The sequence below is a fragment of the Burkholderia sp. JPY481 genome (assembly GCF_038900515.1).
Classification (GTDB): domain Bacteria; phylum Pseudomonadota; class Gammaproteobacteria; order Burkholderiales; family Burkholderiaceae; genus Paraburkholderia; species Paraburkholderia youngii.
Map to the genome: position 1 here is coordinate 56980 of NZ_JAYMRT010000008.1, position 55881 is coordinate 112860.

Below are 55881 nucleotides of genomic sequence, written 5' to 3' on the forward strand. Positions count from 1 at the left end.
TTGAGACGTCGGAAGAACAAAACCTAACTGCTCGGCGAGTGCCGGCAGATACAGGTCAAACGCCGATTTGACAACGTCGCCCCAGTTTCTTGCCGCAAGAATCGCCAGCCGATATGCGATTACCGCAATAGCGGCCGCAATCGCGGCATTCTGCAAAAGATCGGCTAACACGCAATTGCCGGCCAGCCCGTCCGCAAGCCAGATGTCGAGCGCCCGCACGAACGTAAAGATGGACGTAAATGAACCCAAAACGACGAGTCCGACCAGAAAGTCAACCGGAGCTCTCGCGTCCGCAATGATTGCTTGATAGTCCTTTGGGATGACGGCAAGAAGACGTGGCCATACGAATATGCTGTCGACCTTATAGACTTCGCTCGAGTACCCCTCGAATGCACGCAACGTGTTCCCAAAGGCCGTGGAAAGAACGAGGTTTTCATAGCGAGGGAAATCACGCGCGTTGCGCTCCTGAGTGCGATACAGCCTCGCCCTTACGGTGGCTCTGTTCACCTCGGCTTTTCTGTATTCCGACGATTCTATCGACGCTTTGAGTCGCTCGATCGTACTGTTCTCTGTCTCGAGTTCCGTACGGAGGCGTTCTATAAGGCGCAGCTGACGATTACGGCGGTCGCGCTCATCGCGCTTCCAGGCCTCACGATTGAATGGCCATTTGTATCCTTCGAGGACCTGATAAAACCAGTTGCTCAGTACCATCAAGATCAGCGATAGAACCCATATGATTATGAGGAAAGTAAACAAGCCGCCAACCTTTTCGCTGTCCGAGGTCGCTTTGTTCAGCAAATCGCCAAACACCGGGATATCCGCATTAGCTGCGAGAAAGCCTGTAAAGCCAAGCAGGGCTGGCAAAAAGAAGCCGAGGATAAATGCTTTGTCCAGCAGTTTCGATAGGCCCGAGAGCATCGGCGGTTATCCTTGGCAAGTTCAGCGACGCACTGGCGGCGGGTTGTCGTCATCGGGGTCTTGCTGCGACTGTCCCGGAAGACCTCCGAACTGAAGAGCCCGGTGAACGGCATTCAAATCAATGCTTGCCAGCTTGCTCGGCGGCGTTGCTGAGCCGGAGGTGTCTACCAGATGTTGATAAAGAAAATCGACAACCGCTCTGAGGGCATTGACGGCGCTCGCGTAATCATGTGCAGTCGCCAGGTCATGGACTTCTACGGCCCGCCTCATCACCAGTTCGCGTAGCGGCTCCGGTGCTGATTCATATTGGCGAGCAAACGCGGCGTTGCGCTTGATCTCTTCGAGCTGGTCGATCGCTCTCGACGCACTCCGGCGGGTCTGCCCCCTGGGCACATGCATGGCGGCCAGCCCGACTACTTTGGTCAGCAGTTCGACGATTTCCCGAGACGAGTTTTCTTTCATCTTGGTCCTCCAGGAAGGAGGCACCTTTGCCTCCCGGCCCCGCCCGGTCGTCAGCGTTCGAACCGTTACTCGATGTTAGTACAGCTGTTCGGTAGGAGGAAACAGTAAATCGTGTGCGCTTGCCGCACAGGCGTCGCGGCGGACTTCGCAATAAGTGAATTATCGCCAGGCTTGCTCGCCGCCGTCCCTCCCTGTCACAGGGTATTGCATGCATCGCCGCCAAGGTTGAAGCGCCCGATTCTCCGCAGGGACCTGTTGGTTCCGGACCGTCTCGGCCCCCTCAAAGTGTCTGGTGCGGCCCACCATCGAATCCGCGTTGCCGCTGTCGTGCGAGCAGCCGACGCGTATGCAGCCGGCCGGCCGCACGCTTGCCCGACAGACCGCTGCGTCGGCACAGCCTTTGCATGCAGAAGCTGCGTCAACCGGAGATAGCCATCATGCGATGTTTTGTGGACTTCGTTCCCAGGCAAGCGGTGCGCGGCAGCGTAGCCGCACTCGCTGCCGCCCTACTCATAACGGCATGCGGAACGGGCATTGCGGCATTCGCTGGACTGCTTCCGAAATCCGACGGGGTAGCGACTGCAGTGACTGCTACGCCGCTGGTCGAACTGCAGACCACGATGATGAATCTCATCGAATCCGGTTTCGAGGACCCTTCCGCCGCTTCTGATTGATGTTGGGCACGGTTCGGCCCCAACTCTGCTGCCATTGGTTATGCTTCTGTCTGTGTCTTGCGCCTACCGCGTACTGCACGAACATAGGAGCGAAACGTGGCAAGTATCGACTTCGAAAACCTCCGGCAGTTGTTTCCCGTCACCGACGATATTCCAGAGACCGCCCGCCTTGCGGAGCCGATTCATCAGCGGGTCTCGCTCGTCGATGGAGAACTGAAGGCATGGGATGGAAACTGCAAGACCGTGCTATCTCCGGTCTGCGTGCGACAAGCCTCGGGCGACGCTGAACAGCTCGTAATCGGCAGTTATCCGGTCATGGGTGAAGTCGAGAGCGACGCCGCGCTCGACGCGGCCGTGCGAGCCTACGACCACGGCCGCGGTGAGTGGCCAACGATGACTGTCGCGCAGCGCATCGGCTGCATGCAGGACTTCATTCGTCTGATGGCGGCCAGGCGCGATGAGATTGTGAATCTGATCATGTGGGAAATCGGCAAGAGCCTTGCCGATTCGCAAAAGGAGTTCGACCGCACCATCAGCTATATGCAAGACACGATCTCGGCGCTAAAGGAGCTGGACAATAGCAACTCGCGCTTTGTCATCGCCGAGGGCACCATCGGCCAGATTCGCCGCACACCGCTTGGCGTCGTACTGTGCATGGGGCCTTACAACTATCCGCTGAACGAGACGTTCGCGACGCTCATTCCCGCATTGCTGATGGGCAACACCGTCGTATTCAAGCCGCCCCAATACGGCACGCTGCTGTTCTTCCCGCTGCTCGAGGCATTCCGCTCCGCTTTTCCGAAAGGCGTCATCAACACGATTTATGCGCCGGGCGCGGTGGTCGTGCCACACATGCTCGCCTCGGGAAAGATCGACGTGCTTGCCCTGATCGGCTCGAGCAAGGTTGCAGACCATCTGAAGAAGCAGCACCCGAAGTCGCATCGGCTGCGCGCCGTTCTCGGCCTGGACGCCAAAAACGCCGCGATCGTGCTGGCTGACGCCGACATAGACCTCGCCGTGAAGGAGTGTCTGCTCGGTACGTTGTCGTTCAATGGTCAACGGTGCACGGCGCTCAAGATCTTGATGGTGCACCGCTCGATCGTCGATACGTTTCTTGAGCGTTTCAACGCAGCGCTCAAGAATCTGAAGGTCGGTATGCCGTGGGAAAAGGGTGTGTCCATTACACCGCTGCCCGGCATGCATCGCACAGCCTATATGACTCAGGCGATTGACGATGCGAAGGCGAAAGGTGCGGCGGTGGTGAATGAAGGTGGTGGCGTGTTCTGCAAAACGCTTTTCTATCCGGCCGTGGTGTACCCCGTCAAGGAAGGGATGATGCTCTATCGTGAAGAGCAGTTCGGACCGATCATCCCAGTCGTGCCGTTCGATGACATCGATACACCGCTCGAATATGTCATCACGTCGGACCACGGTCAGCAGGTCAGCATTTTCGGCACCGACGCCGCCCAGATCGGCTCGCTGGTCGACCCGCTCGTCAACCAGGTATGCCGTGTCAATCTCAACAGCCAGTGCCAGCGAGGTCCAGACGTCTTTCCGTTTGCGGGCCGCAAGGATTCGGCGGAAGGCACGCTATCGGTCACCGATGCGTTGCGCGCGTTCTCGATCCGGTCCATGGTCGCAGCCAAGGAGACCGACTCGAACAAGACGCTGCTCGACACGATGGTCACGAACCATACCTCGAAGTTCGTGAACACCGGTTTTATCTTTTAGCGCGCGAAGCGGGTCACTGCGCGTCCGGATGAGCCAGGCCCGCTTCCTCGATAACCTGCTCGTATTGTTCCACGCCGACTACGGCTCGGTACTCCTGCATCAGCCGGATGAGCGCCTGCGACGTCTTCGAGATCACGCCGTAGACTTCCAGTTGCTCAGCGTGCACCAGCGCCTGCCCCAAAGTTATGGCCACGTCAGTCTCCTTATTGCAGTTGAACAGCGAGCAAGTCGTTGGCGAACGCGGGCCGGGCGGAGGCGAACTCCATCAGGTCGACGAAGCCCTTGCTGACCGCAAACTCATGCAGCGCATCATTGCCGCTGTCAGCCTTGATGCGACCGTAGCTTTCGACCATTTTCAGGTCCGTAATCAAGTACATCATCTCAACCTCTTTCTGCCGGGAATGCCCCGAGTTGTTACGTGCGTAGTACGTGCGTAGCGCGGCGAAAAGGTGCACTCCGCCGCGCCGTTTTCCTGTCCTGCTATGGTTGGAAGCGTAGGTCGCGTCGCTTAATTCAAGCTTAAACAATGCCAGGTAGAACGCTACCTCGCGATGAAGCGAGACCAGGACAACTACATGCAGAAGCCGTCGCGACGTCCCATTGACGCGCCAATCAAAAAAAATGCCATCCAGTCGCTCAACTGAACGGCATTACCGCTTCGGCGGCGTTTTCTTTTCCCAGTCACGGGATCACTAATCCCAGCCGAAAATGGCGAGGGTGGATTCCCCTTCCCGGATGCGACGCATCTGATCTGCTTCCCTGGCCTCACGAGCTTGCGCAGCGGCAATCACTTCAGCAACACGGGCTACCGGAATCGCGACCACACCGTTTTCATCAGCGACGATAAGTTCACCGGCTTCAGCCGTCACTCGCCGCCGCGACGCAACGACCGGATTGCATCGTCGGGCTTCACCTCTTCAATCCCGCCAACGTGATGCGGCTCACCGAGGTGCCCCGCACATCGTCGACATTGATTGGAGACACAGAACGCCGCGCGCAGCCTCGCCTCATTGATCGGCAAGGTTGCGATCGTCGTTGTCGCGTCCGAGGCGGCGGCGGATCCACGCCGCACATTGCCGATGCTCCCCGCGGTGCATAGGCGAATGAGCGAAACGGTCGCGGCGGGCGTCCGCCACTTCCGCGAATTCGACGGCGCGCTCGTAGCGACGGCGGTTTATACCTGGTCACGGCGACTCTTCGACCGCGTAACGCGACCTGGCCGGCTTGGCAACAATGCCGATGGTTGGCCGTTGGAGGACATAAGGTAACAGCGACTGCTCGACCATTGGATGACGGCAGGTTCGCGTTTCCGTGGACCTCTCGACGCACAGTTTATTAATAATCAAACATTGAACGCGACCTAATGTTTGATTTTTTCGTCGAACACCACCGTGACGATCGACGACAATCCTTACGAGCGCGCTCTTGAGCTTGCCGACCCTGTCATGGACAAAGCAGACCTGTTTGGGGTGGCAATTCAGACGTTTGTTCGCGTTCAGGCTGGTAAGCGCCTGGCGGTCCCAGGTAGTGCGGCTCCTGATAGACCCGACATCCCGCGGCGCAGAGCGGAGCCAGCGGCCAATGAGCGTCCTCATTGATACGTCTGTATGGGTCGATCATTTCCGTCTCAGCAATCCGAGACTTGTTCAACTGATAGTCACGATGTCAACGACAAGCCAGTGCACGAATATGCGGCAACGAATGAACCGCTCACGCGCTTTCCGCTGCTGCGAAGCGTATCGGTGAACATGACGTCGATGGAGTAATCCAACCTGACCATCGGCGTGTCCCGATCCGGAACTGTCTTTTGTTCGCGCCCATCGACACCTCCCGAACCAGTTCGGTCGATACAAGCCGGAGTGGAAGTTCCTCGTCAAGGCGAGAGTAGTCCAGGAGATGCGATCGCGTATCGCGCGTTCCTGCGCCACCCGTCGCCGCGCCGATCCCCGTATGGGATATGCAAACCCATGCGTGAACGATGTCAGCAACCGGGGTCGAGGAAAATCGATCAGTCTGCGAAGAACTCGAGCACCATACGGTTGAACTTCTCCGCATGCTCCCACTGGGCCCAGTGGCCACAGCGGTTGAATACGTGCAGTTCGGCGTTGGGCATACCCCACAACAGGCGCAGGCCAATATCGTACGGCACGAAGCGGTCGTCGCGGCCCCAGATGATCATCGCGAGCGCCTTGATTTCACCGAGGCGCGGACCGTAGTCGCTGAACTGCTTCGGATTCGCAGCCAGACTCTTGACCCAGTTCTCGAGGTGATCGCGGCGCGACAGCATGTTGTCCACGCGCAGCTGCAGCAGTTCGTCGGTCAGCGAGCTCGGATCAAACACGAAGATGTTCATCATGCGCTTGACGTTCTCGAGCGTCGGCTCGCGGTAGACATGATTCAGCAGCTTGATGCCTTCGGTCGGCATCGGCACGAACTGGCTCGGGCCGCCGGTGCCTCCGCCCATCAGCACGAGCTTGCCGACGCGTGACGCATTCTCCAGCGCAAACGCCGTGGCGCTGTGGCCTCCCATCGAGTTGCCGATCAGATGCGCGCGCTCGACGCCCAGGTGGTCGAGCAGGCCCTTGACGATGCGGCCGTTGAAGTCCGAGCGCGAACCCTTGGTGTTCACGAACCCATCGCTCCTGCCCCAGCCCGGGAAGTCGAGCAGGATCACGCGATAGCCGGCCGCCGCGAGCGGCTCGATGTTGCGGTGGAAGTTGGCCCAGCCGGTCGCGCCCGGGCCCGAGCCATGCAGCATCATCACGACTTGGCCCTCGGCCGGGCCCGCGTCGTTGTAATGCACCTTGTAATCGGTCTCGCCGTCGCGAATCGTCGCAAAGCGGCTGGTATTGGCTTCAGTGTAAGTAGCACTCATGTGCGAATTCCTTGCGTGATTGTTCGATCGGAATATGGGGCAGACGAGCGCATGCAGCGCCGGCCTGCCCCTTGTCTCACTGCCGCTTGAGCAGATCGAGCGCGACGTCGACGATCATGTCTTCCTGACCGCCGACCATGCGGCGCTTGCCCAGTTCGACCAGAATGTCGACGGTCTTCAGGCCGTACTTCTTCGCGGCCACTTCCGAATGACGCAGGAAGCTCGAATACACGCCCGCATAACCGAGCGCGAGCGTTTCGCGATCGACGCGCACCGGGCGGTCCTGCAGCGGACGCACGATGTCGTCGGCGGCGTCCATCAACGTGTAGAGATCGGTGCCGTGATTCCAGCCCATGCGCTCCGCTGCCACGATGAACACTTCGAGCGGCGCGTTGCCCGCGCCCGCGCCCATTCCCGCAAGTGAGGCATCGATCCGGTCGCAACCTTCTTCCACTGCGACGATCGAGTTCGCCACGCCCAGCGACAGGTTGTGGTGCGCGTGCATGCCGGTCTGCGTTTCGGGTTTCAGCACGGCCTTCACCGCGCGGAAGCGATCGCGCACGTCATTCATCGTCAGTGCGCCACCCGAATCGACCACGTAGATCGTGGTCGCGCCGTAGCTTTCCATCTTCTTCGCTTCGACTGCCAGGTTCTCTGGCGTGGTCATGTGGCTCATCATCAGGAAGCCGACGGTGTCCATGCCGAGTTCGCGTGCGTATTCGATGTGCTGCTTCGAGATGTCGGCTTCCGTGCAGTGCGTCGCCACGCGCACCACGCGCGCGCCCGCGTTGTACGCGGCCTTCAGGTCGTGAATCGTGCCGATCCCGGGCAGCAGCAGCGTCGCGATCTTCGCGTGCGAGATCACGTCGGCCACCGCCTCGATCCATTCGAGGTCGCTATGCGCGCCGAAGCCATAGTTGAAGCTCGAACCCTGCAGGCCGTCGCCGTGCGCGACTTCGATCGAATCGACCTTGGCCTTGTCGAGCGCCCGTGCGATGTCCTGCACGTTCTGGATCGAGTACTGGTGACGGATCGCGTGGCTGCCATCGCGCAGCGTCACGTCGGAGATATAGAGTTTCTTGCTCATGTGCGTTGTCCTTTATGCGGCGACGACCGAACTTGCGATGCGCTCCGCGGTGGCGAGCGCCGCCGAGGTCATGATGTCGAGGTTGCCCGCGTAGGCCGGCAGATAGTGCGCAGCGCCTTCCACCTCGAGGAAGACCGAGGTCTTCACGCCACTGAACCTGCCGAGGCCCGGGATGTTGAACGGCGCGCTCTCCGGAATCACGTCGAACTGCACCTTCTGCTTCAGGCGATAGCCCGGTACATATGCGTTGACGGCCTTGGCCATTTCCTCGACTGAGGCTTCGATCTTCGCCTGATCGGCGGCTTCCGAGAGCACGTACACGGTGTCGCGCATCATGACCGGCGGTTCGGCCGGGTTCAGCACGATGATCGCCTTGCCCTTAGCGGCACCGCCGACGGCTTCAATCGCCTTCGAGGTCGTTTCCGTGAATTCGTCGATGTTCGCGCGGGTGCCCGGGCCCGCCGACTTGCTGCTAATCGACGCGACGATTTCCGCGTAGTGGACCTTCGCGACGCGCGAGACGGCCGCCACCATCGGGATCGTGGCCTGGCCGCCGCAGGTGACCATGTTCACGTTCAGCGCGGCGAGCTGCGCGTCCAGGTTCACGACCGGCACGCAGTACGGGCCGATCGCGGCGGGCGTGAGGTCGATCACGCGGATGCCGGGCTTGTGCTGGCGCAGGAACGCGTCGTTCCTGATGTGTGCGCCGGCCGATGTCGCGTCGAACACGACGTCGATCTCCTTGAACACGGGCAGGTTCACGAGCCCCTGCACGCCTTCGTGCGTGGTTGCCACGCCGAGGCGCGCGGCCCGCGCGAGACCATCCGAGTTCGGGTCGATGCCGACCATTGCACCCATTTCCAGATGCTTGCCATGCCGCATGATCTTGATCATGAGGTCGGTGCCGATGTTGCCCGAGCCGATGATCGCCGCCTTGAGTTTTGCCGAAGCCATGTCGATTTCCTGATGAATTGAGTGCTCAGTGTGCTAAACGAACGTCGCGCGTACGCTGCCGAGTCCTTCGATATTCGCCGTATAGATGCCCGGCTGCGTCACGGCGACCATCGGACCAAGCGCACCCGTGAGCACCACGTCACCAGCGCGCAAGGGAGTGCCGAGCTGCGCCATGCGATCTGCGAGCCAGATAGCTGCGTTCAACGGATTGCCAAGGCACGCTGCACCACCGCCGCGCGACAGGACTTCGCCGTCGCGTTCGAGCGTCATCGCGGCATTGAACAGGTCGACATCAGCGAGCGGAACAGGGCGACTGCTTAGCACGAACAGCGCGCTCGATGCGTTGTCGGCGACCGTATCGACAAAGCGGATGTCCCAGCCGCGAATGCGGCTGTCCACCACCTCGATCGCGGCCAGCGCATAGTCGGTCGCGTTGATCAGGTCCACATACGTGTGCTTCTCTCGTACGAGGTCGTGCTTCAGCACCAGGGCGATCTCGGCTTCGACCTTCGGCTGGATCAGGCTCGCGAGCGGCATCGGCTGGTTGTCGCCGTAGGCCATGTTCGCGAACAGCGCGCCGAAATCCGGCTGATCGACACCGAGCTGCTTTTGCACGGCGAGCGAAGTCAGGCCGATCTTGCGGCCAACGATGCGCTCGCCGGCGGCGATGCGCGCATCGATGTTGGCCTGTTGCACCGCGTAGGCTGTCGACATGTCGTCGAGCGGAATACCGCCCAGTGCGATCTCGCCGCGCACCGGCTCGATTACCTCACGCGTGCGCTCCGCTTCGCGCAGGCGTGCCGCGATGGCTTGAATGTTCTGCTGGGTCATCCCCTGTTCTCCTTTGATTCAGGCTGACGGCTTCGCGTGCATCGCAGCGAAGCCTGCGATCCACTCGGGAATCGCGCGGTAGAAGTCCTGGTGCGCCTCGTATGCGCCGAACGCCGAAAGCGCACCAAACGCAGCAACCCAGGTGCGGATCTCGTGGGCAGACCTGCCACCGTCGCGCGTGATGGCGCTGTTGCTCAGACCGTCGACCGCGAGCAGGTCATGCTGCAGCATCGACAGGAACGCCTGGTCCCATGCCGGGTTCAGCGCGCGCATGTTCGGCGCGTCGCCGGCCGTGAACGCTTTAGCTGCGGCCACGGTACGTTCCTGACGCAGCTGGCGCGCCTCGGGCGTCGGATTGCGGCCTGCGATCAGACGTTCGGCTACGTCGCTCGCCGCGCCGTTGAGCTCAGGCACCGGCGGTTCGTGCGAGATGCCACCCGAGCCGATCACCAGCACGCGTTGGTCGAGCGTTTGCAAGAAGCGGCCGATCGCCTGACCGAGCAGGCGCGAGCGGCGCAGCGTCGCCAAAGGCGGCGCCACCGAATTGATGAAGACCGGCACAACAGGGTAGCGATCGAGCCCGCCCGTCAGTTCCTCGAGCGCCTGGGCGCAGCCATGGTCCACCTGCATGCGATACGACACGGCGGTGTCGATGTCGGCCGCGAGTACGGCGGCGGTCATGTCCTTTGCCAGTTCAGTCGGCACGTTCAGCGGGCCCGCGAGGCTCTTGTAGTCGCCAATCGCAGTGGCGGCCGCGCCAATGCAGAACGGCGGCATCAGGTCATAGAAAAATCCGTTGTAGTGATCCGGCGCAAACACGACCACCAGTTCCGGATGGTAGGCGCGCACGCGCTCGCGCGCGGCCGCCGTCACCCGTTCGACCTCGGCCACAACCTCGGGCGCAGGATCGAAGTAGCCGTGCAGCGGCGTATGGGACAGACACTCGAGATGAATCGACATTACAGGGCTCCGGCCGTCTTGGCGACGGCAACGTGTTTCAGATGATGGCGGTGCACCGACCGAACGGACCGGCCGTCATGAGTCCGCTCCGCGCGGTCGCGCTCTCGGTGGAATAGGCTCCTCGTCGGCCAGACGGCCGCACCGGCATTCACAGACGGCGCGTCACGCCGGGCTCGGAAGCTGTGACGTATGCCAAGGTCGACCACCGTCGTGGTCCCCGCAGGCAATAGCGTGCTGGTCTCACCCGCCCCTGATGCGCGTAGCCATGGTTGTCGACGACGGTCACCTGCGTGTAGAGCACGGTGCGCCTCGACAGGAAGTATTGCCCCCCAGCACGCCAAACAGCGCATGGCTCGACCGACGCGAAAAAGACGTGGATCCTGTCCGCCATCACGCCGATGCGATGGGCAAGCTGCCGAGCGTAGAATGCCGCTGCAACCTATGCTGCTACCTTGGCAAGATTGCGCAGGCTCTGCGCCGAATCGGCCAGCACCTCGCGCGCGAGTACCACATGTCTTGCGACGAGTTCACGCAGGCTGCGCATGTCCCGCCCCTGGTTCACGGTGATCGCACCGGTCAATGCGCCCCCGGCGTCAAGGCCGAACAGCACGGCGGGCGGCGCATCGAGCGCGCCGCGTACGACCCAATCGGACGCCGCCATCTCGCCGACCAGCTGGATGTTGAGACCGCACTGGTCGGTCCAGAACCACGGCGCGCCCGGCGCCTCTACGGTGAGACCGAGCATCGCACGCGCGGCGGCGACACCCTGGTTCTGGGCATTTTCCCAAGTCTCGAGGCGCACCACGCGCCCCGTCACCGGATCCTGGCGGCCGGCCACATCGCCAGCGGCAAACACGTCGGGATGCGAAGTACGATACTGCGCGTCCACGGCAATGCCGTTCGCGATGGCCAGCCCGGCTGCTTCAGCCAGCGCCGTGTCCGGAATCGCACCAACGCCGTACAGCACTGTGTCGCCCGTTACGGTCGTGCCGTCCCCAAGCGTCAGGACGATCTCGCCGCCAACGCGCGCCGCAGATTCGATTTGCGCGCCGAAGATCAACTCCACGCCCCGACCGCGATGCACGTCGCAGAGCCAGTCAGCCAACATCGACGGCGCATTGCGACCCATCGCGCGCGGCCCTGCTTCGAGCACCGTGACGCGCGCGCCGAGGTCGACGGCGCTCGACGCAATCTCCAAACCGATCACGCCCGCCCCCACCACGATTACGTGGCGACCCGGCCGCAGGTCGTCGCGCAAACGTCTGGCGTCGTCGAGCGTGCGCAGCGTGTGCACGCCCTCACCCAGCGCGTCGAGCAGCGGCAGGCGGCGCGCACGCGCCCCGGTCGCAATCAACAGTTTGTCGAACGCGACCGATTCGCCCGTCGAGAGAGCCAGCACGTGGCTCGACAAGTCGAGCCCGACAACGGTCACGCCGAGGCGGAGTTCGATCCGCTTCTGTTGGTAGAAGTCGTCGGCGTACATGGCACAGCGCGTCTCTTCCGGACGCAGCAGCACATCCTTGGAGAGCGGCGGCCGCTCGTAGGGCGCATGCGCTTCATCGCCCACCAGTACGATGCGACCATCGAAGCCCTGGTGGCGCAGTTCAGCCGCTGCATTGGCGCCGGCCTGGCCCGCGCCGACGATCACGAAAGTGGATGAGGTCATGACAAGTCTCGATGTAAGGAGCCACGTTCGAGTGGCCCTCGCATTGCGCCATCGCGATCAGAGATTCAGGCCGCCCGCCGTATGGCGGATGCCACGGATGGCGAGGCCCGCGTCGGCATTGAGCAGCACGCCGCTCAGCGTGCGGTTGTTCGCTCGCGAGGCCAGCAACACGAACGGGCCAGTGAAATCCGCTGCTTGCGGAAAGAACTGCAACGGCAGAATGCTCGCAATCGCTTCGGGCGAGCGCGAGTCCATGATCCGCATGTTTTCCTGGCCGAGCGAAGCGGGGCCGCGCAAGTCGCTCGCCATGCCGCACGGACCGACACCGTTGACGCGCACCTTGGGCGCGAGTTCGTAGGCGAGTTCACGAATCAGGCCCACGGCGGCATGCTTGCTCGCGGTATAGAGCGGGCCGCCGCCGCCCGGATAGAACGCCGAGTTCGACAGCGTGAAGATCATGCTGCCCTCGGACTTGATCAGCTCAGGCGCGGCCGCCTTCGCACCGAGCAGATAGCCCTTCACGTTGACAGGGAACAACTCGTCAAAACCGTTGGCCAACTGCTCGGGCGTGAGACTCATCAGGCTCGCCCCGTGATCCCAGATCGCCGCGTTGCCAATAAAGGTGTCGAGCTTGCCGAAGCGGTTCACCGTCTCGGCCACCGCGCGCGAATTGTCCTCGTAGCTGCGCACGTCACCCTGCGTCGCGACCACATCGTCCCCGAAGCGAGCGCGCAGCGCGTCGACCTTTTCGTGCGAGCGCTCGAGCACGCCGACCTTCGCACCCTCCAGCAGGAAGCGCTCGACCAGCGCAAGCCCGAGACCGGAACCGCCGCCCGTGATCAGCGCGACGTCGCCCTGCAGCCAGCCGGCCGGCGCCGGCGTCTGGTTCGCATCCATCACGCCTCCGGCACGTCGACGTAGACCTTGCCGTCCACGAGGCTGACCGGAAAGGTCTTGAGTGCCACGGTGGCGGGCTGACACAGCGCGTCGCCCGTCTTCAGACAGAAGCGCGCAGCGTGCAGCGGACACTCAACCGTGCCGTCGTCCTCGACATAACCTTCGGACATCGAGGCATTACCGTGGCTGCAACGGTCAGCGAGCGCGAACAATTCACCATTGACCTTGAACACCGCGATCGCTTCGACAGACGCATCCACTTTGATCGCTTCGCCATCGGCCAGCGCATCACCACTGCAAACAAATACTTGGGCCATGGTTTTCAGAAAAGAACACTTAGATTGTGGGAATTCAGCGTCGCCTGATCGAGCACGATCTCGCGGCGACACAGCTGCCAGCCTGCCGCGCTGTCGGCGCGGCGCACGCGGTCAAACCGCGTACCGACGTATAACGTCTCGTCGCGCTCCTTCTGCGAGCGGTACAGCACATAATTCAGGCGCACGTCGAACTCGCCCGGCACCTCCCCCTCTGCGATTCGCACATTGCTGATCACGTGGCGCGTGCGCGAGGGCGGTTCCTCGGCCCAGGCCATGCCGGTCTCGAGGCGCGCAATCCGGCGCTCGAGCTGATGCCAGCTGTCGTCAAATACCCAGGTCGTCGGCGGCTGCACGCTGCGGCGACGGTCGCGCGTCTGCGCGTTGACGGTCGTGCGCATCGTATAGGCGATGTCCTTGCTGACGAGATCGAGCCAATCGCGGAATTGCCAGTCGTCGAGCAGTTCAGCCTCGTAACAGAGGAACTGTTCGATCTCGTGATGCAGCTCGAGCGGAACGGCCCTCAGAAGTTTGGTCGTATCAGTCACGCTTCAGTACCTCCTGCTCGTAACGCTGGGTGCGCTCATGGACTTCATCCCAGGTCTCGCTCGCCAGCAGATCAGCCCAGCGGCGGTACATAGCGCGTGCCGCGGTTTCGGAAAAGATGTAGTTCGTAATGCCGGGGATACCGTCCTCGCGCACCTTTTCGTTGCCCAGACCCATTTCGACGATCAGCTTCGTCTGCCGCGCGCGCTTGCCGCGCAGCACCTTCTGGATTTCGACCCAGTTCTCGGAATCATCCTGCTCAAGAAAGCCCGCCGGACCGAACGCGCGCGTCGCGCTGCGCTCGAACGCAGCCTTCACCTCTGGCGACGCATCCTTGTCGGCGATGCAGAATGCCCAGACTTCAACCTGGTTCGGGCCGCGCGGATGCCACACGCGCAGCGTGGCCGTGCCATTGAGCCAGGACAGGGTCGGGAACATCGTGTTGTGGCCCGCGAGACGCAGTGCACGAACCTGGCCGAGGCGCTGCTCGGCCTCGGCATAGCTGTCGCGGAAGTACTGCGAGACTTCGCCGTCCACCCAGACGTTGGCATCCGGCTGCTCCGTGAAGAAAAAGCCACTGCCGTGACCTGCCTGGCCATACTGCAGCGCGTCCTTCGCCGTTTCCCAGACGGGGCGCGCAGTCTGGCCCGCGCCGAGTTGCTTTGCCTCACCGTCGGGCTTGGCGCCCAGTACCTGCACCGCCGACGCATGCGAGAACAGCGCGTGGTACTGATCGCTCGCGAACTGCTCCGCCGGGAACTTCCAGTTGCAGTCGATCACCCATTTCTGCACGCCGCCGATGATCTCCGTGCCGCCCTCGCGGCGATCGAGCACGCCGTCGAGATACCAGGCAATGTCGCCCATGTAGTCACGCAGATCCGGCGCCGTGGCGTCCCAGTTGCCGAAAATGAGGCCCTTGTACTCAGCCACGCGCGTGACTTCCTGAAGGCCAAGCTTCTCCTTGCACAGGCCGTGAGGATAGGCACGTTCTTCGAGCGGCACGTCGACGAGCGCGCCATCAGTGCCATACGACCAGCCGTGGTACGGACACGTGAACGCACGGGTATTGCCCGAATCGGCATACGACACGCGCATCGAGCGATGACGGCACTGGTTCAGGAAGGCCTTGACGGAGCCGTCTTTCTGGCGGACGACGACGATCGGGTCCTCGCCCATGTAGGTGTTGAAGAAATCGCCGGCCTTCGGGATCTGGCTCACATGGGCCAGAAACAGCCAGGTGCGGCCAAAGATGCGCTCAAGCTCGAGTTCGTAGAGTTCGGGATCGGTATAGATCGACGATGCGACGCGGCCAGTACGCGCATCGACAAGCGCATCAAAGTCAATGCTCTTAGACATGATTTGTCTCCTCCGGACAAGCGTCCGGTTCGAATTTGGAACCGAAGTGCGCAGATTTTGCGACGGCCGCCATAAAAACTGAAATACTTTGTTTGTTGCAATTGATAGGTTTTAACGATAAAAAGGCGGAATGGAACTTCGACATCTCCGCTATTTCATCGCCGTGGCCGATGAGCTGAGCTTCACGCGTGCGGCCGAGCGTCTTGGCACCGCCCAGCCTTCACTGAGCCAGCAAATCCGCGATCTCGAGGAGGAAATCGGCACGCCGCTGTTCACGCGCACGCGCCGCAAGGTAGAACTGACCGAGGCCGGACGCGCTTTCCGCAGCGACGCGCAGCTCGTGATCGAACAGGCCGCTCGCGCCGTCGCTCATGCGCGCCGCATCGGCGAGCGAAGTCGCACGACGATTACCATCGGTTTCGTGCCGGCGGCCGAGGTACAGATTTTCCCGGCCATCCTGCCGCGCCTGCGCATGGAGTATCCGGAAATCAACGTCGAGTTACGTAGCCTGCTCACCTACGAGCAGGAGAGCCTGCTGACGGTGGGCGGGATAGATGTGGCCTTCATGCGCGGGCCGATCGACGCGGCGGTGTTCGAAAGCGAGGTCGTGCTGGAGGAACCGATGATGGTGATCCTTCCCGCGAGCCATCGGCTTGCGCAATGCGAGGAAATCGCCCCCGAGCAGCTGGACGGGGAGACCTTCGTTGCTACGGATCCGCTCGCCGCGGGGCAGGTGCACAAGGTGGTAGAGGCGTATTTCGAGGCTTACGGCATCCGCCCGCGCACGGCGCAGATCGCGAACAACATTCTGCTCAATCTCAATCTCATCAGCATGGGGCTCGGCCTCGGCCTACTGCCCGCCTACACCGCCTCGCTGATCAATCGTTCATCGTGCGCGCGACCGCTCGCGGGCGAGGCGCCCGTGATCCCGCTCTACATGGTCTGGCGGCGCGGCGAGCACACTCCCGAACTCGAAGCATTGCTCACGATCGCGCGCGAGCAGTTACTAACTCGTGCACAAATGGGCGAACGCAAATCGGCACGATAACCTGAGCTCAAAAGTGACAAGCGCCAATGAAGGTCGGCGAGCGCTTCGGTGGCTGTTGTGGGCCTCGCGCATTCGCCCGCCGCTAGATCGATTCCTGCAGCACGACCCTTCCTGAGGATATGTTCCGTGCGCACTTGCGTCGCAAAGACTGACCGCACGGGTGTACAACCTGGTTGCGCATCTTTGAAGGGCAATTGCGGCAAGGACGCGACAACTGCTGACCTGCAGGATCTGTTGGTGCATGCCGTCAAGGGCATCGCGCAGTACAACAGGCTTGCGCGCCTCACGGGGCACGCGGATCGCGAGTCAGACCGGTTCATTCTCTACGCCATGTTCACGACGCTGACCAACGTGAACTCCAACGCCAGTCGCTTCGTCGTACTGCTGCGCGAGGCGGGCTTGACGCGATTGCCTCGGCGCGAGAGCAGATAAAAGTCCACGTGCACAACCGGATTTGCTCGGCGCCCTTCCCGCGCTAATTGCGGCCTGCACGTCGATGGTTATCCATGTGCGGAGTAGGGATGGCCTAGCAGATCGACATCCAAACCCCGCCAGGCCATCATTAGGGGACAAAACTTTGGAGCCACAGAATGGGGGCATCGAATAGCGGCATCCACCCAAATACGCGGGCCGTAAGCGGAAGTCTCGCCCACAGGCTATTGGACAGCGGCATTCAATTGATTCTTTAAGCTGGCGCTGACTTTATTGGCTTTGTTAGATACATGTCATTGACGTAATGTATGACAGGCAATTAACCATAAATCCATCCGCGCTGACATGCCGACCGCTTTCGCACAGACCGTCGAGGCCCACTTTGCCGAACTCACTCGAACGCCCCAGCGCATTGCCAGTTACATGCTGGCTCATCTCGAGCGACTAGGCCTGGAGCCGGCTGATCAGATCGCGCAGCAAACGGCCACCAGCGGAATCTCCGTGGGGCGTTTCCTGCGCAGCGTCGGCTATCGCAACCTCGACGACCTCAAGCGCGAACTGCGTGGCGCGCAGGGGCGCGCGTGGATGATTACCGACCGGCTCGACGAATACCTGCGCGTGTTCGGGCAGTTCGCCAACACTCCGCACCATGGCGAAAACGTCCAAACCGGCGCCATGACCCGCTCGCTGCAACTCGAAATCGACGCGATCCAGCATGTGTACCAGTTGGCGCAATCGCCCATGTTCGCCCGCATCGCGGAGCGCATCTCCCAAGTGGACGCCGTATATATCGTCGGCATCCAGTCCACCCGCGGCACCAGCAACGCGTTCTACGGCTACCTCGAATACATCCGTCCGCGCGTCTTGTACTCCGACGGCCTGTCCGTCTCATACGTCGATTCGCTGAACTCGGAATTCGCCGCACCGATCCTCGTCATTACCGACACGCGCGCCTACCCGGTGATCGCGCGCCGCTACTGTGAAGCCGCAGCGCATCGTGGCGGGCAGTTTCACTGGTCACCGACATCTATTGCCCGTGGGCTCGTGAATTCGATTGCGACCTGTTGCAGATCAAAACCGATGTCGGCCAGTTCTGGGACTCGCTGGCGCCGCTCAGCTGTCTGTTCAACCTGCTGATGATTACCGCGATCGTTGCTCAACTGGGGGCCGCGATCGACGAACGCGTCGCAGCTAGCTGCAAGGCGGATTCAATCAGTTCGATCTCTAAACCTCTCACATCCGGAATCTGAACGCGCCCGCCATGACACAACCGCGACTCATCGAAATCACCGCCGCCACGCATGGCGTGGACATCGACCTCGTCTATGCCACCGAGCGCAACTTGACAGGCAAGCCCATCTACAAGGAAGCTCACTGCCTGCTGCTCGAACCCGCGGAAGCCGCTTTGCGCGAGGCAGTAGAGATTGCCCGCAACGCCGGCTTGACCGTGCGGATTTTCGATGCGTACCGTCCGCCCCAGGCGCAACAGGTGCTGTGGGATTTTCTGCCCGATCCGACCTACATCGCTGAGCTTGGCCGTGGTTCGAACCATAGCCGCGGCACGGCGATCGATCTGACGCTGCTCGACGCTGACGGCAACGAACTCGACATGGGCACAGGCTTCGACGCGATGACGATCGAGTCCGAACACTTCCATACTGGCCTGCCAGCGCATGTGCAGCGCAACCGCGTGTTACTGCTCGGCATCATGCACGCAGCCGGCTTCATCCACATCAAGAGCGAATGGTGGCATTACGAGTTGCCTGGCTCCCGCGCGCTGCCGTTGATAGACAACAGCGAAAGCGGTCCGTTGCGTCTCATGTAGTGGCGTTCGATTTCTCCATCCGTTGTTCCCTGACAGGCTCTACCCATTCCTTATGGAGCGGCAATGAAACTGGTATTGCGCAATGCACTGACGGCGGCGGTGATCTCCTCCGCCTTGACCTTGTCGTTCACAGCCGCCGTCCCCGCTGCGGCGGCGACGCCGAAAGACATGTTCGTTATGGCCACGCTCCTCGACGAATTCACCACTCTCGATCCGGGCGAAATCTACGAACTGGTGCCGGAAGAATATGTGGCGAATACGTATGACCGGCTAGTGCGCGTCGATCTGAAAGACCCGTCGAAATTCAACGGCGATGTCGCACAATCATGGACCGTGAGCCCCGACGGCCTGACCTTCACGTTCAAGATCCGTCCAGGTCTCAGGTTCCACTCGGGCAACGCGTTGAGCGCCGACGACGTCGCGTGGTCGATCCAGCGCACCGTCCTCCTCGATAAAGGCGCGGCGGCCGTGCTGCAAGGCATCGGTTTGACCAAAGACAACGTGCTGGCCAACGTGAAGAAGGTCGACGACACAACCGTCAGTGTGACGACCGACCAGAAATACGCGCCGACGTTTGTGCTGAACGTACTCGGTTCGTGGCCTGCGTCGGTGGTGGACAGGCAGTTGCTGCTCACGCACCAGAAAGGCACTGACTTCGGCAACGAATGGCTGCGCACGAACGAGGCCGGCTCTGGCGCCTACAAGCTCGTCAAATGGACTGCCAACGACAGCATCGTCCTGCAGCGCTTCGACGGTTATCGCGTACCGCTCGCGATGAAGCGGATCGTGTTGCGTCACGTGCCGGAAGCGTCGAGCCAGCGCCTGCTGCTCGAGAACGGTGACGTCGATGTGGCGCGCAACCTCAGTCCTGATGATCTCGTCGCGCTGACGAAGTCCGGCAAGGCGCATGTGAGCGCGGTGCCGCAAGCGACGCTTCTATACCTCGGCCTGAACGTCAAGAATCCGAATCTGGTCAAACCGGAAGTCCAGCAAGCGATGAAGTGGCTGATCGACTACAACGGGATTCAGAGCAACGTCGCCAAAACCACCTACAAGGTGCACGAAACCTTCCTCCCCGAAGGTTTCCTCGGCGCGCTGAATACCGACCCCTACCAGCAGAACGTCGCCAAGGCCAAGGAACTGCTGGCAAAGGCCGGGCTTCCGAACGGCTTTTCCGTGACGATGGACGTGCGTAACGGCTACCCGTACGGCGAAATCGCCGAGGCAGTGCAGGCGAACCTTGCCCAAGGCGGCATCAAGGTACAGATCATCCCCGGCGACAACAAGCAGACGCTAGCCAAATACCGCTCGCGCTCGCATGACATTTATATCGGCGAATGGTCGGCCGATTACATCGACCCGCACAGCAATGCCCAGGGATTCACCTGGAATCCCGACAATTCCGAGAAGTCGGCCTATAAGATGCTCGCGTGGCGCAACTCATGGGACATCCCTGGCCTGACGAAGGAAACCAACGCGGCGCTCGCCGAATCGTCGACGGCGAAGCGCGCCGAGCTGTACCAGACCATGCAGAAGCAGGTGCTCGCGAGCTCCCCCTTCGTGATCATGTTCCAGCAGGTCTCGCAGGTGGCCGCACGACCGGGCGTAACGGGTCTCGAGGTGGGTCCGATCAACGACCTCGTGTCGTATCGTGATCTGAAGAAGCAGTAACGTTTGCGGTGGAGGCGAGACTGTCCGGGCTTCGCCTTCGACCGAGGAACTTACCATGTCCACTCGCCTCACGACTTTCGAGCGCATGCGCGCGCTTTCGGTTGAAAGCGCCAGCGTGCGCTGGACCTTGCGCCTCGTGCGCTGGATCGTCACTCTCGTCATCACCTTCGCCGGGTTGCTGGCGGTCACGTTCGTGATCGGCCGCAAAATACCGATCGATCCGGTGCTGGCGATTCTCGGCGATCGCGCGTCAGCCGCAGCCTACGCGGCGGCGCGTCTTCAACTCGGGCTCGACGCGCCGCTCGCAGTGCAGTTCCTGATCTACGTGCGCGATGTGCTGCATGGCAATTTCGGTATGTCGCTGCTGACCGCGCATCCTGTGATCGAAGACATCCGGCGGGTGTTTCCTGCAACGCTCGAACTCGCGACCCTGTCGACCATCATCGGCGTGCTGATCGGCGTGCCGCTGGGCGTGATCGCCGCCGTGCGCCATAACCGTTGGATCGATCACGTCGCGCGCTTCGTCGGCCTCGTCGGCAGTTCCGTGCCGGTGTTCTGGCTCGGGTTGATGGGCCTGCTGCTGTTCTACGCGAAGCTGCATTGGGTGGCGGGGCCGGGACGCGTCGATCCGGTATTCGACGGCATGGTCGATACGCGCACAGGCAGTCTGCTGATCGACTCGCTCATCGCCGGCGAATGGGATGTGTTCTTCAATGCGTTCTCGCATATCGCGCTGCCCGCGGCCATTCTCGGCTACTACTCGGTCGCCTATCTGAGCCGCATGACGCGTTCGTTCATGCTCGATCAACTCAGCCAGGAGTACATCACCACGGCGCGCGCGAAAGGCCTGCCCGAGCGCCGGGTGGTCTGGCGCCACGCGTTCGGTAATATCGCCGTGCCGCTTCTGACCGTGATCGCGCTCACGTACAGCTATCTGCTCGAAGGCTCGGTGCTGACCGAAATCGTCTTCGCCTGGCCCGGTATCGGTTCGTACCTGACGGGCGCCCTCCTGAACGCCGATATGAACGCCGTGCTCGGCAGCACGCTCGTGATCGGCGTCACGTTTATCGCGCTCAACCTGTTGACCGACGCGCTCTATCGCGTGTTCGATCCACGCGCCCGCTGACATTGCGGAGGTCTCTTTCGTGCGTCCCCCTACCGATGAATCGATGCAAACGCAGGACTGGCCGATGAATGCCGCGCCCCGACGATGGAAAGACTGGCTGCTGAGCGACACGCCCGCGTCACGCAAGCAGGCCGCGCTTGGCCTCGCTTACCGGCGCTGGCGACGCTTCTCGGGTAATCCGCTGTCGGTCTTCGGCCTCGTGATTCTGACCTTGCTGATCATCATTGCAGCAATCGGGCCGCTAATGTCACCGCACGATCCGCTGCAGCAAGTCCTCTCCGACCGCCTGCTGCCGCCGGGTTCGCCATCGCACTGGTTCGGCACCGACCAGCTTGGCCGGGACATCCTCTCGCGTCTGATCTACGGCTCACGCCTCACGCTCTCGATCGCGATTCTCGTCGTGGTGATCGTGGTTCCGGTGGGGCTTTTGATCGGCACCACTGCCGGCTTCTTCGGCGGCTGGGCGGACCACGCGCTGATGCGGATCACCGACGTAGCACTCGCCTTTCCGAAGATCGTACTCGCGCTGGCTTTCGCGGCCGCCTTGGGGCCCGGTGTGATCAACGCGGTGATCGCCATTTCGATTACCGCGTGGCCGGCCTATGCCCGCCTCGCGCGGGCGGAAACGCTTCGGCTCGTGCAGGCCGATTTCATTCACGTCGCGCGCTTGCAGGGCGCCTCGCGCAAGCGCATTCTCCTGCTCTACATCATGCCGCTGTGCTCGTCGTCGGTGATCGTGCGCGCGACCCTCGATATGGCCGGCATCATTCTCACTGTCGCGGGCCTCGGGTTCCTCGGCCTCGGCGCACAACCGCCCAGCCCCGAGTGGGGTTTCATGGTCGCGTCGGGCCGCAACGTGCTGCTCGATTCGTGGTGGGTGGCCACTATTCCCGGCTTCGCCATTCTGCTGGTGAGTCTTGCCTTCAACCTGCTCGGCGACGGTCTGCGAGACGTCTTCGATCCGCGCCATGGAGGCTGACATGCCAATCGATATGGCCCAGCCTTTGTGTGAAATCGACGACCTGCGAATCGGCTTTCGCGGTCATGGCGGCGAATTGAGCGAAGCGGTGCGCGGCCTTTCGCTGACGCTGCGGCGCGGCGAGCGGCTTGGCATCGTCGGCGAATCCGGTTCCGGCAAGTCGCTGACCGGGCGCGCGCTGCTCGGCCTGCTTCCGCCTGAGGCGCAATGTCATGCGAAGGCGATGAAGTTCGACGGTCAGGATCTGCTTGCCATGCCGGCGCGCAAGCGCCGGCAACTGTGCGGCCAGCAGATGGGCATGATCCTGCAAGATCCGAAATACTCACTGAACCCGGTGATGACCGTCGCGCAGCAAATGCGCGAAGCGTTCGAACTGCACGGGTCGAAGTTCGGCCGCCGCGAGATACGCGAGAAAATCATCGAGGCACTGGCAGCGGTGCATATCCGCGATCCGGAGCGTGTCGCCGACTCCTACCCGCACGAGTTGTCGGGTGGCATGGGGCAGCGCGTGATGATCGCCATGATGGTGTCGTCCGGGCCGCGTCTGCTGATCGCCGATGAACCCACCAGCGCGCTCGACGTGCTCGTCTCGATGCAGGTCCTCGGGATTCTCGACGAGATGATCGCAAAGCATGACACTGGCCTCATTTTTATCAGCCACGACCTGCCCCTCGTCATGTCATTCTGCGACCGCGTCGTCGTGATGTTCGCGGGACGCGTCGTGGAAACCTGCGCGGCGCGCGATCTCGTCCACGCGCAGCATCCCTACACGCGTGCCCTGCTCGCGGCGAATCCTCCGCTTGTCGATCCACCCGAGCAACTGCCCGTGCTGAAGCGGGACGCGGCATGGCTCACGCAACCGGCAGGAGAATCAGCATGATCGATGTCGACGCTTTGACGGTGCGCTTCAAAACCAGGACCGGCCGCTTCGACGCGGTGCGCGCGGCGAGCTTTCATGTCGGAGAAGGTGAGGTGTTCGGACTGGTCGGCGAATCGGGTTCCGGCAAGTCGACGATCCTGCGCGCATTGACCGGTCTCGCGCCCGTCGCCGGGGGTCATATGAAAATCGGCTCGCACGTGCTCGGAGAAAAACTCGACCGCTCCTTCCGACGCGACGTGCAGATGGTGTTTCAGGACCCGTACGGCTCGCTGCATCCGCGCTTCACAATCGATCAGAGCTTGCGCGAGCCGCTGACCATCAACGGCATCGGCGGGCAGGAAGAACGCATTGTCGATGCGCTGCGCGAAGTCGGCTTGGGTCCGTCTTATCGTTTCCGCTATCCGCATCAGCTGTCCGGAGGGCAGCGGCAGCGCGTCGCAATTGCTCGGGCGCTGATCGTCGAACCGCGCGTGCTGCTGCTGGATGAGCCGACGTCCGCGCTCGATGTGTCCGTGCAAGCCGAAATCCTCAACCTGCTGAGACGGCTTCATCGCGAACGCAATTTGACGATGATGCTGGTGAGCCACAATCTGGCGGTGGTGGGCTTTCTCTGCTCGCGCGTCGCGGTCATGCGCCATGGTGAGATTGTCGAGCAACGCGATATCGCATCCATTCGCGCGCAGCAGATCGAGCACGAATACACGCGCAGCCTGCTGCTCGCGACCACGGGCTACCGGCGCAAGTCGGTCGCGGTAGACGGAGCGGACGCGCTGTCCGTTCAGTGCGCGCAGCCGCTGGTCGAGATCACGCATGAACGAGATGCCACACCGTGCCGCTCCAAGCTGATACGGTAGCGACGGCGGTCGGCGTGCACCGACAATGTTTAGCTCCACACCAGCGGCGCGGCGTGGCACGGCACGGCAAGCCGTATCGGCAGAGACTGGCCCGACTCAAATGCCGGCAGCCGGTCCCCGCCCTCGCGCCCCAGCAGAAACGAGCGGATATGAACGGTCTCCTGCTCAATGGCTCCACGCAAGCGAATCCACGTCTCGGATTCAGGAACCAGTTCGCGTGCAAATTGCGCCGACGTCCGGCGAAACGGCAGGCCCCCCTCACTGCCCCGCAGCTCGCCAACATGAAAGGGGCCGTCCCAGACGACCTCCGCCTCGGCGGCGACGTAGAGCAGGTCGCCGTGCTAGAAGTCTGCGAATACCAGGCCCGCGCGCGGGTCGACCAGCAGATTGCCAATCGTGCTGAGAAGCTTGTTGCCCGCGACAGTCGCGCGTGGTCAGCGTGACATCGTCGTCGACGCGCAGGAATCCGGGAAGGCCACCTCGGTGCCAGACGCCCACGCCGCGCGCGACGTCCGCGTCATCCGAGACATTAGCCGGGGCGATGAAGAACGTATCGGTGCGCCCGAAGAGCGCACGGCCTTCATCGGATAGTCGCGTGGCACGCCCTGGCACGACATGCACTGTTCGTTGCCAGAGCCCGATCGTGACAAACACGGCAACGGCCTGCCGCGCCGCAACACTCGCGGGCGGAGGCATTGGGGTGCTACCGGATTTCTCGACGTCGAACGATATCGCGGCGGGGACGCTGGTCCGTCTCCTGCCCTCGTGGTAACGCCAGATGCAGGTATCAGAGGTGTCTTCCCGCCCACCAGCCGTGTGCCAGCGAAGCCGTTAGCGCTGGTCGATGCACTGCGGCAGCGTGCGTAGCGTGGCAACGGCAGCCGCACGGCCGGCTTGCCTGCCCTCGCGCGCGATGGTCGGGACGCCGATCACGGATATGTGACTCTGGTCAGGCGCTGCCGAAAGGTGATGGTCGTGTGCTTCCCCTTGCCCTACCAGACGGGAAACACGACGTCCGGCTGCGGCGTAAATTGAATGCCCGAGTCAGGGCAGCTTACGCGTCCCTTGACTGCAACCCGCTGGTTCAGGTACGGCAGCAGCAGTGAGGGCGCTGCCTCGCCTCCGTCGGCAAGAGGGATGTCCGAGAGCACCTTGTCGTTGCAGGGGGAAGTGGAAGGTCGATCCAGCACTATCGTCGGATAGTCACCCAGCGCGTACTTCCCGCCCCCACGCTCCACTGTCCCGGTGATCCAGATGTCATGCTGCAGGGGCAACGTCGGCAGGGGGCTGGCCGACATGACGTTCTCTGACCATAACCCAGCGATCATGGCTGCTGGGACAAGGACACACAATCGTCTTTTCATGGCGCAAACCTCTTGACGTCCGAGTAACGCTCGCCTGCACGTCACTGCTTTCCTTCCACTTCCCTGATGCGGCTATTGAAACGATGCGAACGCAAATGAAGTTCCATCACGATCTCTTTGAAACTGCCTCCCTCTGCTCAGGTTTTACGCCGCCATCAGGCGGCCTGCGGGAAATCCGGCGGCGGTCGGTCGAATGGGCGCCGCTCGACCAGGTGAACTGCGTAGTCCTTCGCCTGCGCTTCGGCATCCTCACGCGCGGCCCAGCGTCTTAGACGCTGCGGCATGTGCCAGTCCACGCAGACCTCGCCGTCACGCGCGATCTGCACGAACGCAGCATAGCCGCCCGCCGAAGTTGCGTCCGCCTCTGGCCTGCCGTTGCCGTCATGCAAGGACCGTTCTGATACCAATCTCGTATCCGTTGCACTGCTCGATTTTTATCGTCTTCATCGGATCACCATGTCATCGCCTGGCTAAACGTCGCGCACGCCAGTGGCGCCAACGGCTAAGCGAGCGTGGCGCCCCTGTCCAATTCGCCGCTGTGGTGAAAGGCATCGGCGCCGCATGCTTTGTCAATCACTTTGCGCTAGCGCCTGCGTATGTGCGAGATCCACCGTCGGATCGTGGTTCGCATCGCGGTGACCTGTGCATCGAGCAAGCGACCAGCGCGTTCCCGAAGCGATCGTAGAACGTCGAGAACGGAGGCAGTCGTGCGGTTCAGATGCTCGAACAGATTGGAGTACGGGCGAGGGTGAAGGTCGCTCATTGTCTTCTCCTTATAGGCAGCAAGGAAGAGAACGGGCTTGCGCGCTCCAGTTCGCCTGCCATGCTGCGGGGCAAACAAATCGAAACACGCAGTGTGCAATTAGTGGATGATTCAGCACACTGCCTGAGCTGGATATAAACTAGTTTAACTAACTAAAAAATTCAAGTTCTTCAATGCTGCCGAGGCCTTGGTACTGCCGAGCTAAGGCGTCAGCCGCACAGCCTCGCAAAGATAGGTCGCAACGCGCGCCACACGGGAAATCGTCAGACTTTTGAGCATCTGAATCCGCGTGACCAGACACTGGCACACCCCGTAGTTAGGGGTTCCGCTTGCGAGCGTGCCGTGTCACTGGATTGGCGGCGCCGTACCGAGCTTTTCGGCGAGCATCCTCTCATACACGCCAAAGTGCAAATCCACTTCGGACTGTTCCACCGTCGTGACGATCAGGTTGATGTGGTCCGATGGGAGGCCAAGCACGCCAGCGATAAACGTCTCGAGTTGTGGCGCACATGCCTTGTCCTTCGCCACTGTTGTGCCAATCGTGACTTCGTAAATCTTCTCCTGGCGGCAGACGACTTCTACGAGGCGCGCGCGGGCGCTCATGTTGCTGTCGACCGCAATGCGTACGACCTCCACTGCCTTGCGCATGGCTTCCGTCGGGAAGCCCTTCGTCGAGCGCAGCCGCACGCGGTGCGGGCCCAGCGTCAACCAGTCTGTATCGAATTCCATGACCTCCTCCTGTGGTCAAACGGCCTCGTCCGCGATAATAGGACCGGCCTCAAAAAATTCAAGCGTGCCCCTGCACTCTTCCCTTGAAAAATCTGCCGCAGAGCCTATCTTAGGTTTCGCTCAGGCAGACGTGCGGTGCTCACGGGATCGTACGCTGCGTGTTTCGATTTATTTGCCAGACGCTGGCAGGCGAACCGGAGCGCGTAGGCTGGTTCACCTCGATGCGTCACCTGAGGAGAACTACATCATGAGCGATCTTTACTCTGGCACTGACCTCTTCAGCGAGTTCGACCGGCTGCAGCGGCAGATGGCAAACTTCTTCGGTACTTTCCCCTCCAGTCTTCGGGCAAGCCGCCTCGGCTCGCTCCCGCCCGTCAACATTGGCGCCACCGACGACTCGATTCACATCGTCGCGTTTGCACCCGGCGTCAATGCGGCCGAACTCGACATATCGATCGATAAAGGGCTGCTGACCATCAGCGGTGAGCGCAAGCCAGCGCGACCGGATACCGGCGAGGATGCCCGGGTCTATGCGCAGGAGCGCTTCACTGGCGCGTTCCGGCGGGTCATCGAGCTGCCGGAGAACGCAGATCCCGACAAGGTTGAGGCGCGCTACGAGAATGGCTGCCTGTCGATCGCTATCGGCAAGCGCGAATCGTCGAAGCCTCGCGCGATCACCGTCCAGTAATTCCAGGAGGCGAAAATGAGCGATACCACTGAACTGAGCAAGCGCGAACCGTCCGCGGTGACGCGCAGCGAAAGCGGGTCGTCCGCGCGGCGGATGACGATCACTCCCGCTGTCGATATCTACGAGGACGCCCAGGGCGTCACGTTGTGGGCGGACCTGCCGGGAGTCACCAAAGAGAAGCTCGATGTGCGGGTTCATGACGGCAATCTCACCATCGAGGCCGAGGCGGTCGTGCCGACACCGGCAAATCTGCGGCTGCAGCATGCCGAGATCCGTGAGCCACGCTTTGCGCGAACCTTCACGCTCTCCCCGGACTTCGATACGTCCAAGATCGAGGCAAGCCTGAAGGACGGCGTACTGAAGCTCACGATCCCGCGCCGCGACGAAGCGCGTCCGCGGCGGATCGAAGTGCGTACGGGCTGAAGTCGGCGCGTCGGCGGCAACGCCAGGAAGCACCCGAGGTGGCGGCGGCCTGGCTGCCACCCTCCGACAGCGCAGGCCCGGGTGCTGATCGCGCCGTGACGCAAGAACGCAATCCTGTTCGCTCTGACAGATCACAGAGGAGGAAACGATGAACAGCGATCCGAAGAAGTGGAACCCCTTCAAGTTCCTTCGCGGGACTGTGCGAAAGACCGATGCGGACAACCCGGAGAGCACGCCCGCCGGCGAACCGTGGCGTAGCGCATGGCCCGACATTCCGCGACTGTTCTCCCGCGAGCCGTGGCGCGCAGTGGAAGAGTTCTTTCACGACCCGTTTGCTGGCCGCGGCGCGCTGGAACGATGGTTCGGCGACTTCAGTTCATCGCGCTTCCAGCCGCGCATCGACGTTGTCGACGAGGGACCGGTGCTGCGCGTCACCGCAGAACTGCCCGGGATGGAGCGCGAAGACGTGAGGGCAAGCGTCGAGGACGGCGCGATCGTGCTGCGCGGTGAGAAAAAGCAGGACGTGCACAGTGAGGAAAACGGCTGCTATCGGCTGGAGCGTGCTCATGGACGCTTCGTACGCACGATCCCGATGCCGGAATACGCCGATCCCGGTCGCGCGCTTGCGAAATTCGACAATGGCGTGCTCACGTTGACCGTGCCGAAAACGGAGCCGGCCCCGTCCACGAGTCGCACGATCGATATCGGTTAGGGCGAGCGTCCGAAGCGCTATAACGGCGAAAAAGAGAGGATTGGGTCGTTAGCTCAGCTGGTAGAGCAGCGGACTTTTAATCCGTTGGTCACTGGTTCGAATCCAGTACGACCCACATTGCCATGAAGAAAATGCACCGGTCAGCCTCGCTGACCGGTGCGGAGCGGAACCGAAGCGGTTAATACTCCAGTTCCGGCGCGCTCGCCTGCGCCGGCTTTTCGTCCTTCGGCGCTTCAGCCACTGTTGCATCCGTCGTCAGGATCAGTCCGGCAATCGACGCGGCGTTCTGCAGCGCCGTGCGCGCAACCTTCGTGGGGTCGACCACTCCCGCCTCGACGAGATCGCCGAACTCGCCAGTGGCCGCGTTGTAGCCGAAGTTGCCCTTGCCTTCCAGCACCTTGGCGATGACCACGGAAGGCTCATCGCCAGCGTTCGAGGCGATGACGCGCATTGGCGCTTCGAGTGCGCGCAGCACGATTTGAATGCCCGCGTCCTGATCACTGTTGAGGCCTTTGAGGCTCGTCACGGCCGAACGCGCGCGCAAAAGCGCCACGCCACCTCCCGGCACGATGCCTTCTTCCACTGCCGCGCGGGTCGCGTGCAGCGCGTCGTCGACGCGGTCTTTCTTTTCCTTCATCTCAACCTCGGTCGCCGCCCCGACCTTGATCACGGCCACGCCGCCTGCGAGCTTTGCCACGCGCTCCTGCAGTTTCTCCCGATCGTAGTCACTAGTCGCTTCCTCGATCTGCGCACGGATCGACTTCACGCGTGCCTCGATGCGCTTTTCGTCGCCTGCGCCGTCGATGATGATCGTGTCGCCCTTGCGAACTTCCACGCGCTTGGCGCGCCCCAGGTCCTCGAGTGTTGCGTTCTGAAGTTGCTTGCCCGTCTCTTCGGAGATTACGGTCGCGCCGGTGAGCACGGCGATGTCCTCGAGCATGGCCTTGCGGCGATCGCCGAAGCCGGGGGCCTTGACGGCCGCAACTTTCAGGATGCCGCGCATTGCGTTGACCACCAGCGTGGCCAGTGCTTCACCGTCGATATCTTCCGCGACAATCAGCAGCGGTTTGCCGGCCTTCGAAGTCGCTTCGAGAGCCGGCAGCAGGTCCCGGATACTCGAGATCTTCTTGTCGTGCAGCAGGATCAATGCGTCGTCGAGATACGCGGCCTGTTTTTCCGGATCGTTGATGAAGTAGGGGCTCACGTAGCCGCGGTCGAACTGCATGCCTTCGACCACATCCAGTTCATTGTCGAGCGACTTGCCGTCTTCGACGGTGATCACGCCTTCCTTGCCGACTTTTTCCATCGCGTCCGCGATGATCTTGCCGATCGCCTCGTCGGAATTCGCCGAGATCGAACCTACCTGCGCGATCTCCCTGTTGGTGGAAATCGGCTTCGACAGATTGCGCAGTTCGTCGAGCACTGCGGCCACAGCCTTGTCGATGCCGCGCTTGAGATCCATCGGGTTCATGCCAGCGGCAACGTGCTTCATGCCTTCCTGCACGATGGCCTGCGCCAGCACCGTGGCGGTGGTAGTGCCGTCGCCAGCCACGTCAGCGGTCTTCGAGGCGACCTGTTTGACCACCTGCGCTCCCATGTTCTCGAAGCGGTCCTTCAGTTCAATTTCCTTTGCGACCGACACACCGTCTTTCGTGATGGTCGGCGCGCCGAAGCTGCGCTCGATCAGCACGTTGCGTCCTTTGGGTCCGAGCGTGACCTTGACGGCATCGGCGAGGACATTCACGCCCTTGACGATACGGGCACGAGCGCTGTCGTGAAATTTGACGTCTTTTGCACTCATGTTCTTGCTCCTAGTAAAGTCGTTGACTAAACGCGTCGCGAACAGCCGGTCGGGTGTCCGCGACCGGAACGCGGTTTCAGGCGGCCTTTCGGGCGGCGCCCGCGTCGGCCTCGAGGACTCCCATGACGTCTTCCTCGCGCATCACGAGCAACTCCTCGCCGTCGACCTTGACGGTCTGGCCTGCGTATTTGCCGAACAGCACGTGATCACCGACTTTCAGCTGGAGCGCGCGCAGCGTTCCATCCTGCAGCAGCCGGCCGCTGCCGACTGCGACCACTTCGCCTTGTTCTGGTTTTTCTGCCGCTGAATCGGGAATCACGATGCCCGAAGCCGTCGTCCGCTGCGTTTCGATTCGCTTGACGATAACCCGGTCGTAGAGGGGACGAATCTGCATTTCCATCTCCTGAGCGATTAAAGGATCACCAATAAGGGAATCCGGCTGCGGGGATCCGGGCGCGTAGTTCGCCGCGGTGCAGCCGAGCCAATGTCTGGCGGAAAGCGAAATAGAGGCGCCAATGCCGCGCTTCAAGGGGCGTGAAAATGTCTATTTGTAACAGAATATTTCAACGCGGCAGCAGCAGGCGCTGCACCTTGCCGAGGCGATAAACCGTGCGGCCGCGCCGATCCCGGCGGGGGGGTTCAGGCAGCACCGGACAGGGCGGCTGGCGTCCACCATCCGCATCGAGGGTGTCGTCGGGTTCGTTGAGCGTGCCCCATAGGCCGCCCTTGACCGGGCGGAAGAGCCAGCGCAGGTAGCCGCTGTGCGCGGCAAGACGCATCAGCGCGTCGCGGTCTGTATCGTCGCTGACAAGCTGCGGGTCGCGGGCCCCGTGCTCGGGATAGTTTCCGAACGCCTGACGGCAAGCGAGCGCCTCGGCCTCGCTGGCACCGATCACGTTGCAGCCTCGTCGCTCGACGCGCTCGACTTCCCACGCGCCGGATTGCCAGGCGGCATCCAGCAGCATGGCGTCCACGGTCTCAAAGCTGTGCCACGGTGCGTCGAAGCGAAAGGCCGACCCCGGAACCGGTCGTCGCGGGATCTCGATGCCGGGCAGGACAAGCGGCGTCGCTCGCCGGAATCCGTGCCAGTGGAGTATCGCAAAAAGCGGGGTATTCACCTGAGCCACCGCCGTGACGGTGACGGCAAAGAGCGGCAGACGCACGGTGTCGATCTGCTCCTGAAGCCTGTCGAAAAGTTCCATGAAGCCTCCCGGATGACATGTTGCAGGGCCTCTTGAAATTTGCGTTCCTTGCGCTATTTTATCCATCGCTCAGGCAGTCGCGACCAAGCGTTGCGTGTTTCGATCTGTTTGTCGGTGGGGCATCCCACGGGCAGGCGAACTGGAGCGCGTGGTCAGGTTCGCGCTTCGTGAGATGCTGCATATCCCGAATCATCTGTGTCGCCTGAGGTACAACACTCTGCCGGAGGTGTGATATGCAAGCGGAGAACATGATGGAGTATCACGGCTGTGAGATCAGGCCGGTGGTTACGGCCACCGAGAAGGGTCGCTACGCAGCGACGGCCGTCATCACCGATCGGGCAGGCGAGATACGCACGCTCGGCGTTGATGGAGACTTCTCCAACGTGGAGGAGGCGCGCGATGAAGCGCTGGAGCTTGCGGTCGCCTGGATCCATGGACGCTCGGTCGTTTCGGAACGGTATGTCCGACGGACCTAAAGAGCACCGACCCGATGCCAGCCGCCGAGAAGCGAAGCGGGTACCGTGCGGCACGCCCGCACCGCCCGCCTCGCCTCTTGCAGTTTCGCCCTGGTCCGGTTGGGCCAACGTCGCCGCCCAAGGAAAAAGAACGATGGAGACTACAGTCATCGATCCAGCCGAAGACGCGTTCTACGACCACATACGGCTGCTGCTTTTCAGTGCCGACCTACCGGTTCATAGGCTGGAGGCCGACATAGAAGATATCGGACGCTTCACCGCGCCGGATGTGCGCTCGCCGCATCTGCGGCTGGTACAGGCCTTGCCGCCGCTTACACCTGCTGCTGAAGCAATCGTGCGCGCGATGATCCGCACATACGGCATGGAGTTGTTCGGGCGCGGCAGCGCGAATTCGGCTCTGCGCGCCGTAATCAAGGCTGGACCAGTCAAGTTCGGACGAACCGCCTTGATGCTGGGACCAGACGCTCCCGTGCCGAAACGTGCCCGTCTGCTTGCCGAAGAATTTAACCGGATATTCGAGCGCTATCCCGAGAGCGGTTTCAGCGAGGCCCGATCCCTTCTCTCGGCGATCGGGCTGCCAGTCGGCCGCGATGTGAATTCGCTGGTGCCTCGCTCGCTCCAGCGCAACTAGCACAGGTGTCGTAGGGTCGAATTCCCCTCGTTGGGAACCTTCATCGCGTCCTCCCAAAACTCTCGGCCATCCCGAACTGTATGCGCATCACGCGATAAAGACGCTTGGCATTAATGGAGTGGCGCACTGGCTCGCCCGCTCGCTGCAGGGTCGAGCAAGTGTTACCGCCACATTGAACGCGCCACACCGAGAACGTCGCAAACCTGCTTCACTGGTATTGAACCGGTCGTCGCACGCGGACTCGTCAAGCTTCCCCCCCGGGGCAATCGAGCGCTTCGTCGCGTCGCCTCAACATGTTAGTCATCGTTCGTCAGGAGAGCCGCGAAACGACGTGTCGATTCGAACGCCGAAAGCGCGATGACCAGGCCGACAGTGATCGGCACTGCGAGGAAGGCCCCCCCGATGCCCCAGATCGACGACCAAACTGCCAGACTGATCAGGATTATCGCGGGGCTCAGGTTCAGTGAGCCGCCCATCAGCCATGGATCGAGAAGATGGCCGACTATGAAGTTCGCGAGCGTGAGCGAGATGAACAGCACGATTGCCGCGTTCCACTGGCCGAACTGCAGCGCCGCGAGCAGCGTCGGCACCGCGACCGAAATCCATGAGCCCGCATACGGGATGAAGTTCAGCAGGCCAATCAGCACCGCCCAAAGCTCTGCGAATTCGAGTCCGACGAGCCACATGCAGATCCAACTCGCGATGCCAAGGATTGCGCCGAGCAGGGTCTTCATGGCGAGATAGATGCCGATTTTTGAGTTGATCTCGTCGATTACCGACACGATGCGCGCCGAGCCGCCCGCGAAGTTCACCAGCTTGCGGCGATATTTCGCGTGCTCGATGAGGAAGAACGTAGCATAAAGCAGCACGACGATGATCGCCGCGAAGAGCGACGACACCGACGACAGAGTAGCGGTCATGATCGCCTGCACGTTGACGCTCGCTAACAGATCGCGACGTATCGCAGCCCAGTTCGCCTCCGTTTCGATGTGCAGAAGCGCAGCGAATTTGGTAAGCAGTATGAGCAACGTCGCCTCGTACTTCGGCGCGACGGCCATCAGCCGGTCCCTGTCGGACAGCAGTAGGCTGACCGACAGGTAGACCGTGAAGAGCATCAGCGTCGCAGCGATTGCGTGGCGCGGGCCTTCCCGCAGGCGTGCACCGACGTAGGGAAAGCTGCGCAGCAGATTGGCGAGGCCGAAGACCACGTAAGTCGCGATGATGCCGAACGCAATTGGCACCAGCACGGGGCGCCCGACATACAGTCCCCACCCGAACAGTGTGGCGAGTATGGCCGCGCACGTGCATTTCAGCAGACCCTGATTCATGCGTTTCCTCGCGAGCAGCGCTGCTTGCTGGGTTGTGGGTGGGCGCCTCAGTCGCAGCGGGATCTTTCGTCGGGTAGCATCGAATCGCCGATACGGCGCTTGTGCCGTCCTCGCCACAACAGGCTAACGACGAGCGCGACGCCCCCCACGCCGATCACGATCGCCATCGCAGCCGGCAGATGCGAGCGCACCCATGGCACGTTGCCGAAAAAATAACCGGGCCCCGCGAGTGAGCATATCCAGATCACAGCGCCACCGGTCGCGAATCGCACGAAGCGGCGAAACGGCATCTTCAACGCGCCGGCGAGCGCGGGCGCGACCGCGCGGACGATTGCGATGAACGGAGAGTACAGCAGCAGCGCGGCGCCGTGACGTGCATAGAGCGCGCGAGTTCGCGCACTTACCTTGTCGATCCAGCCACTGCGCTTCGGTTTCCATACCGAGGCGACGGCACGTGCCAGCGCATAGTTGAACACTGTTCCTCCAATCGCGGCGGCGACCAGCAACGGCGCGAGCCACAGAGGCTGCAGCACACCGACGGCAGCGAGTGCCCCGGACATGAACAGCAGCATGTCCGCGGGCAGAATGACGAGCGGCAGTACGCCGACACTGCCGAAGACGATCGCCCCGATGATTGCGTAGGCCAACGGTCCATGCTGGACCAGCAGCGTTTCGAGGTCCTGTTCCAGTTGCAAGAGGAATTGGATGAACATCGCCATACGGGCCGGCCACGTGAGCGCTCGTCGAGAGGAAAGTATAGCGACAAGCGCGCGGCAGTCCCGCTCAATGAGCTAGTCGGGCGCAATCGCGTTGGGCATCATGACGTCGCGAGCAGCCGGATCGCGCCGTTTCGCGTACCGAGTGCGGGGACTGGGGGCGCCTGGGTGCCCCACCGCCTGCGGCAAGGCTCTGCTAGCGTGCACACGGCTGGCTTCTCGCGCTGGACATGCCTGCTCGATCTCGTTGAGTTAGAGATTGAATGCTCTGGCTCGCCTTCAGACGCGCTTGACGTGCACGGAAGCCGATTAGCCTGACGCCAGTCGGCGTGCGGCATGGGCCATGACCGTGAACGGGCGGCGGACGCATGTCGTGTTGTTTGAGACCGTGCACCCAACAGTCTTTCGCGCTCACAGAAGGGCTCAAGACGCTCGACGCCATGCCCGGACGCTCGATCTTCAACACTCCCGACCGCTTCGGCAACGATTCGCCGTCGGACCTCAAACGGCGGCAGCAATTGTCGCCTGAACCACGGAGGCGACCGTGGAGCAAGCAACGCCCTTTGGGTCATTGCCAAGGTGAGAATGCGGAGCGATCCGGGGACCTGCGCGCGTACGTCGAGCGGCGCAACCAGGGAAGGAATGTCAAACAAGGAGATTTGCTGTTGCCTGAAGCGCTATCTCGGCTTGGAGCTGTCTCCGCTCATTCTGGCCGACTTCGCCGATTCGGCCCACAATGGCTGCGAAACCTGATCGCGAAAGACGAACCGATGCAGTAGCGCCCCTGTAACATGCAAGCAAATCAGGGCGAACAGTACCCACGCAACGACACCATGAACATCACCCATTTCGTGATCGAAGGAGGAGCCGGTCGACGACAATGCGGGCAGTGGGATAGCGGCCGAGAGCAATGTGACGTTCCAGCCACGCGAAGAGGCATTAATCCAACCAAGCAGGGGCACTACGATCAGCAGTGTGTATAGCGCAAACTGCGTTACCGCGGAGATGATGCGCAATGGCCGTGCGATCTTGATGTCCGGCGGTCGATGCGAAATACGCCAGAGAACGCGGCACATCATGGCCGCCAGCAGCACAGTGCCTACCAACAGGTGCCCGGCGATTAGGCCGACCGCCCTCGTGCCGTTATGAACGTCCGGCATGGTCCATGCCTAACTTAGATTTGGGCAGTGACGAGTGCAGCGATTAACCAGTGAAGAAACCGTGAAATGCCATCATAACGGGCCGTGACCGACATAGTCACCTCGTTGGAGAAAGGTGTGGACCGAGCATCGATTCGCCGATTGTACGACTGACGGTATTGCGTTTGGTGTAGACAACGCACTGCGTTACGAACAAAACGTCCCTCTCAGACAGGCGGCAGCCCAATCGAAGTGCTGATGCAACAGCGTGTCAAGCGCTGGATGGTCGAAACCTTCAGCCACCAGCCGCCCGGTCGTCAGCACACCCACGGCGCATTATCTTCATGGGCACTCACGTAGGAAGTTCCGCGGTGCGCCGGCTGACGGCGGTCCACCAACTGCATTGGACTCAATGCCCTCCTACCACGCGCGGAACCTCAAGACTACCCTACGGGAATAAGCCCACGCCATGGGGACACGGGCCCGATGGTCTACGCGAGCGGTCATCGCGCTTGAGCAGGTACGACCCGCGGAGTCCGTCTGACGAGGCTCGTTCTGGCGCGTCTTCCCTGCGCAACGATTCTTTCCTATGCTGAAGCAACGGCGAGGCCGACGGAACTGCTATCGCCGCGTGGTAGGGTCCTCGGCGACAGGCCAGTGCCGTGATACCTAATCTAGCCGCTGTGTCCAATAGAGGCATCACGAATACATATGGGGAATCTTCTCGTCGAAATCAGTCCGGACAGATGGGACTTCCTGCTGGATACGCTCGCCGCGTTCTCGATCCGTCTGTGCGCCGCTGCGGCGATACTGATCATCGGATGGTGGGTCGCGCGCCGCGCTTCGGTGTCGTTGAGCCGCCTTCTCGCGCGTCAACCACGCATGGACGCCACGCTACGACCGATCCTATGCGACGTCGGCCTGTGGGGCGTTCGCATTGTCGCGATTGTCGGCGCGCTGTCGCAATTAGGCGTCCAGACGGCCAGCATCATTACCGTGCTCGGCGCCGCCGGCCTTGCGATCGGTCTCGCGCTGCAAGGCACGATGCAGAACATCGCGGCCGGCATCATGCTGATCGTGTTGCGGCCCTTCAAAGTCGGCGACTTTATCGAGGGCGGATCCGGCAGTGTCGCGGGCACGGTCGTCGAAGTCAACCTGTTCACGACGCGCCTCACCAAACCCGACGGCATCTGCGAATATGTGCCAAACAGCACGTTGTGGAGCAACTCGATACGCAACTTCAGCCGTAATCCGATCCGTCGACTCGACCTCGAAGTGGAGATCTCGATCGATGACGATGTGCATCGCGCGCTCGATGCACTGCGCAACCTCGCCGCGGCCGATCCGCGTGCGCTTACTGATCCCGCTCCACAGGTGATGGTCATCCGCTTCGACGACAGCACGGCGGTACTGAATATCCGCGTCTGGTCGAACACGGACATGTTCTGGACCATGCGCTGGGAACTCGCGCGCAAAGTGCGTCAAACACTGACCGACGCGCAATGTTCGCTGCCGTTGCGCGCCAGAAAGTTGCACATCGTACAAAATGCGACGGCAGCGGCGGCCGCCGATACGCCTGCGGGTCCGGCAGAGGCATCCCAGACCAGAAAACCGGAGCGAGGGGTGTAACGTCGGTTCTTCGATCCCGCAAATTGTTGAATGCACCGAGATCGGAATGCGCGAGCTTGAAACCGAAGGGGTCAATATCAAGCTACCTTTGCGTCAACCCTGGTGAGACGCAACCTGATCGAAAGACGTTGTTCCACCGGGTTGTGAGTGTCGAGGATTCCGGTTGCCCTCGACCTGCCACCGCAGGTCGTGATACATGCCCATGCCCACGCGCGTCTATCGAGCGCATCCATTTCTGCCGCGTTGGACGAAATGGCGCTCGCCTACGTCACGGCTGGCCCCGAAGGCCACTGCATTGACCCTTCTCCACGTCCCGCAACGAGGGTGCAGTGACGGACGATGTAGCAGCAATAAAGGAGGCCGCCGCACATTCAACCAGGTGATTTTTCCGGGATCTATTGCATCGGCGGCGAGAACGAGCGGGGGTTTGTATAACGACCGAGCCCCAACGGTGCTCGACGAACAGGCGATGATCTGTGGAGCTCCGCCTGCACAGCCGCATCGGTTATTGCTCGCCGCTCGAATTTGAAAACCTGCATGCGCCACATCAACCGACATCGCATCGCGGGTTGCTCACCGCCGCACAGCGTCATGGTCGAGCGAAGCGACCCGCCGTCCGGCCGTGGACGACCCGCGAGTCAACTGTTAACGGAGGCTAGCCCGCATCAAAATGGCTGACTACAAATCTGTCCGCGAAACCGGGCCAACGTCACATGTCGCTCAAATTCAATATCGGACGAATTTGCGGATCCTTTGGAGTACCGATGAAGGTTTATGAAAAGCCGTACAGGAACACTTCAAGTCGTCCAGGAACCTCACGTTCTTCGATAACACCGGACGATCCCCGCACCGCATGTTCGATGGCCGGCCTGACGAATCAGCGAATCAGCAGGCATGGCGCATCTGCTCCATCAGCGTGCGCTCGCGATTGACACACCTGCAGCAACAAGGCACGCAGCAGCTTCTTCGATGCGATCGACGCCCACTGTCCGTTGATCACGCGACGGCCCGTTCAACCGCTCGAGCGCGTCGGGCGACGTCAACAATTCCGACTTTGACGTGCGCGAGCGACGACGGCCATTTTTGTCCCGTACCCGCATGCGAATATCATCTAATTCGTGCGGCAAATCGGCGGTGTTGCGTTAATAGGTCCAATTTATTGCATTTCACGCAATAGTCCCTTGCAAGGTAGGTGTTTACCCTTGTTTACTATTTCCTTACACTTCTCTTAACGGTTGAAACCAAGCAGAAGCTTGTAGCGCCAACCAACAACCAAGGAGGTAGTAACCATGAAGCCCCTCGTCAAACTCGCCGCCTTTGTCGCCGCCATCGCCTTCGCTGCTCCGATTACGGTTTTCGCCGCAGCAAGCGCGGCAGCAAACCATCCGCTAACCCGCGCTGAAGTCCGTGAGCAACTGGTCGAAATACAAGCAGCGGGCTACAACCCGGCCCGTGCGAACCCGCGCGAAAATCCAGCGGACATTCAGGCTGCAGAAGCCAAGGTTGCTGCGCAACACGGGGACACGTCCGGAGTGGGTGGCGTCGTAAGCGGTTCGTCGGAAGCGGGCAGCCATGCCTACACGAGCGAAGCAGCTCGGACCGGCCCGGGCTCGGTTTACTTCGGTCACTAACCGGCTGACGGTCGGACGGCCCTGCGTCCGACCGTCTTTCCATCGAAGTGCGCAGAGAGCGTGCGCATTGACCGTCTCCGCTGAACGGCTAGGGAAACATAATCGCCGTCAAACGCCACTGTTTTATTTCGATCAATTCTCCTCTCGAGGCAGCCATGAAATCAAGATTGCTTGCGCAACTCATGATTGCAACCCTACTCGGTGCGTCGATCCCCGCTTTCGCCCAGCCTCACGACAATCAGCATCGCAGTGACTGGTCGGCGCACGGTCCCAAACAACACGACATGCGTCCGCCGCCCGTTCACGGACATGGCCCCATGCCGCATGAGGCCTATCACGGCCGGCCGGGCGGCCCGATGCCGCACGCCGACTGGCGTCAGGGCGATCGGCTTCCGCCCGAGTACCGCAATCGCAACTACGTCGTCGACGACTGGCGTGGTCACGGCCTCCGACCGCCGCCGCACGGTTATCACTGGGTCGGGGTGAACGGAGATTACGTGCTCGCCGCTGTCGCGAGCGGCATCATTGCGGAGGTCCTGTTCTCCGGCCATTAGCATTGGCGGCAACGATGTAAACGGGTTCGATTCATCCGGGCAGATAGCCGACAGATTCGACGATAACTTTGCCAGTGAGATTCTCCGGGTGCCGGATGCGGAGGCTTCGCCTAAGATTACAAAGCAGGATGTGCAGTCTTTTCGAGTTTGCCGGTGATCCTCGGCCCGTTCGCGATGAAACTCCTCCTGATCTATCAAGATCTGCAACCGCCGGTCCGACCGAGTCGCCACGCTGGTCAATTTTCCCAATGTAATGTATGGGCGAATGCTGACGCGCTGCGATCCTCTGATGCCCTTCTAAGTGCCAAGCGAGAATTTGCGTGCGATCTCACGATTGGGTGCCGTATGAGGCGAAGTCTTCTCGGACGCCAGATAACACCTCGAACTGGAAATCGCGCTGAAGCGAGCCTTGAAGCAGCGGCGCTAACTATTGCAAATCAGCCAAAGGTTGATGAAACGTGAGCGCTGCGCGGTGCGGAGGCGACGATACGCTGGTCCAACGAAAAACGAAGCTATCTATGCCGCCGGATCGCTTCTTAGCCATCGCGGATGGAGCGATAGTCTGATCGCAGATATTGATGCATCGCTGCTCGACGAGGCATGCCGACAACATATCAGTGAATGTCTGTGCCCAATACCTCGAACGTCCGGATTCTGTGAGATTCGTCGCTCATATCGTGACGACTCATCGTCTGCAGAACGAGCCATGTTTTGTTGAGTCGATCGAATACAGTCGAACGTGAGGTCCAGTAGATAATGCTTTGAACCTTGCAGCCGTCGTTGAAAGTTCGATGGACGGTGTTGCGCATTGCGTTCCTGAATTGCCGCTGAACGGTGGGTGCTCGAGCCTTCAATGCCAAGACGGGCACCAGGGATACGGGAATGCACTCAACGCAGAAAGTCGGCAACTGGAATTTCGGAATGAAATCGCACGCCTGCGTCGACGCAGACTCAGGACCGGTTCATACAGTCATTGCAACGGCGGCCAATGTGCACGACACCACCGCTGCTTGCACTGACGCCGGACAGCAGGGAATTGAAAAGATGGCGAGGCAGACGCAGCCCGTTGGCATGTTGCGATGAGACCGGGCAAGCGCAGACTACTGGACCGGTGGTCGTTCGGCCCTGACTGCCCGAACCAGGGCCAAGACCGCCGGCATCAGGACCATTTCCAGGCGATGCGATGAGGCATTGGAGACACCTACATTCCGGGCGACCTCAAATATTGCTGCAACGCACTAAGCGACATTCCGGCTGAAACCGACCTTGTCGTTAATCACGTATTGAAAATGGTTCGCCGCCGACGTTGTTGTATCCCATTAGCAGCGGGAAGTTCTGCCTTGTGTTGCGTACCAGCCGGTAAAGTTAACCTACACTCAAGGCGCCTCAGCACCGCGGCCTCGTCCCCGGTGCGTCTGCCGAACTCGCGCGACGCGTGCGACCGATGAGGACCCGTCGCGGCCCGCACAGGAGAAGAACATGCGCGCGCTCGACATCATGACTTCTTCGGTCATTACCGCCACACCGGATATGACCATCCACGACGCAGCGAAGCTGTTCGTCGATCACCACATCAGCGGCATGCCGGTGCTCGGCGCCGATGGGCAGGTGATAGGCATCGTCAGCCAGGGCGATCTGCTGCATCGTGTGGAAAACGGCACCGGGCACGGCAAACGTCGATGGTGGCTCGAACTGCTGTCCTCGTCGGCGCGCGAGCAGGCCGCGAGGTATATCAAGGAGCATGGGCATGTGGTCGGCGACGTGATGTGCGAGAACGTCATTTCGATTCCCGAAGACATGCCGCTGCACCAGATCGCCGACCTGATGGAGCGCCGGCATCTGAAACGCGTGCCGGTGCTGAAGGATGGGCAGCTCGTCGGCATCGTCAGCCGCTCGAACCTGATCCGCGCGCTCGCCTCCGTCGAGCCGATAATCGACACCGGCTCGCACGACGACGCGAGCCTGCGCGACGCAATCGTGCACGAGATGCACGGAAAGCGCTGGGGGCTCGCGAAACAAGGTGTATTCGTCAAGGACGGCGTCGCGCATCTGTGGGGCATCATCGAATCCGATGAGGAGAAGCGCGCGATCCGCATCGCCGCGGAAAACGTGCCGGGCATCAAGCGGGTAGAGAGCCATCTGGAGTCGCCGAGTGTGATTCCGACGATGTAGCCGGCGCGCCCGTCAAAGTGCCGAACCTTCCCGGGTTGAGTGCGGGCGGCGCGGTTTGGGACCGCGCCGGGCTCGCTTATTTGCTGGATGACGGAGCAAGCGACCGCTATTGAATGTCAGTCCGGGATCTCCGGCTCGACCAGCTTCGCCAGTTGCGCGAGCGACTCCTGCCAGCCGAGGTAACACATCTCGACCGGAATCATCTCGGGAATGCCCTCCTGCACGATGTTCAGTTCGGTCCCGCACGACACCTGCCGCAACGAAACGGTCGTATGCATCTGACCGGGAAGATTCGGATCGTCGAAAGAGTCCGAGTAGCGGATCTTTTCGAACGGCACCAATTCGAGGTACTCGCCGCCGAACGAGTGACCCTTGCCCGAGCCGAAGTTATGAAACGACATCCTGTAGGTGCCGCCGACGCGTGCATCCATCTGATGCACATCGCAGGTGAAACCATACGGCGGCAACCATTTCGCGATCGCGGCGGGTTCGAGGAACGCTCGATAGATACGCTCGGGCGTCGTGCGCAAAACACGGTGGAATTTGACGGTTCCGGTAGCCATGATGAGTGTGCCTTTCACTGGAGGGGTTGAACATACTGTCACGACGCGCCGCCGTTGCGGGAATCGACACGCGCGAGACCAGGCAAAACCCTGGACGGTTCTCAGCACCTGCGCGGCTCCTCGTTCATGACGACCCATGCGTCCACTCAGCCGCGATGCCACCAACGCGTGCGTTCTTTTCGCCTAAGATGGATTGTTCGTGCCATACCCGCAAAGGACAATTATGGGCGTCGACTCGACCAGCCAAACCACCATCAAAGCTTTGGTGTTCGATGTGTTCGGAACCGTGGTTGACTGGCGAAGCGGCGTCGCCCGTGAAGCGCAACCGTTTCTGCAGCGGTACGCGCCGAATCTCGACGCATCCGATTTCGCAGACGCATGGCGACGCGAGTATTCGCCCGCGATGGAAGAGGTGCGAAGCGGACGCAGACCGTATGTGCGACTCGACGTGCTGCACCGGGAAAACCTCGTCAAAGTGCTGACGCGTTTGGGCATCGTCAACGTTACTGAACCCGAGATCGATGAGTTGAACCTCGCCTGGCATCGGCTGGACCCGTGGCCCGATTCCGTCGACGCATTGCAGCGCCTGAAGGCGCGCTTCATCATCGCGCCGCTATCGAATGGCAACATTCGCCTGATGGTGGACATGGCAAAGCGTGCCGGTCTGCCCTGGGATGCCGTTCTCGGCGCCGAAGTCGTCCGCGCTTATAAGCCCTCGCCGCGGGTCTATAGCGAAACGGCGGAAATTCTCGGCATCGCACCGCGTGAGCTATGTCTCGTTGCCGCGCATAACAACGATCTCGCCGCTGCCCGGCGCGTCGGTCTGAGCACCGCGTTCGTGCTGCGGCCCACCGAGCATGGCCCGCAGCAGACGAGCGATCTGAAGGCTGAAGAGGCGTGGGACTTCGTCGTCGGCGATCTGCACGAACTCGCGACGCAACTAGGCTGCCCGCGCTGACGCAAACCCACGTAAAGCGACGTACTGCAACAACATGATCGTCTTGCCGTCGACGATTTCCACTGCCTCGACCGCTCGCAACGCGGCTTGCAACGGCATTTCGATCACCTCGACATCTTCCCCTTCATCTTCGACGCCGCCGCCATCGTTGACGCGCATCGACGCGTCGTACTCGCCGACATAGAAGTACAGCTTTTCGGTCACGGAACCCGGGCTCATGTAGGCCTCGAAAACCTTGCGGACCTCGCCGACGCGATACCCGGTTTCCTCCTCGACCTCGAGCCGGATGCGCTCTTCCGGCGAAGCGTCGTCGAGCAATCCGCCCGGCGCTTCGATCATCATGCCGTCGTGACCGTTCACGAACGCGGGCATGCGGAATTGGCGCGTGAGTATCACGTTGCCGGTGCATGGACTGTGCAGCAGGATCGTCGCGCCGTTGCCGCGATCGTAGGTCTCGCGGTTCTGGCGCTGCCAGGTTCCGTCGCGGCGCAGGAAGTCGAAGGTCACTTTCTTCAGCGTGTACCAGTCGTCCGATAGCAAGGTCGTGCCGACGATGCGTACCCGGTCTTTCGTTGCAATCATGGTGCCTCCTGTCGAGCATCGACGATGATTCATGGTATCGTGCAACTTCGTGCAATTTCAAGCGATTTCGTGCAATCGAATGTTGACCACCCAACGCAAGAAAGCGATCCTCGACGAGCTGGCGCGCAACGGGCAGGTGCTCGCTGGCGAGTTGAGCGTGGCCTTTGGCGTGTCGGAAGATACGATCCGCCGCGATCTGCGCGAACTGGCCGCGGAGGGGCGCTTGCAGCGGGTCCACGGCGGCGCGTTGCCGGCGTCTGCGGCGCTCGCGTCATTCGAGCAGCGTCAGGACATCGAGACGCTCGCCAAGCGGCGCATCGCGCGGCGAGCCGTCGAGCTGATCGTGCCGGGGCAAACGGTGATCGTCGACGGCGGCACCACGTCGGCGCTACTGGTCCAGGAGCTGCCGGCCGATTTGCGCGCGACCATCGTCACGCACAGTCCGAGCGTCGCGACGGCGCTAGCCGCGCATCCTTGCGTCGACGTGATCCTGATTGGCGGGCGGCTCTACAAGCATTCGATCGTGGCGGTCGGCGCCGCGGCAATGGAAGGCATTTCGCGCATTCATGCCGACCTGTACTTCATGGGCGTGACCGGCGTTCATCCGAGCGCAGGGCTGAGCACCGGCGACTTCGAGGAAGCCGCGATCAAGCGCGCGCTCGCCGCGCGCGCGGCGGAAACGGTCGTGCTCGCGTCGGCGTCGAAACTGAACGCCGCGTCGCGGTTCGTGATCGGTGAGATCACGCTCGCGCAAACCATCGTGGTCGAGAAGAAGACCAGCGCGGAATTGACGAAGCCGATCGAAGCGGCTGGGGTGAGCGTGGTGAGGGCGTAGGGTGTCTTCACGAATTGACCGATTCGCATGATCGTGGGCTCAAAGCGTCGCTCCCCGCTCCGAACAAAGATAAAACAGACGACTTTTGGAGTGCTAGGATGACGCCGCACCCCGACAGGTTCCACGAAACGGAACAGTCGGGGGTGTGAACACGATGATGAAATCGTTGCGTTGTGCAGCCTGATACTCAAGTACAGAGGAGACACTCAATGAAACTTTCGAAGCTGCTGATTAACGCGCTAGCCATCTCCGCCTTCAGCTTTACCGCAATCGCGGCTCATGCCGAAGATCTGCTCGACTCGGTCAAACAGGCTGGAGTCCTGAAGATCGGTCTAGAAGGCACCTATCCGCCGTTCGACTCGCGCAACAAGGACGGTCAACTGGAAGGCTTCGACGTCGATGTCGCGAAAGCCCTGGCAGCGAAGCTCGGGGTGAAACCTGAGTTCATTCCGACCGAGTGGAGCGGCATTATCGCGGCGCTGCAGAGTGGCAAATTCGACGTGATCATCAATCAGGTCACCATTACCCCGCAACGCAAACAGGTTCTTGATTTCAGCCAGCCGTACACGTACTCGGCCGCGCAACTGATCCAACGGGCGGACGACAAGCGTGAGTTCAAATCGCTCGATGAATTCAAGGGTGACAAGAAGATCGGCGTGACGCTCGGCACCAACTACGACCAGATGGCGCGCGCAGTGCCCGGCATCAACGTGCAGACTTATCCGGGCGCACCCGAGAAGCTGCGCGATCTCGCCGCCAAGCGTATCGACGCGACGATCGACGACCGGCTGATGCTGCCGTACATCATCAAGAACTCGCAATTGCCTCTGCGTACAGGCGCGGTGTTAAAAGGCGCCGATCAGGAAATGGGCATCCCGTTCCGCAAGGACAATCCCAAGTTCGCGAAAGCAATCGACGATGCGCTGACCCAAATGAAGCAGGACGGCACGCTCAAGAAGATCTCGATGCATTGGTTCGGCACCGACGTGACGCAGCCTCTCGCGCAGTAAATTTCTCGTTGTTCCCCCGTACCCGCGCCGGCCTGCAGAATGGTCGACGCGGGTACGTCGCTTGCTCGGCGAGCGGTTTTTCTCGCGCAATCGCTCGCAATCAACGCTTCCATTGCTTCGAATCACGAAGCACGCGCAGATCCGCGATTGCGCGCAACCTCCCCTTCGTTCATCACGTTTCATTCTTCATGCTGAGTGCATAGAGGATGTGCTGCGCCGCAGTTGCCTGATGCTTCGAAAGCGTGCGATGCTTTCGGAGCCGTTGATCCGGCCACCTCGTGCCGGACTCGAATGTCGTCGGAAGACGACGTCGAATGGCGTGCGAAGAGACCAGTGACATGCCCACAACCTTGGAGGCATCATGAGCATTCAATCACTGTCTCGCACCAGCACCGCATCCAAAGCACATCTCTTCCCCAGCTCGAATAAGTACTTCGTGCCGCGACGTTCGCCGATCACGCTCGGCGTCGCCTGCATCGCCACGCTCGTGTTCGCATCCGCGAACTGCCTGGCCGATACCCAGGTGGGCGCCGCGCTGCCGCCCGCGCCTGACATCCTGTACGGCGATCTGTTCGTCGCCGTGCAAACCGCGCAGATCTTCAACGATCAGAAGACCTTCGTCGACTCGACGCCGAATGGCAGTCCTGCCGCGATCGTGCAGCTATACGAAACGCAGAAGAACCAGTCCGGCTTTTCTCTACAGAAATTCGTCAGCCAGTACTTCACTCCCCCGCCCGATCAGAGCATTACGCCGCCGCCCAATCAGAGTCTGCGCGAGCACATCGACTGGCTGTGGACCGGCCTCACGCGCACGACGACGAGCGCACCCGACTACAGCTCGCTGATCCCGCTGCCGAAACCGTACGTCGTGCCGGGCGGCCGCTTTCGCGAGGGCTACTACTGGGATACCTATTTCACGATGCTGGGGCTGCAGGAGTCCGGACGTGAAGATCTCGTCGACGATATGCTCGACAACTTCGCGTACATGATCGACACGTTCGGCCATATCCCGAACGGCAATCGCACGTACTATCTGAGCCGCTCGCAGCCGCCGTTCTACTCGTATATGGTCGAGCTCGCGGCGCAGAAGGAAGGCAATAAGGTCTATCAGAAGTACCTGCCCGAGCTGCGCAAGGAATACGCGTACTGGATGCAGGGTTCGACCAGCACGCCGCGCGGCGGCGCGACGCGCAATGTGGTCGTGCTCAACGATGGCACGGTGCTGAACCGCTACTGGGACGAGCTGGATACGCCGCGCGACGAGTCCTATCTGGAGGACGTGCAGACCGCGCAGGCAAGCGGCCGGCCGGCCAACGAGGTCTACCGCGATCTGCGCGCAACCGCCGAAAGCGGCTGGGATTTCAGCTCACGCTGGTTCGGCGACAACCAGACGCTCGCCACGGTACGCACGACATCAATCATCCCCGTCGATCTGAACAGCCTGTTATTCCATCTCGAGACGACGATCGCGCGCGGCTGCTCGACGACACGCGACTTCCATTGCGTCGCGCAGTTCATCGGCTACGCGGCACGGCGCGCGGAAGGCATCAACCGTTATCTATGGAATAGCAAGGGCTACTACGGCGACTACGACTGGCAACTCGGCAAGTCACGCGATAACCAGACACCGGCGATGCTGTATCCGCTGATGGCCGGCGTGGCGTGGCCCGATCGCGCGTGGAAGACTGCGCAGACCGCGCAGAACGTGCTGCTCAAGCAGGGTGGCCTCGCGACCTCGATCTATAACACCACGCAGCAATGGGACGCGCCGAACGGTTGGGCGCCGTTGCACTGGATCGCGATTCAGGGCCTCAAGCGCTATGGACGGGCGGACCTCGCTCAGTCGATCGGCACGCGCTTTCTCGCGGACGTCCAGAACGTCTACAACACGCAGCACAAGCTCGTCGAGAAGTACGTCGTCGAAGGTGCGGGAGAAGGCGGCGGCGGGGGTGGCGAGTATCCGCTGCAGGACGGCTTCGGGTGGACCAATGGCGTGACGTTGATGCTGCTCGATCTGTATGGCAACGGGCAGTGACGCGCCGCGGCATGGTCAGGCGAGTGCACTGAGGTCGGCTTTATGATTCCAGACACATCCCCAGTGGAAACAGAATGATCTGGCTCGCCAATCTTGTTCTCGTAGTGCACGCGCTGATCGTGGTGTTTATCGTCGGCGGACTATTCGCGATCTGGATCGCCCACGGTTTGCGACTCCCGTGGGCGCGCAATCGCGTGTTCCGGACGGTACATGTTCTCGCCATCGGTATCGTCGCGACCCTCGCGGTGCTCGATGTGCCGTGCCCGTTGACCGTGCTGGAGGACTATCTGCGCACGGGCACGGCGGGTCCGCAAGGCTTCATACAGCGCTGGGTCAGCGCCTGGCTGTATTACGACTTTCCGCCGTGGGTGTTCGTGGTTGCCTATGTCGCGTTCCTGCTCGCGGTGCTTCTTACCTGGTATCGAATTCGGCCACGCGCGTGACTCGAATACGGCCTTTTTAATTCGACTGAAAACACGCTTTAACCGGTTAAATTTACACTTTAATTATATTTTTCAAACGCAATTAATTCCGATGACTTACCACGAAAATCCAATGCAATTCGGATAAATCCGGACAGCATTTCTACACCGCAAGCCGCCGAAGCCGCACCAATGCTCGCTAACCGGCCCTCTTTATCCCGAATAGCATAATCACCGCTCTATCCTTGACAAGACCTCATTTCTCATCCTATTTTCACTCTTGCTGTAAGCACCGGAAACATTCAATTTCAATTTTCTCTTGAAATGTCGAGATAAATCGACAGGGAATTCCTTTGGCCATTCAATCGGTAAATTGGGAAAGCAAATAGAAATATCAACGCAAGCAATTTGAATTAATGAATGCGGAAAAGCTGTCCATGCAACCGCTGCGTGCTTCGAGTGCGGTGCGGGTGATTCGATTCTCCAACGCGCGCGACCGGCGAAAAGCGGCCTTTGTGTAGCGGTATCACTCACCAGGGAACGAGATGAAACCAGACAGAAGGAGTACCGACGATGGCCGCGTCCGTCGTCATGGCCGGCTAGCCGCGCTAAGCGCGCTGACACTCGGAATCGTGATCCTCGCCGGCTGCGGCGGCAGCGATGGAGGTTCGTCGGCGTCGGCGGTTCCAGGCAGCATGGCGCAGGTCGCCAATCAGGCGCAAGCCGCATCCGCGCCGCAGACGCCGTCCGCCAACCAGCCCTACACCGATCTCACCACCTATTCGACGAGCGCGACATCCGGCATTGCCTCGTCACTGGTCACGGAGAAAGCGGCGATCATGCATTACCAGTGGACGTCCGGCAGCACCACCATCAACTACACGACGACCACCGGCCATCTGACCGCAATGGATCTGACGAGCGGCGCACCCGAAGCGACGATGTCCTATGTGGCCTACACGGCGCCTAGCACGAATGGCAAGCCGCGCCCCATCACGTTCGTCTATAACGGCGGGCCGGGCTCTTCGTCGATCTGGCTGCGCCTCGGATCGTTCGCGCCGACACGCGTCGCGACCACCGATCCGCTGCTGAACGGCACCAGCTGGCCGAACTACCCGCTCGTGAACAATACCGAGAGCCTGATCGACACGACCGATCTCGTGTTCATCGATCCGCCGGGCACGGGCCTCTCCGAAGCGATCCTGCCGAACACCAACAAGACTTACTGGAGCACCGATGCGGACGCGAACATCATGCGTGACTTCATCATCCGCTACCTGACGGTCAATTCGCGCAGCAGCTCGCCGATCTATCTGTACGGCGAATCGTACGGCACGCCTCGCACCGACATCCTCGCGCTCGCGCTCGAATCGGCCGGCGTGCATCTGACGGGGATCACGCTGCAGTCTTCGATCCTGAACTACTTCGCGGATGCGATCGAAGCGGTGGCGATCACGGGTTCGCCCGATCAGCTCGCGCTCGAAACCGATACGTTGAGCGGCTACATGCCGGGCTATGCCGAGGTCGCGGCGTACTACAACCAGGTGTCGCCCGCGCCCGTGAGTCAGGCGACTTACGCGCTTCGCAGCGAGGCGTTCGTGACCGCCAACTACAACCTGTTCAAGAACTATTCGCTGTACTGGACGTTGAGCCAGCTCGGCGCGCCCACTTACGCGGGACCGCCGAACTTCCCGCCGACGTGGCTCGAGAAGATCTGGGACGCCGAATCCGGCCTCACGTTGCAGGCGATGCAGGGCTACTTCAACATCAATCCGTTCAACATCACGCTGGTGCCGGGCTCGACGATCGGCCGCTACGATGGTCGCGTGTCGTTGCCCAACTCGGACTCGCGCCTGCAGAGCGATGGCGACCCGTCGGACATCCTGATCTCGCTGCCGTTCACCAATGCGTTGGCCACGCAGATGCCGGATTACCTCGGCTACACGGCGCCGAACGCCGCGTATATGCCGCTGAACGACGCGGTCATCGAGGCGTGGGACTTCTCGCACGGCGGCCAGCCGCTGCCCGACACGATCCCCGATCTGCTCGGCGCACTGAAGCTCAATCCGCAACTGAAGGTGCTGGCGGAAAACGGCTACCACGATCTGGCCACGCCGTTCTTCAATACCGAGAAGCAGCTCGCGCGACTGAAGACGGTGCAGGGCCTCGAGCCGGATCTGCAGGTCAACTTCTTCCAGGGCGGGCATATGATTTATCTGGACGACGTGGCGCGCCCGCAGATGAAGGCGGATCTGGCGGCCTTCTATGGCGGCACGCCGATAGCGGGCGCACTCACGCTCGCGACGCTGCCGCAGCCGTGGGCAGACGAAGCACCCGCCGCCACGCCGACGAGCGAGGCGGTCGCCGCGGCCGCGCCCTGATCGATGGCGGTTTCGCTTCGCGCGAAATCCTCCGACTACTTTTTATGGCGAATCATCATGTCTTCAATCGATATCTTGCGACGTACGCTGGCGTTGATCGTCCTCGGTGTGGTCGTCGGTAGTGCGCACGCGCTGCCGCCTCAGCCCGTGGCGCCCGTGACGCTACCCCACGGCGGACACGGCGTCGACGGTCCGTTCTTTCCGCACAACCGTGCTAGCGCGGTCGCGCCGACCACCGGCTCGACGCTGCAGCAGCAGGCTCAGCAGCTCATGGAGAGCAGGCTGGGCGCGAATTCGGTGCTCAGCAACGGCTCGTCGATCACCAAGGCCGAGGCGCAAAGCAATGGGCTCGGCTATATCGCCAGGCATTTTGACGAGATCGATAGCGCGCATTCGGGCCGTGTGACGTTGAACGAGGTGCGGCAGTATTTGCAGCAGCATCAGCAGTGATGCTCGGTTAGTCCTTCGGTCCCGTAGGAGGGACGGCCGGCGGCGCGGCGCGATCGTGCGACGCGTCGTCGGCCGTCTGTGACTACGCGCCGCGCGGATCCCTTATGCTCACTTCCCCGCCGCCGCCTGGATCATCTTCCATCCATTGCCCGCCGGATCGCGAAAGCCCGCATCGACGCTGCCGAAACGATCCACCGGTTCCTGCGTGAATTCCACGCCGCGCGCCTTCAATTGCTCGTAGCTCGCGCGACAGTCGGCAACGGACAGCACCAACGGCGGCATCGCTCCCTTCGCGACCATCGCGCGCAGCGTTTGCGCGGTCGCTTCATCGTGGATCGGCGGCCCCGGCGCGAACAGGCCCAACTGGAAAGCCGGCTGCTCCGGGTGCTGGACCGTGAGCCAGCGGTAAGCGCCGTTGCGCACGTCCGTGTGGACGCGAAAGCCGAGCTTGTCGACGTAGAACGAAAGCGCCGCGTCCTGATCGTCGACGTACAAACCGACCACATTGATTCCCTGATTCATGACTCCTCCGTCGGTGGTTGAGGGCTCGACTGTATCGCTGACCACCAGGCGGCGCTTCTCCAAAACTGCGCTCGGCTCGCGCGCCGGTTCAATGCAATTCGTTGAACTCGATGCGCCCGCCCTTCATCACCAGCGGGATACGCTCGCCCTGGCCCGTCAGACAACTCAAATCGTGCAACGGATCGCCGTCGACCACCAGCACGTCGGCATAGGCGCCCGGTGTCAGGCGTCCCAGCTTACCCGTCATGCCGAGAATCTCGGCGCCGATGGTGGCGGCGCTGCCGATGATCTCGGCGAGGCTCAGCACTTGCGCGCGGATCGAAAACTCGTCGCTTTGCATCCGATGGCCCGGGCCGAGCAGATCGGAACCGAAGCCCATCTTGACCCCGGCGCGCTTGAAAATCTCCAGCGACTTCAGGCCGGCTTCACGCACGGTGTCGATCTTGGCCGCGCTCCCGGCCGACAGGCCGTAGCGCACGCCCTCGACATGCAAGGCCTCGTAAGCCACCAGCGTGGGCACCACGTACGCGCCGCACTGGGCCATCAGATCGGCGGTCGGCGCATCGATCAGATTGCCGTGCTCGATCGTGGGCACGCCGCAGCGCACCGCGCGACGCATCGATTCAGCGGTATAGGCATGCGCCATCGCATAGGTGCCGCGCGCCTCGGCCTCGGCGACGACCGCGCGAATCTCGTCTTCCGAGTAGCCGAGCGCGCCGATCGGATCGGTCGGCGACGCGACGCTGCCCGAGGCCATGATCTTGATCTGGTCGGCGCCCATCTGCAGTTCTTCGCGCACCGCGCGGCGCAACGCGTCGACGCCATCGACGACCCGGCTCAGCGCAGTATCAGCGGTTCAGCGATTCAGGCGCATCGCGGCAATTTCTTCGAGCGACCGGCCGCGAGTGGACACGCCCATGATCAGAACGGCGAGCGCACCGATGATCAGCACCAGCGTCGTACCGCCGAAAACCCCGACGAAGCCCAGCCGCGGATACAGAAATCCGACCAGGATCGGCGCGGCGATCGCGCCGAGGCGGCCGATCGCCGAAGCGACGCCCATACCGGTCGCGCGCACTTCGGTGGGAAACACCTCGGGCGTGTACGCATAGACGCCGGCATAAGTCCCGTTCATGAAGAACGACAGCAAAAAGCCCGAGGTCAGAATCTCGGCATCGCTGTGCGTGAGCGCGAGCCCCAACGCGGAGAATCCGCCGAGCGCCATGTACGTGACGATGGTTGCGCGGCGGCCGATCTTTTCATTGAGCCACGCGCCCGAGAAATAGCCGGGAATCTGCGCGAGGTACATGACCAGTGAATACGAAAAACTGCGCGTGATCGTCATGCCGTTTTGCACCAGCAGTCCGGGAATCCACGTAAAGAACGCGTAGTAGCTGAACGTGATCGACAGCCACATCAACCAGGCCATCGCGGTGATGCCGGCCAGTTGCCGCGACCACAGCGCCTTGAGTTTAGCCAGTGGCGTACCGGACGCGACGGGGGCTGGCGCGCTCGCTCCCTGCGCTTGCTCCGGCAGCAGCGGCAAGCCGGCGGCGCGTACCACGGCTTCCATCCGTTCGACGATCACCTCGGCTTCGGCGCTTCTGCCACGGCTGTCGAGCCAGCGCGGTGATTCGGGCAACGCGCGCCGCCACCACAGCAGCATGACGATCGGCAGTGCGGTGATCACCGACACGACTCGCCAGGCGTCGGGCGCGAGCGGTATGACCAGGTAACCGAGTATCGCGGCAAACACGAAGCCGAACGAGAAGAACGCCGCCAGACTGCCGGTGAAGGTGCCGCGATATTTGCGCGCGCAGAACTCCGACAGGAAGGGCGCGACGATCGCGCTTTCGGCGCCGGTGCCGAGCCCGGCGACGATGCGTGTCGCCATGAAGAAAGGCCAGTTCTGCGCAGTGGCGCTGACGAGCGATGCGAGGCAGTAGATGATCAGTGCCCACACCATCACTTTGCGGCGGCCAATCACGTCGCCGAGGATGCCGGCGAGCGCGGCGCCGAAGAAGTAGCCGATGAAGGTGCCGCTGCCGAGCACGCCGGTCTGCACACTGCTCAGATGCCACTGGTCGCGCAGCACTGGCAGCATGAAGGCTAGTACCGCAGCATCCATCGCATCGAAGACGTAGCCGAGTCCTCCCATCCATAGCAGCTTGCGATGAAAGCTCGAGTACGGCAGGCGCTCTATACGCGCGGGAATCGTCGACATAGCTTCCTTTCAGAAAGGGGGCGCCGTGGCACCGGGCTTGGTCGAACGAGTATAGGAAGCCCAAATGGGCGGGTCTTGGTTGGAAACTGCATCGAACATGCGGATTCCGGCATCACGGCGCGGCGTGCGCGAGCACTGCCTGATTCACGACTTCTCGCCGGCAGCAGGCTCGGCAGCGTTGCCATTCGCGCGACGGCGCTTTTCCAGAACCGCGGTCGTCAGGTCCGGACGTTGCGCGGCCTTCAGCACACAGGCGGGCACGCGATCGAGTTCGGCCTGATTGGCGCGTGCCTGCACGCGCATCTCGCTCGGGCTTAGCCCGGTGATGTCGCGAAACACGCGGCCGAAGGTGCCGAGGCTTTCCCAGCCGGTCGCGAACGCGATGTCCGTGATACCGAGGTCGGTGTCACGCAGCAGCGTGGTGGCCTGCTCGATACGCCGCGTCAACAGATAGCGGTGCGGCGGCATGCCGAAGGCCCGCTTGAACGAACGCGCGAAGTGCGCTTCCGACACGCCGCTGACTTCAGCCAGGCGCCGTACCGGCCAGGCTTCGTGCGACGCGGCATCGATGCGGTCTTTCGCGCGCAGCAGGCGGCGCAGCAACGCAGGGTCTTCGAGCGCTTCGGCGCTGCCCGGGATCGGAAGGGGCTGGACTTCAGGGTCGTGTGAGCGGGACATGAGTTCGCGTTAGAACCGATAGCCGATGCCGCCGAGAATGACGTCGGTATCGCGGCTATCGCGCGTTATCACGCGATTCCACGTGACGCGCGCGGACCAGCGTGGCGTGAAGCGGCGATCGCTTCACGCGGTCTGCTCAGTCTTGCCGTAAGTGAGCCGGCCGTTTTTCGACAGCAGCACCGCGACCGGCCGCGTCATTTCGAACTCGGAGAAAATGATCGTCATGCTGGCGGTGATCGGCACCGCGAGAAAAGCGCCCGGCACGCCCCACAACGCCGACCACACCGCCATGCTCGCGACAATCGCGAACGGGCTCAGGTTCAGCGAATTGCCCGTCAGATACGGATCGAGAATATTGCCGATCACGAAGTGAATCGCGGACAGCGACACCAGCACGATCAGGATCGAATTCAGGTCGCCGAACTGCAGTACCGACATCAGCACCGGGAACGCAACCGCGAGCACCGAGCCGATATAGGGCACATAGTTCAGCAGCGCGGTCAGTATCGCCCACAGCCCGGCGAACTCGAGGCCGACGCTGCGCATCGCAAGCCAGCAGAGCGCGCCGAGCAGCACGCCGAGAAACGTCTTCAGCGCGAGATAGGCGCCAATGCGCCGGTTGATGTCGATGACCACGCCCCGGATGCGCGCCGCGTTGGTCGAATTGGCGGTCATGTTCGCCAGCTTATCGCCGAACGTGCGGCGCTCGAACAGCAGAAAACTCGCATACAGCACGATCACGAACAGGTCGATGATCATCGACGACAGCGACGCGAGCAGGCCTGTCACCATCGCCTGAATGTTCAGCTGCGTGAGTATGTTCCGCCGCAGTGACTCCCAGGTCGGCTCGCTTTCGAGGTGCAGCAGCGTCGAGATCTTGTGGATCATCAGCAAGACCGAGTCCTGGTAGCGCGGCGCGAGCGCGACGAGCGCGTCGTAGTTGGCGACCAGCATGTCGACCGCGAAGAAAATCGCGGCGCAGATCAGGAACATCGACAACCCATAGCGCAACTGCACCGGCAGCCGCGGGCCGATCAGCGGAATGCGTTGCAGCAGCCGCGTGAGGTCGACCACCAGGTACACCGCGATCGCGCCGAACACGATCGGCACGAAAACCGCACGCCCGATATACAGCACCCAGCCCACAATCAGCAGCAGCAGCACTACGTATACGGAC

57 protein-coding genes, 1 tRNA gene and 6 pseudogenes (2 of these 64 cut by a window edge) are annotated in these 55881 nt (G+C 61.7%); 33 read left to right on the forward strand and 31 right to left on the reverse strand.

What is annotated here, in order from left to right:
- On the reverse strand, positions 1 to 918 hold the 5' portion of the coding sequence (locus VSR82_RS20110; RefSeq protein WP_368582534.1) for a hypothetical protein. It extends 171 nt beyond the left edge of the window; only the first 918 of its 1089 coding nucleotides appear in the window; it begins with the start codon at positions 916 to 918; the stop codon falls past the left edge of the window.
- Positions 919 to 939: 21 nt separating this feature from the next.
- Positions 940 to 1380 carry a hypothetical protein gene (locus tag VSR82_RS20115; RefSeq protein ID WP_410850996.1) on the reverse strand — a complete coding sequence of 147 codons (441 nt, stop codon included), beginning with the start codon at positions 1378 to 1380 and terminating at the stop codon, positions 940 to 942.
- Between the two features lie 404 nt (positions 1381 to 1784).
- Between VSR82_RS20115 and VSR82_RS20120 the strand changes: the two genes are divergently transcribed.
- A complete protein-coding gene (locus VSR82_RS20120; RefSeq protein WP_498858008.1) occupies positions 1785 to 2054 on the forward strand; it encodes a hypothetical protein in 270 nt (89 codons plus the stop codon).
- Positions 2055 to 2150: 96 nt separating this feature from the next.
- The gene (locus tag VSR82_RS20125) at positions 2151 to 3785 is read left to right on the forward strand and encodes an NADP-dependent glyceraldehyde-3-phosphate dehydrogenase (protein ID WP_368582537.1); all 1635 of its coding nucleotides are present in this window, start codon (positions 2151 to 2153) and stop codon (positions 3783 to 3785) included.
- A gap of 13 nt (positions 3786 to 3798) precedes the next feature.
- Here the strand turns inward: VSR82_RS20125 and VSR82_RS20130 are convergent, their stop codons facing one another.
- The 3 genes from VSR82_RS20130 to VSR82_RS20140 all read right to left on the reverse strand — a co-directional run bounded on the left by VSR82_RS20130 (position 3799) and on the right by VSR82_RS20140 (position 4654).
- Positions 3799 to 3978 carry a hypothetical protein gene (locus VSR82_RS20130; protein WP_368582538.1) on the reverse strand — a complete coding sequence of 60 codons (180 nt, stop codon included), beginning with the start codon at positions 3976 to 3978 and terminating at the stop codon, positions 3799 to 3801.
- A gap of 10 nt (positions 3979 to 3988) precedes the next feature.
- Entirely contained in the window at positions 3989 to 4138 is a 150-nt protein-coding gene (locus tag VSR82_RS20135) for a hypothetical protein (RefSeq protein ID WP_498858009.1), read from the reverse strand.
- A 339-nt stretch (positions 4139 to 4477) separates the two neighbouring features.
- Positions 4478 to 4654, reverse strand: coding sequence for an RraA family protein (locus VSR82_RS20140; RefSeq protein ID WP_429463057.1), 177 nt, complete (start codon positions 4652 to 4654; stop codon positions 4478 to 4480).
- Between the two features lie 105 nt (positions 4655 to 4759).
- Here VSR82_RS20140 and VSR82_RS20145 point away from each other — a divergent pair, with 105 nt between their 5' ends.
- Together VSR82_RS20145 and VSR82_RS20150 are read left to right on the forward strand one after the other, a co-directional pair.
- The gene (locus tag VSR82_RS20145; protein ID WP_429463056.1) at positions 4760 to 5053 is read left to right on the forward strand and encodes a hypothetical protein; all 294 of its coding nucleotides are present in this window, start codon (positions 4760 to 4762) and stop codon (positions 5051 to 5053) included.
- Positions 5054 to 5155: 102 nt separating this feature from the next.
- Complete coding sequence (locus VSR82_RS20150; RefSeq protein ID WP_498858042.1) at positions 5156 to 5383, forward strand: type II toxin-antitoxin system VapB family antitoxin; 228 nt, start codon at positions 5156 to 5158, stop codon at positions 5381 to 5383.
- Positions 5384 to 5793: 410 nt separating this feature from the next.
- Here the strand turns inward: VSR82_RS20150 and VSR82_RS20155 are convergent, their stop codons facing one another.
- From VSR82_RS20155 to hcaE, 10 genes are all read right to left on the reverse strand, one after another.
- The gene (locus VSR82_RS20155; RefSeq protein ID WP_429463055.1) at positions 5794 to 6660 is read right to left on the reverse strand and encodes an alpha/beta fold hydrolase; all 867 of its coding nucleotides are present in this window, start codon (positions 6658 to 6660) and stop codon (positions 5794 to 5796) included.
- A 76-nt stretch (positions 6661 to 6736) separates the two neighbouring features.
- The gene (dmpG, locus tag VSR82_RS20160; RefSeq protein WP_498858010.1) at positions 6737 to 7747 is read right to left on the reverse strand and encodes a 4-hydroxy-2-oxovalerate aldolase; all 1011 of its coding nucleotides are present in this window, start codon (positions 7745 to 7747) and stop codon (positions 6737 to 6739) included.
- 12 nt (positions 7748 to 7759) lie between these two features.
- Positions 7760 to 8701 (reverse strand): acetaldehyde dehydrogenase (acetylating), encoded by a 942-nt coding sequence (locus VSR82_RS20165; RefSeq protein ID WP_429463053.1) that lies wholly within the window; start codon positions 8699 to 8701, stop codon positions 7760 to 7762.
- A 33-nt stretch (positions 8702 to 8734) separates the two neighbouring features.
- On the reverse strand, positions 8735 to 9532 hold the full coding sequence (gene mhpD / locus VSR82_RS20170; protein ID WP_429463052.1) for a 2-keto-4-pentenoate hydratase: 798 nt from the start codon (positions 9530 to 9532) through the stop codon (positions 8735 to 8737).
- Between the two features lie 18 nt (positions 9533 to 9550).
- On the reverse strand, positions 9551 to 10492 hold the full coding sequence (locus VSR82_RS20175) for a 3-carboxyethylcatechol 2,3-dioxygenase (RefSeq protein WP_429463051.1): 942 nt from the start codon (positions 10490 to 10492) through the stop codon (positions 9551 to 9553).
- Between the two features lie 439 nt (positions 10493 to 10931).
- A complete protein-coding gene (gene hcaD / locus VSR82_RS20180; RefSeq protein ID WP_429463050.1) occupies positions 10932 to 12158 on the reverse strand; it encodes a 3-phenylpropionate/cinnamic acid dioxygenase ferredoxin--NAD(+) reductase subunit in 1227 nt (408 codons plus the stop codon).
- A 57-nt stretch (positions 12159 to 12215) separates the two neighbouring features.
- Complete coding sequence (hcaB, locus tag VSR82_RS20185) at positions 12216 to 13055, reverse strand: 3-phenylpropionate-dihydrodiol/cinnamic acid-dihydrodiol dehydrogenase (RefSeq protein WP_410851007.1); 840 nt, start codon at positions 13053 to 13055, stop codon at positions 12216 to 12218.
- Entirely contained in the window at positions 13055 to 13372 is a 318-nt protein-coding gene (gene hcaC, locus VSR82_RS20190; RefSeq protein ID WP_429463049.1) for a 3-phenylpropionate/cinnamic acid dioxygenase ferredoxin subunit, read from the reverse strand. The genes hcaB and hcaC overlap by 1 nt, the downstream gene beginning before the upstream one ends.
- Positions 13373 to 13377: 5 nt before the next feature.
- A complete protein-coding gene (hcaF, locus tag VSR82_RS20195; protein ID WP_410842363.1) occupies positions 13378 to 13917 on the reverse strand; it encodes a 3-phenylpropionate/cinnamic acid dioxygenase subunit beta in 540 nt (179 codons plus the stop codon).
- On the reverse strand, positions 13910 to 15271 hold the full coding sequence (gene hcaE, locus VSR82_RS20200; RefSeq protein WP_429463048.1) for a 3-phenylpropionate/cinnamic acid dioxygenase subunit alpha: 1362 nt from the start codon (positions 15269 to 15271) through the stop codon (positions 13910 to 13912). The genes hcaF and hcaE overlap by 8 nt, the downstream gene beginning before the upstream one ends.
- Positions 15272 to 15401: 130 nt before the next feature.
- On the opposite strand from hcaE, the gene VSR82_RS20205 reads away from it, so the two are divergent.
- The 11 genes and pseudogenes from VSR82_RS20205 (at position 15402) to VSR82_RS20255 (ending at position 24529) form a co-directional block, all read left to right on the forward strand.
- Positions 15402 to 16319, forward strand: a complete 918-nt coding sequence (locus VSR82_RS20205; RefSeq protein ID WP_368582552.1) for a LysR substrate-binding domain-containing protein — start codon at positions 15402 to 15404, stop codon at positions 16317 to 16319.
- Positions 16320 to 16445: 126 nt separating this feature from the next.
- Positions 16446 to 16727: pseudogene (locus VSR82_RS20210) on the forward strand (hydroxylamine reductase); the annotation flags it as partial.
- A 369-nt stretch (positions 16728 to 17096) separates the two neighbouring features.
- A pseudogene (locus VSR82_RS20215) lies at positions 17097 to 17370 on the forward strand (MurR/RpiR family transcriptional regulator); the annotation flags it as partial.
- Positions 17371 to 17444: 74 nt separating this feature from the next.
- Positions 17445 to 17979: pseudogene (locus tag VSR82_RS20220) on the forward strand (MurR/RpiR family transcriptional regulator); the annotation flags it as partial.
- A 33-nt stretch (positions 17980 to 18012) separates the two neighbouring features.
- Entirely contained in the window at positions 18013 to 18576 is a 564-nt protein-coding gene (gene ddpX / locus VSR82_RS20225) for a D-alanyl-D-alanine dipeptidase (RefSeq protein ID WP_018432803.1), read from the forward strand.
- A gap of 63 nt (positions 18577 to 18639) precedes the next feature.
- The gene (locus VSR82_RS20230) at positions 18640 to 20247 is read left to right on the forward strand and encodes an ABC transporter substrate-binding protein (protein WP_429463046.1); all 1608 of its coding nucleotides are present in this window, start codon (positions 18640 to 18642) and stop codon (positions 20245 to 20247) included.
- Between the two features lie 55 nt (positions 20248 to 20302).
- On the forward strand, positions 20303 to 21373 hold the full coding sequence (locus VSR82_RS20235) for an ABC transporter permease (RefSeq protein ID WP_368582554.1): 1071 nt from the start codon (positions 20303 to 20305) through the stop codon (positions 21371 to 21373).
- Between the two features lie 64 nt (positions 21374 to 21437).
- Positions 21438 to 22352 carry a nickel transporter permease gene (gene nikC, locus VSR82_RS20240; RefSeq protein WP_410851060.1) on the forward strand — a complete coding sequence of 305 codons (915 nt, stop codon included), beginning with the start codon at positions 21438 to 21440 and terminating at the stop codon, positions 22350 to 22352.
- Between the two features lies 1 nt (position 22353).
- Positions 22354 to 23232 (forward strand): ABC transporter ATP-binding protein, encoded by an 879-nt coding sequence (locus tag VSR82_RS20245; RefSeq protein WP_429463045.1) that lies wholly within the window; start codon positions 22354 to 22356, stop codon positions 23230 to 23232.
- On the forward strand, positions 23229 to 24086 hold the full coding sequence (locus VSR82_RS20250) for an ABC transporter ATP-binding protein (protein WP_410842362.1): 858 nt from the start codon (positions 23229 to 23231) through the stop codon (positions 24084 to 24086). Before VSR82_RS20245 ends, VSR82_RS20250 begins: the two co-directional genes overlap by 4 nt.
- A gap of 149 nt (positions 24087 to 24235) precedes the next feature.
- Complete coding sequence (locus VSR82_RS20255) at positions 24236 to 24529, forward strand: hypothetical protein (protein WP_498858011.1); 294 nt, start codon at positions 24236 to 24238, stop codon at positions 24527 to 24529.
- Between the two features lie 549 nt (positions 24530 to 25078).
- Here the strand turns inward: VSR82_RS20255 and VSR82_RS20260 are convergent.
- From VSR82_RS20260 to VSR82_RS20270, 3 genes are all read right to left on the reverse strand, one after another.
- Positions 25079 to 25450, reverse strand: a complete 372-nt coding sequence (locus tag VSR82_RS20260) for a hypothetical protein (protein WP_410842360.1) — start codon at positions 25448 to 25450, stop codon at positions 25079 to 25081.
- Between the two features lie 155 nt (positions 25451 to 25605).
- Positions 25606 to 25839: a hypothetical protein gene (locus VSR82_RS20265; protein ID WP_429463043.1), complete on the reverse strand. Its 234-nt coding sequence runs from the start codon at positions 25837 to 25839 to the stop codon at positions 25606 to 25608.
- 719 nt (positions 25840 to 26558) lie between these two features.
- Positions 26559 to 26942: a hypothetical protein gene (locus VSR82_RS20270; protein WP_013093386.1), complete on the reverse strand. Its 384-nt coding sequence runs from the start codon at positions 26940 to 26942 to the stop codon at positions 26559 to 26561.
- Positions 26943 to 27189: 247 nt separating this feature from the next.
- Between VSR82_RS20270 and VSR82_RS20275 the strand changes: the two genes are divergently transcribed.
- The 4 genes from VSR82_RS20275 to VSR82_RS20290 all read left to right on the forward strand — a co-directional run bounded on the left by VSR82_RS20275 (position 27190) and on the right by VSR82_RS20290 (position 28880).
- Entirely contained in the window at positions 27190 to 27630 is a 441-nt protein-coding gene (locus tag VSR82_RS20275) for an Hsp20/alpha crystallin family protein (protein WP_429463042.1), read from the forward strand.
- A gap of 15 nt (positions 27631 to 27645) precedes the next feature.
- Entirely contained in the window at positions 27646 to 28053 is a 408-nt protein-coding gene (locus tag VSR82_RS20280; RefSeq protein ID WP_429463041.1) for an Hsp20/alpha crystallin family protein, read from the forward strand.
- Between the two features lie 148 nt (positions 28054 to 28201).
- Positions 28202 to 28765 carry an Hsp20/alpha crystallin family protein gene (locus tag VSR82_RS20285; protein WP_410851017.1) on the forward strand — a complete coding sequence of 188 codons (564 nt, stop codon included), beginning with the start codon at positions 28202 to 28204 and terminating at the stop codon, positions 28763 to 28765.
- Between the two features lie 42 nt (positions 28766 to 28807).
- Positions 28808 to 28880, forward strand: a tRNA-Lys gene (locus VSR82_RS20290).
- 63 nt (positions 28881 to 28943) lie between these two features.
- Here the strand turns inward: VSR82_RS20290 and groL are convergent.
- The 3 genes from groL to VSR82_RS20305 form a co-directional block, all read right to left on the reverse strand.
- On the reverse strand, positions 28944 to 30566 hold the full coding sequence (gene groL, locus VSR82_RS20295; RefSeq protein WP_429463040.1) for a chaperonin GroEL: 1623 nt from the start codon (positions 30564 to 30566) through the stop codon (positions 28944 to 28946).
- A 76-nt stretch (positions 30567 to 30642) separates the two neighbouring features.
- Positions 30643 to 30960 (reverse strand): co-chaperone GroES, encoded by a 318-nt coding sequence (locus VSR82_RS20300; protein ID WP_026228167.1) that lies wholly within the window; start codon positions 30958 to 30960, stop codon positions 30643 to 30645.
- A 169-nt stretch (positions 30961 to 31129) separates the two neighbouring features.
- Positions 31130 to 31768, reverse strand: coding sequence for a diguanylate cyclase (locus VSR82_RS20305; protein WP_429463039.1), 639 nt, complete (start codon positions 31766 to 31768; stop codon positions 31130 to 31132).
- Positions 31769 to 32001: 233 nt separating this feature from the next.
- On the opposite strand from VSR82_RS20305, the gene VSR82_RS20310 reads away from it, so the two are divergent.
- Both VSR82_RS20310 and VSR82_RS20315 read left to right on the forward strand, forming a co-directional pair.
- Positions 32002 to 32244, forward strand: a complete 243-nt coding sequence (locus tag VSR82_RS20310; protein ID WP_152854338.1) for a hypothetical protein — start codon at positions 32002 to 32004, stop codon at positions 32242 to 32244.
- Positions 32245 to 32377: 133 nt separating this feature from the next.
- The gene (locus VSR82_RS20315) at positions 32378 to 32875 is read left to right on the forward strand and encodes a hypothetical protein (protein WP_429463038.1); all 498 of its coding nucleotides are present in this window, start codon (positions 32378 to 32380) and stop codon (positions 32873 to 32875) included.
- 296 nt (positions 32876 to 33171) lie between these two features.
- Here VSR82_RS20315 and VSR82_RS20320 read toward each other — a convergent pair whose 3' ends face one another.
- The 3 genes and pseudogenes from VSR82_RS20320 to VSR82_RS20330 all read right to left on the reverse strand — a co-directional run bounded on the left by VSR82_RS20320 (position 33172) and on the right by VSR82_RS20330 (position 36174).
- On the reverse strand, positions 33172 to 34203 hold the full coding sequence (locus tag VSR82_RS20320; protein ID WP_368582565.1) for an AI-2E family transporter: 1032 nt from the start codon (positions 34201 to 34203) through the stop codon (positions 33172 to 33174).
- Positions 34204 to 34250: 47 nt separating this feature from the next.
- Complete coding sequence (locus VSR82_RS20325) at positions 34251 to 34922, reverse strand: DedA family protein (RefSeq protein WP_368582566.1); 672 nt, start codon at positions 34920 to 34922, stop codon at positions 34251 to 34253.
- 674 nt (positions 34923 to 35596) lie between these two features.
- A pseudogene (locus tag VSR82_RS20330) lies at positions 35597 to 36174 on the reverse strand (cytochrome b).
- A 595-nt stretch (positions 36175 to 36769) separates the two neighbouring features.
- Between VSR82_RS20330 and VSR82_RS20335 the strand changes: the two are divergent.
- The 5 genes and pseudogenes from VSR82_RS20335 to VSR82_RS20355 all read left to right on the forward strand — a co-directional run bounded on the left by VSR82_RS20335 (position 36770) and on the right by VSR82_RS20355 (position 42044).
- Positions 36770 to 37687, forward strand: a complete 918-nt coding sequence (locus VSR82_RS20335; protein ID WP_429463035.1) for a mechanosensitive ion channel family protein — start codon at positions 36770 to 36772, stop codon at positions 37685 to 37687.
- 1289 nt (positions 37688 to 38976) lie between these two features.
- Complete coding sequence (locus tag VSR82_RS20340) at positions 38977 to 39318, forward strand: DUF4148 domain-containing protein (RefSeq protein ID WP_429463034.1); 342 nt, start codon at positions 38977 to 38979, stop codon at positions 39316 to 39318.
- A 155-nt stretch (positions 39319 to 39473) separates the two neighbouring features.
- A complete protein-coding gene (locus VSR82_RS20345) occupies positions 39474 to 39872 on the forward strand; it encodes an RcnB family protein (RefSeq protein ID WP_368582569.1) in 399 nt (132 codons plus the stop codon).
- An 861-nt stretch (positions 39873 to 40733) separates the two neighbouring features.
- A pseudogene (locus VSR82_RS20350) lies at positions 40734 to 40984 on the forward strand (transposase); the annotation flags it as partial.
- Between the two features lie 367 nt (positions 40985 to 41351).
- Entirely contained in the window at positions 41352 to 42044 is a 693-nt protein-coding gene (locus VSR82_RS20355) for a CBS domain-containing protein (protein WP_429463033.1), read from the forward strand.
- Between the two features lie 116 nt (positions 42045 to 42160).
- Here VSR82_RS20355 and VSR82_RS20360 read toward each other — a convergent pair whose 3' ends face one another.
- The gene (locus tag VSR82_RS20360; RefSeq protein ID WP_410851027.1) at positions 42161 to 42607 is read right to left on the reverse strand and encodes an SRPBCC family protein; all 447 of its coding nucleotides are present in this window, start codon (positions 42605 to 42607) and stop codon (positions 42161 to 42163) included.
- Between the two features lie 223 nt (positions 42608 to 42830).
- Here VSR82_RS20360 and VSR82_RS20365 point away from each other — a divergent pair, with 223 nt between their 5' ends.
- Positions 42831 to 43565: a haloacid dehalogenase type II gene (locus tag VSR82_RS20365; protein ID WP_429463659.1), complete on the forward strand. Its 735-nt coding sequence runs from the start codon at positions 42831 to 42833 to the stop codon at positions 43563 to 43565.
- Here the strand turns inward: VSR82_RS20365 and VSR82_RS20370 are convergent.
- Entirely contained in the window at positions 43548 to 44147 is a 600-nt protein-coding gene (locus VSR82_RS20370; RefSeq protein ID WP_498858012.1) for an NUDIX domain-containing protein, read from the reverse strand. The genes VSR82_RS20365 and VSR82_RS20370 overlap by 18 nt on opposite strands.
- A gap of 79 nt (positions 44148 to 44226) precedes the next feature.
- Here VSR82_RS20370 and VSR82_RS20375 point away from each other — a divergent pair, with 79 nt between their 5' ends.
- From VSR82_RS20375 to VSR82_RS20400, 6 genes are all read left to right on the forward strand, one after another.
- Entirely contained in the window at positions 44227 to 44982 is a 756-nt protein-coding gene (locus tag VSR82_RS20375) for a DeoR/GlpR family DNA-binding transcription regulator (RefSeq protein WP_429463029.1), read from the forward strand.
- Between the two features lie 209 nt (positions 44983 to 45191).
- Complete coding sequence (locus tag VSR82_RS20380; RefSeq protein WP_368582575.1) at positions 45192 to 45992, forward strand: transporter substrate-binding domain-containing protein; 801 nt, start codon at positions 45192 to 45194, stop codon at positions 45990 to 45992.
- Between the two features lie 361 nt (positions 45993 to 46353).
- Positions 46354 to 48027, forward strand: coding sequence for an alpha,alpha-trehalase TreA (gene treA, locus VSR82_RS20385; RefSeq protein ID WP_429463028.1), 1674 nt, complete (start codon positions 46354 to 46356; stop codon positions 48025 to 48027).
- Between the two features lie 74 nt (positions 48028 to 48101).
- Complete coding sequence (locus VSR82_RS20390) at positions 48102 to 48470, forward strand: DUF2784 domain-containing protein (RefSeq protein ID WP_410851032.1); 369 nt, start codon at positions 48102 to 48104, stop codon at positions 48468 to 48470.
- 524 nt (positions 48471 to 48994) lie between these two features.
- Positions 48995 to 50830: a S10 family serine carboxypeptidase-like protein gene (locus tag VSR82_RS20395; RefSeq protein WP_429463027.1), complete on the forward strand. Its 1836-nt coding sequence runs from the start codon at positions 48995 to 48997 to the stop codon at positions 50828 to 50830.
- A 57-nt stretch (positions 50831 to 50887) separates the two neighbouring features.
- Entirely contained in the window at positions 50888 to 51280 is a 393-nt protein-coding gene (locus VSR82_RS20400; RefSeq protein WP_429463026.1) for a 2-oxoglutarate dehydrogenase, read from the forward strand.
- A gap of 108 nt (positions 51281 to 51388) precedes the next feature.
- Here VSR82_RS20400 and VSR82_RS20405 read toward each other — a convergent pair whose 3' ends face one another.
- From VSR82_RS20405 to VSR82_RS20425, 5 genes and pseudogenes are all read right to left on the reverse strand, one after another.
- Positions 51389 to 51802: a VOC family protein gene (locus VSR82_RS20405; RefSeq protein ID WP_368582580.1), complete on the reverse strand. Its 414-nt coding sequence runs from the start codon at positions 51800 to 51802 to the stop codon at positions 51389 to 51391.
- A gap of 88 nt (positions 51803 to 51890) precedes the next feature.
- A pseudogene (locus VSR82_RS20410) lies at positions 51891 to 52646 on the reverse strand (metal-dependent hydrolase family protein); the annotation flags it as partial.
- Positions 52647 to 52658: 12 nt separating this feature from the next.
- A complete protein-coding gene (locus VSR82_RS20415; RefSeq protein WP_429463025.1) occupies positions 52659 to 54026 on the reverse strand; it encodes an MFS transporter in 1368 nt (455 codons plus the stop codon).
- Between the two features lie 144 nt (positions 54027 to 54170).
- The gene (locus VSR82_RS20420; RefSeq protein ID WP_429463024.1) at positions 54171 to 54704 is read right to left on the reverse strand and encodes a helix-turn-helix domain-containing protein; all 534 of its coding nucleotides are present in this window, start codon (positions 54702 to 54704) and stop codon (positions 54171 to 54173) included.
- 123 nt (positions 54705 to 54827) lie between these two features.
- A protein-coding gene (locus VSR82_RS20425; protein ID WP_429463023.1) for an AI-2E family transporter crosses the window boundary here: on the reverse strand, positions 54828 to 55881 show its 3' portion. The gene runs 20 nt beyond the window's last position; only the last 1054 of its 1074 coding nucleotides appear in the window; its start codon lies beyond the right edge, outside the window; its stop codon occupies positions 54828 to 54830.

Coding starts and splice junctions, on each gene's coding strand:
- VSR82_RS20310 (WP_152854338.1), top strand. CDS start 32,002: ATGCAAGCGGAGAACATGATGGAGTATCACGGCTGTGAGATCAGGCCG.
- VSR82_RS20375 (WP_429463029.1), top strand. CDS start 44,227: ATGTTGACCACCCAACGCAAGAAAGCGATCCTCGACGAGCTGGCGCGC.
- VSR82_RS20250 (WP_410842362.1), top strand. CDS start 23,229: ATGATCGATGTCGACGCTTTGACGGTGCGCTTCAAAACCAGGACCGGC.
- treA (WP_429463028.1), top strand. CDS start 46,354: ATGAGCATTCAATCACTGTCTCGCACCAGCACCGCATCCAAAGCACAT.
- hcaE (WP_429463048.1), bottom strand. CDS start 15,271: ATGTCTAAGAGCATTGACTTTGATGCGCTTGTCGATGCGCGTACTGGC.
- dmpG (WP_498858010.1), bottom strand. CDS start 7,747: ATGAGCAAGAAACTCTATATCTCCGACGTGACGCTGCGCGATGGCAGC.
- VSR82_RS20340 (WP_429463034.1), top strand. CDS start 38,977: ATGAAGCCCCTCGTCAAACTCGCCGCCTTTGTCGCCGCCATCGCCTTC.
- VSR82_RS20355 (WP_429463033.1), top strand. CDS start 41,352: ATGCGCGCGCTCGACATCATGACTTCTTCGGTCATTACCGCCACACCG.
- VSR82_RS20260 (WP_410842360.1), bottom strand. CDS start 25,450: ATGAAAAGACGATTGTGTGTCCTTGTCCCAGCAGCCATGATCGCTGGG.
- VSR82_RS20335 (WP_429463035.1), top strand. CDS start 36,770: ATGGGGAATCTTCTCGTCGAAATCAGTCCGGACAGATGGGACTTCCTG.
- VSR82_RS20390 (WP_410851032.1), top strand. CDS start 48,102: ATGATCTGGCTCGCCAATCTTGTTCTCGTAGTGCACGCGCTGATCGTG.
- VSR82_RS20395 (WP_429463027.1), top strand. CDS start 48,995: ATGAAACCAGACAGAAGGAGTACCGACGATGGCCGCGTCCGTCGTCAT.
- VSR82_RS20155 (WP_429463055.1), bottom strand. CDS start 6,660: ATGAGTGCTACTTACACTGAAGCCAATACCAGCCGCTTTGCGACGATT.
- VSR82_RS20285 (WP_410851017.1), top strand. CDS start 28,202: ATGAACAGCGATCCGAAGAAGTGGAACCCCTTCAAGTTCCTTCGCGGG.
- VSR82_RS20275 (WP_429463042.1), top strand. CDS start 27,190: ATGAGCGATCTTTACTCTGGCACTGACCTCTTCAGCGAGTTCGACCGG.
- VSR82_RS20165 (WP_429463053.1), bottom strand. CDS start 8,701: ATGGCTTCGGCAAAACTCAAGGCGGCGATCATCGGCTCGGGCAACATC.
- VSR82_RS20380 (WP_368582575.1), top strand. CDS start 45,192: ATGAAACTTTCGAAGCTGCTGATTAACGCGCTAGCCATCTCCGCCTTC.
- VSR82_RS20305 (WP_429463039.1), bottom strand. CDS start 31,768: ATGGAACTTTTCGACAGGCTTCAGGAGCAGATCGACACCGTGCGTCTG.
- VSR82_RS20120 (WP_498858008.1), top strand. CDS start 1,785: ATGCAGAAGCTGCGTCAACCGGAGATAGCCATCATGCGATGTTTTGTG.
- VSR82_RS20245 (WP_429463045.1), top strand. CDS start 22,354: ATGCCAATCGATATGGCCCAGCCTTTGTGTGAAATCGACGACCTGCGA.
- VSR82_RS20115 (WP_410850996.1), bottom strand. CDS start 1,380: ATGAAAGAAAACTCGTCTCGGGAAATCGTCGAACTGCTGACCAAAGTA.
- VSR82_RS20415 (WP_429463025.1), bottom strand. CDS start 54,026: ATGTCGACGATTCCCGCGCGTATAGAGCGCCTGCCGTACTCGAGCTTT.
- VSR82_RS20370 (WP_498858012.1), bottom strand. CDS start 44,147: ATGATTGCAACGAAAGACCGGGTACGCATCGTCGGCACGACCTTGCTA.
- hcaB (WP_410851007.1), bottom strand. CDS start 13,055: ATGGATGCGAACCAGACGCCGGCGCCGGCCGGCTGGCTGCAGGGCGAC.
- VSR82_RS20360 (WP_410851027.1), bottom strand. CDS start 42,607: ATGGCTACCGGAACCGTCAAATTCCACCGTGTTTTGCGCACGACGCCC.
- ddpX (WP_018432803.1), top strand. CDS start 18,013: ATGACACAACCGCGACTCATCGAAATCACCGCCGCCACGCATGGCGTG.
- hcaC (WP_429463049.1), bottom strand. CDS start 13,372: ATGGCCCAAGTATTTGTTTGCAGTGGTGATGCGCTGGCCGATGGCGAA.
- VSR82_RS20365 (WP_429463659.1), top strand. CDS start 42,831: ATGGGCGTCGACTCGACCAGCCAAACCACCATCAAAGCTTTGGTGTTC.
- VSR82_RS20280 (WP_429463041.1), top strand. CDS start 27,646: ATGAGCGATACCACTGAACTGAGCAAGCGCGAACCGTCCGCGGTGACG.
- VSR82_RS20420 (WP_429463024.1), bottom strand. CDS start 54,704: ATGTCCCGCTCACACGACCCTGAAGTCCAGCCCCTTCCGATCCCGGGC.
- nikC (WP_410851060.1), top strand. CDS start 21,438: ATGAATGCCGCGCCCCGACGATGGAAAGACTGGCTGCTGAGCGACACG.
- VSR82_RS20405 (WP_368582580.1), bottom strand. CDS start 51,802: ATGAATCAGGGAATCAATGTGGTCGGTTTGTACGTCGACGATCAGGAC.
- hcaD (WP_429463050.1), bottom strand. CDS start 12,158: ATGACCTCATCCACTTTCGTGATCGTCGGCGCGGGCCAGGCCGGCGCC.
- mhpD (WP_429463052.1), bottom strand. CDS start 9,532: ATGACCCAGCAGAACATTCAAGCCATCGCGGCACGCCTGCGCGAAGCG.
- VSR82_RS20315 (WP_429463038.1), top strand. CDS start 32,378: ATGGAGACTACAGTCATCGATCCAGCCGAAGACGCGTTCTACGACCAC.
- VSR82_RS20400 (WP_429463026.1), top strand. CDS start 50,888: ATGTCTTCAATCGATATCTTGCGACGTACGCTGGCGTTGATCGTCCTC.
- VSR82_RS20175 (WP_429463051.1), bottom strand. CDS start 10,492: ATGTCGATTCATCTCGAGTGTCTGTCCCATACGCCGCTGCACGGCTAC.
- VSR82_RS20270 (WP_013093386.1), bottom strand. CDS start 26,942: ATGGAATTCGATACAGACTGGTTGACGCTGGGCCCGCACCGCGTGCGG.
- VSR82_RS20205 (WP_368582552.1), top strand. CDS start 15,402: ATGGAACTTCGACATCTCCGCTATTTCATCGCCGTGGCCGATGAGCTG.
- VSR82_RS20135 (WP_498858009.1), bottom strand. CDS start 4,138: ATGGTCGAAAGCTACGGTCGCATCAAGGCTGACAGCGGCAATGATGCG.
- VSR82_RS20325 (WP_368582566.1), bottom strand. CDS start 34,922: ATGGCGATGTTCATCCAATTCCTCTTGCAACTGGAACAGGACCTCGAA.
- VSR82_RS20320 (WP_368582565.1), bottom strand. CDS start 34,203: ATGAATCAGGGTCTGCTGAAATGCACGTGCGCGGCCATACTCGCCACA.
- VSR82_RS20235 (WP_368582554.1), top strand. CDS start 20,303: ATGTCCACTCGCCTCACGACTTTCGAGCGCATGCGCGCGCTTTCGGTT.
- groL (WP_429463040.1), bottom strand. CDS start 30,566: ATGAGTGCAAAAGACGTCAAATTTCACGACAGCGCTCGTGCCCGTATC.
- VSR82_RS20345 (WP_368582569.1), top strand. CDS start 39,474: ATGAAATCAAGATTGCTTGCGCAACTCATGATTGCAACCCTACTCGGT.
- VSR82_RS20230 (WP_429463046.1), top strand. CDS start 18,640: ATGAAACTGGTATTGCGCAATGCACTGACGGCGGCGGTGATCTCCTCC.
- VSR82_RS20300 (WP_026228167.1), bottom strand. CDS start 30,960: ATGCAGATTCGTCCCCTCTACGACCGGGTTATCGTCAAGCGAATCGAA.
- VSR82_RS20255 (WP_498858011.1), top strand. CDS start 24,236: ATGAACGGTCTCCTGCTCAATGGCTCCACGCAAGCGAATCCACGTCTC.